The following is a 40644-nucleotide window of genomic DNA, read 5'->3' as shown; positions in this document are numbered from 1 at the left end:
GGCACCACGCCCGCCCGGCGTTCGACACCCCCGACGGCTCCTCCGACGGCTCCTCCGGCGGCTCCTCCGACGAGGCACGGGAGCAGCCGAAGCCCGAAGACACCTCCCGCACCGGAGAATCCGAGCAGCCCAGGGGCGCCGCACGGACCAAGAAGACTGACGCGACTGACGCGACTGACGAGGCCGCCGCGGTTGACGAGACCCCCGCGACTGACAAGACCGACAAGACCAGCGAGACCGACAAGACCGACAAGACCGACAAGACCGGAGGCACCGAGTGAACGACGCCCTCGACGTCGCCCTGCGCCTCGTCATCGTCTTCGCGGTGTTCCTGGTGCTGCCCCTCGTCGTCGGCCAGACCGAGCACAAGGTCATGGCCCATATGCAGGGACGTCTCGGCCCCATGCACGCGGGCGGCTTCCACGGCTGGGCCCAACTGGTCGCCGACGGAGTCAAATTCGCCCAGAAGGAAGACATCGTCCCGGCGGCTGCGGACCGCCGCGTCTTCCAACTGGCCCCCGCGATCGCCCTCCTGCCCTACCTCCTCGTACTGATCGCGATCCCGGTCGGCCCCGGCGAGGGCGCGGTCGGCGAGGTCGTCGACGCGGGCGTCTTCTTCGTGCTCGCGGTCATGGGCGTCGGCGTACTCGGCTCCCTCATGGCGGGCTGGGCCAGCGCCAACAAGTTCTCCCTCCTCGGCGGCCTCCGCACCGCCGCCCAGCTCCTCGCCTACGAACTCCCGATGCTGCTCGCCGCCGCCTCGGTCGCGATGGCGGCGGGCACGGTCTCCCTGCCCGGCATCGTCGACGCCTTCGAGTGGTGGTGGCTGCCCTGGCAGATCGTCGGCGCCCTCGTCTTCTTCGTCGCGGGCCTCGCCGAACTCCAGCGCCCGCCGTTCGACATGCCGGTCGCGGACTCCGAGATCATCTTCGGCGCCTACACCGAGTACACCGGCCTGCGCTTCGCTCTCTTCCTCCTCGCCGAGTACGCCGGAATCGTCGTCCTGTGCGGTCTGACCACCGTCCTGTTCCTGGGCGGCTGGCACGGTCCGTGGGGCGCCGACGGCCTGGGCTGGGTCTGGACCCTGCTCAAGACGGCCGTCCTCGCCTTCGTCGTGATCTGGCTGCGCGTGTCCTACCCCCGTCTCCGTGAGGACCAGCTCCAGAAGCTCGCCTGGACCCTGCTCATCCCCCTCGCCCTCGCGCAGATCGCGCTCACCGGCATCGTGAAGGTGGCGATCAACTGATGCCCCCCATCCCCGGGTCAGGCCTCGCCAAGGGCCTCGCCGTCACCCTCCGCACGATGACGAAGAAGACCGTCACCGAGCAGTACCCCGAGGCCCAGCCCGAGCTGCCGCCCCGCACCCGCGGCGTCATCGGCCTCTTCGAGGAGAACTGCACGGTCTGCATGCTGTGCGCCCGCGAGTGCCCCGACTGGTGCATCTACATCGACTCCCACAAGGAGACGGTGCCGCCCGCCGCCCCCGGTGGCCGCGAGCGCAGCCGCAACGTCCTCGACCGGTTCGCCATCGACTTCGCCCTCTGCATGTACTGCGGCATCTGCATCGAGGTCTGCCCCTTCGACGCCCTCTTCTGGTCCCCGGAGTTCGAGTACGCCGAGACCGACATCCACGAACTCACCCACGAGCGCGACAAACTCCGCGAGTGGATGTGGACGGTCCCGGCTCCGCCCGCCCTCGACCCCGGCGCCGAGGAACCGAAGGAGATCGCCGCCGCCCGCAAGACCGCCGAAAAGCTCGCAGCCACCGCCACAGCCACCGGTGCTGGTGCTGGTGCCAGTACTGGTACCGGTACCCGTACCGCCACCGGCACCGAGCCCGCACCCGAGTCCGCGCCCGCACCCGGAGCAGAGTCCGCGCCCGGCTCCGGGACGAAGCCCGCACCGCAGGAAGGGGAGTCGTGAGCCCCGCAGCAGCCCACGCGGCGGCAGCCGCCGCGACCGCGGAGAGCCACGGATTCCTCTCCCCGACCGGCGTCGAGATCGCCTTCCTCCTCGTCGGTCTCGTCACCCTCGGCGCGGCGGTCATCACCGTCACCACCCGCCAGCTCGTGCACGCCGCCCTCTGGCTCGTGGTGGCGCTCGGCGGCCTCGCCGTCGAGTACCTCCTGCTCACCGCGGAGTTCATCGCCTGGGTGCAGGTCCTCATCTACGTCGGTTCCGTCGTCGTGCTCCTCCTCTTCGGTCTGATGCTCACCAGGGCGCCCATCGGCCGCTCGCCGGACGCCGACTCGGGCAACCGCCCGGTCGCGCTCGCCGTGGCCCTCCTCGCCGCCGCGGCTCTGGTCTGGGTCGTCGTCGACGCGTTCCGCACCACGGTGATCGATCTGGACGGCGCCGCCCAGGGCGCCACCGACGTCACCGGGTCGATCCTCTTCCGGCACTGGGTGCTCCCCTTCGAGGCGCTCTCGGTCCTCCTCCTCGCGGCCCTCATCGGCGCGATCGTCCTGTCCCGGAAGAAGGCAGCCCAGGACCGGGAGGAGAACAACTGATGCAGCTCCACCTCGCCTATCCCGCCGTCCTCGCCGTCCTCCTTTTCTGCGTCGGCGTCTACGGCGTACTCGCCCGCCGCAACGCGATCCTGGTCCTGATGTCCGTCGAGCTGATGCTCAACGCCGTCAACCTCAACCTCGTCGCCTTCGACGTCTGGCTCCGCGACTCCCTCCACGCCGGGCAGGCCCTGACCCTCTTCACCATCGCCATCGCCGCCGCCGAGATCGGCATCGGCCTGGCGATCGTCCTGGCGGTCTACCGCAACCGCGGCAGCTCCGCCGTCGACGAACTCCGCGACACCGCCGAGTCCGGCGGCCCCACCGGCCCCGAGTCCGGCGACTCCGCCGAGGCCCAGGAGCCGCGGCAGACGCAGAAGGCTGAGACCACCTCGTGACCACGACCACCCTCGCCGTCCTCGTCCCGCTCCTTCCGTTCCTGGGCGCGGCGGCGGGCCTGCTGCTCGGCCGCCGGGTCCCCGGCCTCGTACGCCCCCTCGCGGTCCTGCCCACGCTGACGGCGCTGCTGCTTGCCGTGCTCGTGGCCGTCCGCCAGGGCGGGGGCCGCTCCGTCGACGCCGCCACCGAACTCACCCCGACCGGCTCGGTCCCCGTCGAACTCGCGCTGCACATCGACGGCTTCGCCGCCCTCGTCGCCGTCCTGGTCGGCGTCGTCGCCTCCTGCGTGCAGATCTACTCGACGGGCTACCTGCGCGAGGACCCGCGCTACCCCTCGTACGCCGCTCTCGTCTCCCTCTTCACCTCCGCGATGCTGCTCGTCGTCTACTCCGGCGACCTGATGGTGCTCCTGGTCGGCTGGGAGATCATGGGCATCTGCTCGTACTTCCTCGTCGGCCACTACTGGGAGACGCCCGAGGCGCGCGCCGCCTCCCTGAAGGCCTTCCTGGTCACCAAGCTCGGCGACGTACCCTTCCTGATCGGTCTGTTCGCGCTCGCCGCGGACACCGGTTCCTTCCGGATCACGACGATCCTCGCGAAGGTCGCGGACGGCGGCCTCGACCACCCGACGCTGATCGCCGTGCTGCTCCTCGCGGGCGTGGCGGGCAAGTCCGCGCAGTTCCCGCTGCACACCTGGCTGCCCGACGCGATGGCGGGCCCCACGCCCGTCTCCGCTCTGATCCACGCCGCGACGATGGTCGCCGCCGGTGTCTACTTCGTGGCCCGGCTCCTCCCCGTCTTCGCCGCCTCCGGCGCCGCCCTGGTGGTCCTCGCCGTCATGGCCGCCGTCACCATGGCCGGTTCGGCCCTCGCCGCGCTCGCCCAGGACGACATCAAGCGCGTCCTCGCGTACTCGACGATCGGCCAGCTCGGCTACATGACCGGCGCCCTCGCCGTCGGCGACCGCGGTGCCGCCGTCTTCCACCTCCTGTCCCACGGCGCCTTCAAGGCGCTGCTCTTCCTCGCGGCGGGCGTGATCATCCACGCCGCCGGCACCAACTCGCTGGCCGCCATGTCCCGCATGAAGGGCCTGCGCGACCGCATCCCCGACGCCTACTGGACGATGACCGTGGCGCTCCTCGCGCTCGCCGCGATCCCGCCGTTCAGCGGGTTCTTCACCAAGGAGGCGGTGCTCGGCGCCGCCGAGCACACGGCCACGGGCCACTCCGTCGCGCCCGCCGCGGCGGGCTGGATCGTGCTCGTCACCGGCCTGTTCGCCGCCCTCCTCACCGCCGCGTACGCGACGCGTCTGTGGCTGCTCGCCTTCCACGGCAGGGGAGCGGAAGCCCCCGACCACGGCAGGCAGCCCCTCGCCATGACGGCCGTGCTGTGGGTCCTCGCCGTTCCCTCTCTCGCGTTCGGCCTCGCCGTCGGTGTCCTGCCGGACTGGTTCGACGGCCACTCGCTCGCCCCGACGCTCACCACGTCCGTCCTCGGCACGGGCCTCGCGCTCGTCGGAGCCCTCGTCACCTACGGCGCCTGGCGGCACACCACCGCGCTCGCCGCACGCGTCCCGATGGGTGCGGTGGCCGCGACCCCCGGCGGCGACGGGGGAGTGGTCGAGGCGGAGGCCATCGCCACCCACGGCCCCGCCTACGGAGACGTGGCCTCGGCCGACGACCCGGCCGACCCCGGCCGTCTGCTGCTCGGCCCCCTGCACCGGCACGCCGCCGCGGGCTTCCGGCTCGACGCCGTCTACGCCACCCTGTTCGTCCGCCCCGTCCAGGCCGCCGCACGCCTGGTGCGCTTCCTCGACCGCGAGGTCGTCGACACCTATGTGCGCGGCGCGGGCACCGCACCCCGCTGGCTCGGCGCGGCCGTCCGGCGCGCGCAGACCGGCAACGTGCAGACCTATCTGAGCGCGCTGCTCGCAGGCACGGTCGTCCTGGCCGTCGCCGCCGTCCTCGTCGCCACCGCCGGAGCGTGAGCAGCCGTGATCGGTATCAGTGAGTCCGTGATGCAGTTTCTTCTGGCATTGATCGTCGTCGGCCCGCTCATCGGCGCGGTGGCCGCTCTCCTCCCGGCTCCCCCCGGGCTGAAGGGGAACTCCCCCGACCAGGCGGTGCTGCGCCACGGCGTGTTCGTGACCGGCGTCATCCTGCTCGCCACGATCGCTCTCGCGCTCGGCTTCGACCACGACCATCCGTCGAAGATGCAGGCCACGACCGATATCAGCTGGATTCCCGCACTCGACGTGCGCATCCATCTCGGCATCGACGGCATCTCGCTCCCCCTTCTGGTCCTGACCGCGCTGCTGACCTTCCTCTGCGCGCTCTACTCCTACTTCAAGCTGCCCGCGGGCCCCTCCCCGAAGGCGTTCGTCGCGCTGATCCTCGTGCTCGAGTCCGGCACCCTCGCGACCTTCGCCGTCCTCGATCTGCTGCTGTTCTTCCTGGCGTTCGAGATGGTGCTCATCCCGATGTACTTCCTCATCGCCCGCTGGGGCGGCGAGCAACGGACCCGGGCGGCCTGGAAGTTCATCCTCTACACCCTGCTCGGCTCCGTCGTCATGCTGCTGGGCCTGCTCCTCATCGGGCTCAGGTCCGGCACTTTCGACATGGTGGCACTCGCCACTGACAACGGCCGGGGGCTGAGCACATCCGTGCAGGTCATCGCCGTTCTGGCGATCGGTATCGGGCTCGCGGTCAAGACGCCGATGTGGCCGCTGCACAGCTGGCTGCCCGACGCGCACACCGCCGCGCCGACCGTCGGCTCGGTCCTGCTGGCCGGCGTACTGCTGAAGATGGGTACGTACGGATTCGTCCGGATCGTCCTGCCCGTCGCACCCGACGGCATGCGCGAGTTCGCGCCGTACCTCGCGGCCCTCGCGGTCATCGGGATCATCTACGGATCCCTCGCCTGCCTCGCGCTCGCCAGGCAGGGCGCCAAGGGCGACCTCAAGCGCCTCATCGCCTACTCGTCCGTGGGTCACATGGGCTTCGTCCTGCTCGGCATCGCGACGATGAGCCCGACCGGCGTGAACGGCGCGCTGTTCGCCAACATCGCGCACGGCCTCATCACCGGCCTGCTCTTCTTCCTCGTCGGCGCGCTGAAGGACCGCACGGGCACAACCGATCTCGACTCGCTCGCGCGGGAGTCGGGCGCGGCCCTCTACGGCAAGGCGCCCCGCCTCGGAGGTCTGCTCGCCTTCGGCGCCGTCGCCTCCCTCGGGCTGCCGGGCCTCGCCGGATTCTGGGGCGAGATGCTGGCGCTGTTCGGCGCGTTCGAGCCCGCCGACGGCCTGAGCCGCCCCGCGTTCCTCACCTTCATGTCGATCGCCGCCTTCGGCACCCTGCTCACCGCCGCGTACATGCTCATCGTGGTCCGCCGCGTCTGCATGGGCCCGATGCCGCAGACCGCCGCCGAGCCCACGCCCAAGGCCCTCGCCGACGTCCACGGCTACGAGTTCGCCGCCTGGACGCCGCTCGTCGCCCTCACCGTCCTCGCCGGACTCTGGCCCGCGGCTCTCCTCGGCCTGACCGACCCGGCCGTGCAGAAGCTCCTCACTGGAGGCAAGTCGTGACCGTGGCCGCCGAAAGCGCCGAAAGCGCCACAAGCCTCGTCCAGTCCGTCGACTGGCTCGCGATCGCGCCGCCGACCATCGCGGCCGTCGTCGGGCTCGTCGTACTCGTCGCCGACCTCTTCCTGGGCGACGCCAGGAAGGCGCTGCTCGGCTGGGTCTCCGTGGCGGGCCTGGCCGCCGCCGCACTGGCGCTGCTGCCCCTCCTCGACGACGACCGCTCCACCTTCTGTCTGACCGGCGGCGGCACGCACGCGTGCAGCTACACCGCCGACCGCTTCACCCTCGTCATCCAGCTCCTCGTCCTCGGCGGCGCCCTGGTGGCCGCCCTGCTCTCGATGAGCACACTGAAGGACTCCGCAAAGGAACTGCCCGCCGGGGAGTACTGGTTCCTGCTGCTCTCCTCCGCCGCGGGCGCCGCCCTGCTGCCCGCCTCCCGCGACCTCGCGACGCTCATCGTCGCCCTGGAGGTCGCTTCCCTGCCCGCCTTCGCGCTCGTGGGTCTCAGGTACGGCGACAAGCGCTCCTCCGAAGCGGCCCTGAAGTTCTTCCTCTCCTCGGTCACCGCGACCGCCGTGAGCCTGCTGGGCGTCAGCTTCGTGTACGCGGCCACCGGCACCCTGCACCTCACCGAGATCGCCGCCGAGCTGGAGAAGGCCGACGGACAACTCCACACGCTCGCCCAGACCGGCGTCGCCCTCACCCTGGTCGGCTTCGCCTTCAAGGTGGCGGCCGTCCCCTTCCACTTCTGGGTGCCCGACACCTATGTGGGCGCGCCGCTGCCCGTCGCCGCCTATCTCTCCGTCGTCGGCAAGGCCGTCGGTTTCACCGGGCTCATCCTCGTCACCGTCGTCGCCTTCCCCTCGTACGCGGAGGTCTGGGGCCCCGCTCTCGCCGTCCTCGCCGCGCTCACCATGACCGCGGGCAACGTCGCGGCCCTGCGCCAGCAGTCCACGCGCGCGTACAGCGCGGTCCGCCTCCTCGCCTGGTCCTCCGTGGGGCAGGCCGGGTACCTCCTGGTGCCGATCGCCGCCGCCGGATACGCCGACGAGCCCGCCGACGCCGAGAGGGCCATCGGCTCCACCGTGGCGTACGCCCTGATGTACGCGGCGGTGAACCTCGGCGCCTTCGCCGTGGCCGCGCTCGTCGGCCGCACCCAGCGCCTGAACCGCGTCAGCGACTACCGGGGCCTGTACGCGCGCAGTCCGCTGGCCGCTCTCGTCCTCGGCTTCTTCCTGCTCTGCCTCGCGGGTCTGCCGCCCGGCATCATCGGGCTCTTCGCGAAGGTCACGGTCTTCTCGGCCGCCGTCGACGCTGGTCTGGGCTGGCTGGCGGTGGTGATGGCGGTGAACGTCGTGATCGCGCTGTTCTACTACCTCCAGTGGACGGCGCTGCTCTTCCGTGCTCCCGAGGGCGAGCCGGTCAGGCACCGCGTCCCCGCGCCGCTCACGGCCGCCATCGCGGTGACCGCGGTCCTCGGTGTCGCGCTCTCCGGAGCGCCCCAGCTCGTCCTGCGGTTCTCCGACACGGGCCTGTTCTGACGCGGTACCGCGCGGCCGTCACCCGCGCGGCCTACAGCGCTCCTGCGCGCACAAGGGAACTAGTGCTCCCCGCCTGGCGTTGACCAGTACGGGAGGGTCCACTGAACAGTGGAAGCACCAGTCAGCAGAGGGTTCCCCCACGCACCACCAGGAGGGCGTACCGTGCACCGCCGGCACAACGGGTTGAAGACCGCCGTACTCCTCGGGGGACTGTCCGCGCTCATCCTCGTCATCGGCAGTTTCTTCGGGCGTACAGGCTTGATCGTCGCGCTCTTCGTGGCGCTCGGCACCAATGCGTACGCGTACTGGAACAGCGACAAGCTGGCCCTGCGCGCGATGCGGGCCCGACCGGTGAGCGAATTCGAGGCCCCCGCGCTGTACCGCATGGTCCGCGAGCTCTCCACCCAGGCCCGCCAGCCCATGCCCCGCCTCTACATCTCACCCACCGAGGCCCCGAACGCCTTCGCGACCGGCCGCAATCCGCGCAACGCAGCGGTGTGCTGCACGGACGGCATCCTGCGGCTCCTCGACGAGCGCGAGCTGCGCGGCGTCATCGGCCACGAGCTGAGCCATGTCTACAACCGCGACATCCTGATCTCCTCGGTCGCCGGAGCCCTCGCCTCGGTGATCATGTTCCTGGTCAACTTCGCCTGGCTGATCCCGGTCGGCCGCTCGAACGACAACGACGGCCCCGGCATCTTCGGCATGCTCCTGATCATGCTGCTCGGCCCCATGGCGGCCTCCATCATCCAGCTCGCGATCAGCCGCTCCAGGGAGTACGAGGCCGACGCGTCCGGCGCACAGCTCACCGGCGACCCGCTCGCCCTCGCCAGCGCCCTGCGCAAACTCGACGCGGGGACCAAGCAATTGCCGCTGCCGCCGGAGCCGCGTCTGGAGACGGCGAGCCACATGATGATCGCGAACCCCTTCCGTCCAGGGCAGGGCATGTCCAAAATGTTCTCCACACATCCGCCCATGGCGGAGCGCATCGCCCGACTCGAGCAGATGGCAGGTCGTCACCAGTGAAGACAGTCCTCAACGTCATATGGCTTGTCCTGTGCGGCTTCTGGATGTTCCTCGCCTACCTGGTGGCGGGCGTGCTGCTCTGCATCACGATCATCGGCATCCCGTTCGGCGTCGCGAGCTTCCGCATCGGCCGCTATGCCCTGTGGCCCTTCGGGTACGCGGCGGTCGAGCGCCGTGACGCGGGCGCGCCCTCCTGCGTGGGCAATGCGCTGTGGCTGGTCCTCGCGGGCTGGTGGCTCGCGATCGGCCACATCGTCACCGGCGTCCTGCTGTGTGTCACCATCATCGGCATCCCTCTGGGCCTCGCCAACTTCAAGCTGATCCCGGTCTCCCTGCTGCCGCTTGGCCGCGAAATCGTCCGCACGGACCAGCCGTTCGCCGCGCGCTACTAGGAACGCGACTCCAGCCGGGGCACCCGCGCGTAAACCCGCCGGAGCCCCGGCTGTGGTGTGTCGTGCACCTCATGGATCACCGCAACCGCGTTCGTGCGTACTGACGTCCTACAGGACAACAGCGCACAAAAGCTCATCGCGCGGGAAAGGCAGGTCACCGTATGGGCATCGTCAGTTGGATCGTTCTGGGGCTGCTCGCGGGCGCCGTCGCCAAGCTGCTGCTGCCCGGACGAGACCCGGGCGGGTTCATCGGCACGACGCTCATCGGCATCGCGGGCGCCTTCATCGGCGGCTGGCTCTCCGCCCGCTTCCTCGACCGCCCGATCGACAACCACTTCTACGACGGCGCGACGTGGGCGGCGGCCATCGGCGGCTCCCTCGTCCTGCTGGTCGGCTACCGCATCCTCTTCGGCCACTCACGCCGCTGAGGAACGCATTCCCTCGACTGCGGCCAGCAGCAAGGGCGGGCACCCGGTCCGGGTGCCCGCCCTCCGTCGTACGGCATCACCAGTAGGGGGCGGGGCGGCCGGATTCGAACCGGCGTCCTCCTTCATGCTGTAAAGGCGCATTACCTCTGTGCTACGACCCCGCCTTGCCAAGATCCTAACGAGCGGCCTGCTGCCGGAGCACCTGATATTCCGCGCGCCGATCCGCTCGATCCGCTCGATCCGCTCGATCCGCCCAATCCAGCCGCACCAGCTGGATCAGCCACGCATCACGAACTACCGGTAGTTGACGAACTGCAGGGCGAAGTCGAAGTCCTGCCCCTTGAGAAGCGCCTGAACGGCCTGGAGGTCGTCGCGGCTCTTCGAGCTGACCCGCAGCTCGTCGCCCTGCACCTGCGCCTTGACGCCCTTCGGGCCCTCATCGCGGATGATCTTGGCGACCTTCTTGGCGTTCTCCTGGGAGATGCCTTCCTCGATCGAGGCGAAGATCTTGTACTCCTTGCCGGACAGCTGCGGCTCACCGGCGTCGAGCGCCTTCAGCGAGATACCGCGCTTGACCAGCTTGGACTCGAAGACATCGAGGATCGCCTTGACCCGCTCCTCGCCGCTCGCCTCCATCAGGATCTTCTCCCCGGACCACGAGATCGAGGCGCCGGTGCCCTTGAAGTCGTAGCGCTGCGAGATCTCCTTGGCGGCCTGGTTGAGGGCGTTGTCGACCTCCTGCCGCTCGACCTTCGAGACGATGTCGAAACTGGAGTCGGCCATGTCCTGTGGCTCCTTGTATCGGGGAAATCGGTGTCTGAGTGCTCAGCGGATACGCGGCCGCCTGACGCCGACCGCGTCCACAAAGCCTAGCCACAGCCCCCGCGCGGGGCGCTGATCAATCGGGTGGCGAAGCACCCCTGTGCATCAGGTATCGTTTACGTCGTTGCCACGGAGCGCCGCGAAAGCGGAGCGAGGCAGCAAACCCGGCGGTGTGCCCGAGCGGCCAAAGGGAGCAGACTGTAAATCTGCCGGCTCAGCCTTCCCAGGTTCGAATCCTGGCGCCGCCACATGAAGGTAAACCCCCTCCGATCTGCGGAAACGCAGGGCGGAGGGGGTTTCTTCGTGGGGGGTGGGCGCAGAATGGGGGCATGTCGTCGCGTCGCAGGAGCTGTCCGGAGTGCCGTCGAGAGATCGCCGTCGTCGGTGGACGGTTCGCCCGTCACGATCCGCCGGGGCCGCGCGCCTCCGGCGATCTGATCTCCTGCCCGGGCTCCCGCAGGCAGGCGCCGCTGGGCGCCGCGCAGCCCGCTCTGGACGGCTACACCGTCCCGGAGACCCCGGGACAGCTCCCGCTCTTCTGAACGGCCCTCAGCGCCCCTCCCGGGCCCGCCGCGGAAAGCGGCTCAGTTGCCCGCGACCGACTTGACCGCCACCGACACCGGCACGGAGCCGCTCACCAGCTCCAGCGTCAGGCCCGCCGTCGCCGGCGTCTCCACGAGTTCCGCGAGCACCGCGGCCACGTCGTCCCGCGGGACGGGGCCGCGTCCCGTCGAGGCCTCCAGGCGCACCAGGCCCGTGCCCGCGTCGTCCGTCAGCATGCCGGGACGCAGGATGGTCCAGTCGAGTCCGGCACGCGCGCGTACGTTGGCGTCCGCCTCGCCCTTGGCCCGCAGATAGACGTCGAAGACCTCGTCGCCCTGGTGCGTCGGATCGGCGCCCATGGACGACACGACCACGTACCGCCGCACTCCCGCGCGTTCCGCCGCGTCCGCGAAGAGCACGGCGGCCCCGCGGTCCACGGTGTCCTTGCGGTCGACGCCGCTGCCCGGCCCCGCACCCGCCGCGAAGACGGCGGCGTCGGCCCCACGCAGCCGGTCGGCGACCTCGTCGACCGAGGCCGACTCCAGGTCGCACAGCAGCGGTTCGGCGCCGGCCGCACGGAGATCGTCCCCCTGTCCGGCGTCCCGGATCAGCCCGGCGACCTCGTCACCACGCGCGGCGAGCAGACGCTCCAGCCGCAGCGCGATCTGACCATGTCCTCCAGCGATGACAATGCGCATGCTTTCGACCGTACGGCAGCGTGGGCGGGATCGCCGGGTACGGATCGCTGGCGAGCGGGTGCCGACGGCCCCGGGCGCGACCGGAGTACGCCCTTGCCCGGCCGGAGCACGCCCTCGCTCAGGGCGTCGACTCCCCGCCCCTGGACCGCCCCGGTTCGTTCCCGGTGTCCTTGGCGCGGCCCTGGCGCGGCAGGTCAAGGGCGACGGCCGCCGCCGAGTCGCAGTACTCCCGCACCGCGCTGGTGCGCGCCACCACGCGCCCCCTGTGCACCACGATCCGGCTGTACGCGAGCGACAGCGCCCCCGCGAGGCGGTCCCCGCGCACCGCGAGCAGCTCGGCGGGGAAGCCCGCCTCGACCCGTACCTCCGGCAGGCCCATGGCCGTGCGCGCCGCCCCGCTCACCGCGTCGTAGGCCTCCTCGGGGCGCAGCCCGCAGCGGGAGGCCAGCAGGTAGGCGGCCTCCAGCGGGTCGCCGCGGCCCACGGGGTTCGCGGCGTCCCGCATGGCCCCGCTGCCCGCGGCGAGCCGCACCCCCGCCGCGCGCAGCAGCCGCACCGGGGCGTCGCCGTGCCGCTCGGAACTGGCGCAGCCGCCCTGCGGCAGGCAGACCACCGTCACACCGGCCGCCGCGAGCTGACCGGCGGTACGCGATGCCACCTCCCTCGGCAGGCGCCCCAGCCCGCCACAGGGGCCGATCGTGACCCCGGCGCGCAGTCCGCCCGCCATGGCGGCGAGCCGTCCGAGCCGGGCCGGATCGTCTCCGTCCGTATGCAGGTCGACCGGGCAGCCGTGCTCGGCGGCGATGTCGAGCACCGCCTCCGCGTACCCCGTCGGATCGGGGTCGAGATCCGGACAGCCGCCCACTACGGAGGCGCCCATTTTCACCGCGTCCCGCAGCATCGCGAGCCCGTCGGCGCCCGCGACCCCGGTCAGCAGCCGCGGCACCGCGACCGCCGTCAGGTCGACCAGGCCCCGCAGGGAACGCCGCGCCTGGAGCACGGCCTCCATCGGGCCGAGCCCCTGGACGTCACCGATGCGCACATGCGACCGAAGGGCCGTCGCGCCGTGCCCGAGCTGGAGCAGCGCCGCCTCGGTGGCCCTGCGCTGCACATCGGGGATGTCGTACGAGACGGGGCCAGGCACGTCACCGGAGAGCGCCGTGTCGCCGTGCGCGTGCGGCTCCGCGGCGGCCGGGAGCAGCAGGTAGCCGCCGAGGTCCACGCGCGAGCCGTGCGCGGCCAGGCTGCCTGCCGTGCCGACCGCCTCGATGTGTCCGCCGCCGAGCCGGACGTCCACCGTGCGTCCGTCGGTGAGCCGGGCGCCGCAGAGCAGCAGGGACCCCGGTTCGGCCGCGGCGTCGGGGCCGGAGGGTCCCGGGGAGCCGGAGGAGTGGGGCTGCTGCGGCTGGCTGTCGGGCATCGCACTCCTGGGGTTCGGGGGCGGCTGCTGTCGGGTCGGGTGGCCGCTGCGGATGCGAGGGGGGCGTCAAGATCACGCAGCGTAAGCCGAGCCTAGGACGGCGACAGGTCCGCTTCGAGGAGGAGCGCAATAGTCGTACCGGTGTGGTGCGACGGTGCGGATGGCGGCACGGACGACGGTGCGGGTGGGGCGTTCAGAGGCGCCTGGGACGGTGCTTCCGAAGGGTGCGGAGAGCCGTCGGGAAACGGATTTGGGCGATCGGCGACCAACCGTGTAATGTCTTCATCGCTCGCCCCAATAGCTCAGTCGGTAGAGCGTCTCCATGGTAAGGAGAAGGTCTGCGGTTCGATTCCGCATTGGGGCTCTGATGTCGAGTGATCCTCGCCTTCGGGCGAGGGGATCCGGCATCGCAGCGGTGTAGCTCAGTCGGTAGAGCAAGCGGCTCATAATCGCTGTGTCACCGGTTCAAGTCCGGTCACCGCTACTGCTGGTAGCCGATTGTGGGGTCGGTCCTTCGATCGGCTACTCTTGTATGCGTTCATCCGTCCATCCGTCCGTCAAGGAGCACTCACGTGGCTGCCACCGACGTCCGCCCGAAGATCACGCTGGCCTGCGTGGAGTGCAAGGAGCGGAACTACATCACCAAGAAGAACCGGCGTAACAACCCGGACCGTCTTGAGATGAAGAAGCACTGCCCGCGCTGCAACGCGCACACTGCGCACCGCGAAACGCGCTAAACACAGGCTCGCACCCGAGGCCGTCCCCGATTGTGGGGGCGGCCTCGTGTCGTTCACTCAACCAACCACAGGAGGTACCGAGTCCATGGCGCTCGACCAGTCCTTCGTGGGGCGGTCCTATCCGCCCACCGATCCTTATGAGGTCGGCCGGGAGAAGATCCGCGAGTTCGCCGAGGCGGTGGGCGACGCCAATCCCGCGTACACCGACGCGAAGGCCGCCGAGGCGCTCGGTCACTCCGATGTGATCGCTCCGCCTACTTTTGTGTTCGCGATCACTTTCAAAGCCGCGGGGCAGGTAATCCAGGACCCGCAGCTCGGGCTCGATTACAGCCGGGTGGTGCACGGTGACCAGAAGTTCGCCTATACCCGCCCGGTGCGCGCGGGCGACAGGCTTTCGGTGACGTCGACCATCGAGAACATCAAGACGCTCGCGGGCAACGAGATCATCGACATTCGCGGCGAGGTGCACGACGAGACCGGCGAGCATGTGATGACCGCCTGGACCAAGCTCGTCGCGCGCGCGGCTGAGCCCGCGAAAGAGGGGGCCTGAGGCGATGACGGCGACGATTTCCTACGACGACGTCGAGGTCGGCACCGAGCTGCCGCCGCAGACCTTCCCGGTGACGCGCGCCACGCTGGTGCAGTACGCGGGTGCCTCCGGTGACTTCAACCCGATCCACTGGAACGAGAAGTTCGCCGTCGAGGTCGGTCTCCCCGACGTCATCGCGCACGGCATGTTCACCATGGCCGAGGCGATCCGCGTGGTGACCGACTGGGCGGGCGACCCCGGAGCGATCGTCGAGTACGGCGTGCGCTTCACGAAGCCCGTCGTCGTCCCCAACGACGACAAGGGCGCCCTGATCGAGGTCAGTGCCAAGGTCGCGGAGAAGCTCGACGACAACCGCGTCCGGGTCGACCTGCTCGCCAAGAGCGCGGGCCAGAAGGTTCTCGGCATGTCGCGGGCGATCGTGCGGCTGGCCTGACGGCTTACCGCGATTCCGCTACGTAGCTGTGCTGGTAAGGGGCGTTCTCCATTGAGGACGCCCCTTACGCGTGCCCTGAGCCCTTCACGCGTGCCCTGAGCCCTTCACGCGTGCCCTGAGCCCCCTCCGTGGACGTGAAAGCCGTCCGGACCGAGGTACTTGACTACTTAGTGATTGGCCACTAACTTCGTCGTCATGGTCAGGATGAGCGCAGAGGAACGGCGCGAGAGCGTCATCCGCGCGGCAATGGTCGAGTTCGCCCGCGGCGGCTACAAGGGCACCTCCACCGAGGTCATCGCCAAGCGCGTGGGTGTCTCGCAGCCGTATCTCTTCCGGCTCTTCCCGAGCAAGCAGGCCATCTTCCTGGCGGCTTCGGAACGGTGCTGCCGCGAGGTCAACGAGGTCTTCAAGCGGGCGGCCGAAGGGCTGAACGCGGAGGAGGCCGTCCACGCCGCCGGCGCCGCCTACCAGGCGCTCATCGCCGACGACCCGGACATGCTGCTCATGCAGATGCAGATGTACGTCGCGGTGGCCTCCGCGGAGGCCAGCGGCGACCGGGAGTTCGGGGAGTCGCTGCGGGCCGCCTGGATGGAGATGTACGACACGGTCGTGCTGATCCAGGGGGCGGACGTCGACGAGGCGACGACCTTCCTGGCGTACGGGATGCTGATCAACGTCCTGGTGTCGATGGGCTTCCACCCCGACCACCGGGTGTGGAAAGGGTTCTACGACTCTGCGCAGCCCAGGCGTGAACCGGAGACGTGAGCCGGAAGCGCGAGCTGAAGGTGTGGGGGTCCCAGATGGGGGAGTTCCGCATGCGGGAATTGCAGGGGCGCAAGCTGCCGGTGTGAGCCCGGAAGAGGCGGGCCGACGTAGGTGAGCCCGTGGGGGCCAGCGCGGCTGCGTGCACGCGCGCGTGAGGAGCGGTCTTCTGTGGCCGCAAAAGTTAGTAATCAATAACTAATCTTTGGGGGAAGCGATGTCACAACCGTCCGCACGGGCCGGGGGAGCGGTCTGGGCCCTCGTCATCACCAGCGTCGCCGGATTCATGGCCGCGCTCGACAACCTCGTCGTCACCACCGCCCTGCCCTCCATCAGCGAGGATCTCGGCGGTGGCATGCACGACCTCGAATGGACGGTGAGCGCCTACACCCTCACCTTCGCCGTGCTCCTGATGTTCGGCGCGGCCCTGGGCGACCGCTTCGGTCGCCGCAAACTGTTCTCCGTGGGCCTCGCGATCTTCACCGCCGCCTCCGGCGCGGCGGCCCTCGCGCCCGGTCTGGAGGAACTGATCGCGGCCCGCGCGGTGCAGGGCGTCGGCGCCGCGATCATGATGCCGCTCACGCTGACCCTCCTGACGGCGGCCGTACCGGCGGACAAGCGCGGCATGGCGTACGGGATATGGGGGGCCGTCAACGGCCTCGCGGTCGCCGGTGGCCCCCTCATCGGCGGCAGCCTCACCGAGCACGTCTCCTGGCACTGGATCTTCTGGCTGAACGTTCCGCTCGGCCTGGCCCTGCTGCCGCTCGCCCGCCTCCGCCTCACCGAGTCCTACGGCCCCGGAGCGCGCCTGGACATCGCGGGCACCCTGCTCGCCAGCGGAGGCCTGTTCGGCATCGTCTACGCGCTGGTGCGCGGTCCGCTCGACGGCTGGAGCAGCGCCACCGTGCTCACCGGGCTCATCGCGGGCACCGCGCTGCTGGGTGGGTTCGTCCACCACGGCATCCGCAACAGGGCGCCGATGCTGCCGATGCGGCTCTTCCGCAGCCGCGCGTTCTCCGGGATCAACGCGGCGAGCCTGCTGATGTTCCTCGGGATGTTCGGCTCGATCTTCCTGCTCAGCCAGTACATGCAGGGCGTCCTTGGATACTCGCCCACGGAGGCGGGGCTGCGGATGCTGCCCTGGACCGGCATGCCGATGCTCGTGGCGCCGCTCGCGGGCTACCTGTCCGACCGTGTCGGCGGCCGTCCCGTCGTCGCCGCCGGACTCTTTCTCCAGGCCGTCGGTCTCGCCTGGTACGGCATGGTGGTGGCGCCCGACGCCAGCTACGCCGCCCAGCTCCCCGCCCTGATCATCAGCGGTGTCGGGATGTCGCTGTACTTCGCTCCGGCCTCCGCCCTGGTGATGTCCAGCGTCGCGCCGCACGAGCAGGGCATCGCGTCCGGCGCCAACAACGCGCTCCGCGAGGTGGGCGGCGCCCTCGGCATCGCCGTCATGTCCTCGGTCTTCTCGGCGCAGGGCAGCCTCCGCTCGCCGCAGAGCTTCGTGGACGGCCTGGAGCCCGCCCTGTGGGTCGGCTCCGCGACGGTGGCCCTGGCCGCGGTGGCCGCCCTGTGCATCCCCTCGCGCCGCCGCGACGCGGCCTCCGGGCCCGGGGCAACCGAGTCCGGCCCCGAGGCGCCCGAGCGGCCGGAGAGCGGGCTGCTGGCCGTCTGAGCCGACCGGAACGGCCCCGCCGGGAACGGCGGGGCCGTTCTCGTACTCTTGAGCACGTGCAGGAACTCCATGACGCCCCGCTCGCCCCGCTGACGACCTTCCGTCTCGGCGGCCCCGCGACCCGCCTGATCACCGCGACGACCGACGCCGAGGTGATCGAAGCCGTCCGCGAAGCCGACGCATCCGGAACGCCACTGCTGCTCATCGGCGGTGGATCGAACCTGGTCATCGGCGACAAGGGCTTCGACGGCACCGCCCTGCGCATCGCCACCGAGGGCTTCGAACTGGACGGCACGAAGCTCGAACTCGCCGCGGGCGAGGTCTGGACGGACGCCGTCGCGCGCACCGTCGACGCGGGCCTCGCGGGCATCGAGTGCCTGGCCGGAATCCCCGGCTCCGCGGGCGCGACGCCGATCCAGAACGTGGGGGCGTACGGCCAGGAGGTCTCATCGACGATCACCGAGGTGATCGCGTACGACCGGCGGACGCACGAGACGGTCGTCATCCCGAACGCCGAGTGCGACTTCTCCTACCGGCACAGCCGCTTCAAGGCCGAGGCCGACCGTTTCGTGGTGCTGCGTGTGCGCTTCCAGCTGGAGGACGCGGGCGGGCTGAGCGCCCCCGTCAAGTACCCGGAGACGGCACGCACGCTCGGCGTGGAGGCGGGCGACCGCGTTCCGGCGGCGGTGGCCAGGGAGACCGTCCTGAAGCTGCGGGCGGGGAAGGGCATGGTGCTCGACCCCGAGGACCACGACAGCTGGTCGGCCGGGTCGTTCTTCACCAACCCGATCCTCACCGAGGAGCAGTTCGCGGCCTTCCACGCGCGCGTGGCGGAGCGCCTCGGCCCCGACGTCACCCCGCCCGGCTTCCCGGCGGGCGAGGGCCGCGTGAAGACCTCCGCCGCGTGGCTCATCGACAAGGCGGGCTTCACCAAGGGCTACGGAGAGGGCAGGGCGCGCATCTCCACCAAGCACACCCTGGCCCTCACCAACCGCGGCGGCGCGACCACCGAGGACCTCCTGGACCTGGCCCGCGAGGTCGTGGCCGGGGTCGAGGAAGCCTTCGGGATCACCCTGGTCAACGAACCGGTGACGGTCGGCGTCAGCCTCTGAGCCACGTGTCGGCCCCCGCCAGCAGCCGCTCCTGTACGTCCTTGGGCGCCGCCGAGCCGCGGATCGACTGCCTGGCCAGCTCCGCGAGCTCGGCGTCGTCGAAGCCGTGGTGCTCCCGCGCGATCTCGTACTGCGCGGCGAGCCGCGATCCGAAGAGCAGCGGGTCGTCGGCGCCCAGCGCCATCGGCACCCCGGCGTCGAAGAGGGTCCGCAGGGGCACGTCCTCGGGCTTCTCGTAGACGCCGAGGGCGACGTTGGACGCCGGGCACACCTCGCACGTCACGCCGCGGTCGGCGAGCCGCTTCAGGAGCCGCGGGTCCTCGGCTGCCCGCACCCCGTGCCCGATCCGCGCCGCGTGCAGGTCGTCGAGGCAGTCCCGCACCGAAGCGGGCCCCGTCAGCTCGCCGCCGTGCGGTGCCGCGAGGAGCCCGCCGTCCCGCGCGATGGCGAAGGCACGGTCGAAGTCGCGCGCCATGCCGCGCCGTTCGTCGTTGGAGAGCCCGAAGCCGACGATGCCGCGGTCGGCGTACCGCACCGCGAGCCGGGCCAGTGTGCGGGCGTCCAGCGGGTGCTTCATGCGGTTCGCGGCGACCAGGACGCGCATCCCGAGGCCGGTCTCCCGCGAGGCGCTCTCGACCGCGTCCAGGATGATCTCCAGGGCCGGGATCAGACCGCCGAGCCGCGGCGCGTACGAGGTCGGGTCGACCTGGATCTCCAGCCACCCCGAGCCGTCCCGCAGATCCTCCTCGGCGGCCTCGCGCACCAGGCGCTGGATGTCCTCGGGCTCACGCAGACAGGAGCGCGCGGCATCGTAGAGCCGCTGGAAGCGGAACCAGCCCCGCTCGTCGGTGGCGCGCAGCTTCGGCGGCTCGGCGCCGGTGAGCGCGTCCGGGAGACGCACCCCGTACTTGTCGGCGAGGTCCAGCAGGGTCGCGGGCCGCATCGAACCGGTGAAGTGCAGGTGCAGATGGGCCTTGGGCAGCTCTCTTACGTCTCGTACACGCTCCATTGGAGGATCTTGCCGTACATACGGCGGGTCCCGGAAGCGGCTTTCCCCTTCGTGGTCCTCCCCGAACGAAGAAACGGGCCGCCCCTCCGGAGGAGAGACGGCCCGCACGCACGCGTGGAGCGTGTTTTCCGGGACCGGTGCCCCGCGCCGGGGCGCCGGCCGCGCCCCGCCAGGTGTCAGTCGCGGGCCTCCGCCAGCAGCTTCTGGACGCGGGAGACGCCCTCGACGAGGTCCTCGTCGCCGAGCGCGTACGACAGGCGCAGATAGCCGGGCGTCCCGAAGGCCTCGCCGGGAACGACCGCCACCTCGGCCTCCTCCAGGATCAGCGCGGCCAGCTCGACGGAGTCCTGCGGGCGCTTGCCGCGGATCTCCTTGCCGAGCAGGCCCTTCACCGAGGGGTAGGCGTAGAAGGCGCCCTCGGGCTCGGGGCAGAGCACGCCGTCGATGTCGTTGAGCATCCGCACGATGGTCCTGCGGCGCCGGTCGAAGGCCTCGCGCATCTTCTCGACCGCGACCAGGTCCCCGGAGACGGCGGCGAGGGCCGCGGCCTGGGCGACGTTGGAGACGTTGGACGTGGCGTGCGACTGGAGGTTCGTCGCGGCCTTGACGACGTCCTTCGGGCCGATGATCCAGCCGACCCGCCAGCCGGTCATGGCGTACGTCTTGGCGACGCCGTTGACCACGACGCACTTGTCGCGCAGCTCGGGAAGGATCGCGGGGAGCGAGGTGAACTTCGCGTCTCCGTAGACGAGGTGTTCGTAGATCTCGTCGGTCATGACCCACAGGCCGTGCTCGACGGCCCAGCGGCCGATCGCCTCGGCGTCGGACTCGGTGTAGACGGCGCCCGTGGGGTTGGACGGCGAGACGAAGAGCACCATCTTGGTGCGCTCGGTGCGGGCGGCCTCGAGCTGCTCGACCGAGACGCGGTAGCCGGTGGTCTCGTCGGCGACGACCGGGACCGGGACACCGCCCGCGAGACGGATCGACTCGGGGTATGTCGTCCAGTAGGGAGCCGGGACGATGACCTCGTCGCCCGGGTCGAGGATCGCGGCGAAGGCTTCGTAGATCGCCTGCTTGCCGCCGTTGGTGACCAGGATCTGCGAGGCGTCCACCTCATACCCGGAGTCGCGCAGCGTCTTCGCGGCGATGGCCGCCTTCAGCTCGGGCAGGCCCCCGGCCGGTGTGTAGCGGTGGAACTTCGGGTTCCTGCAGGCCTCGACGGCCGCCTCGACGATGTAGTCCGGAGTGGGGAAGTCGGGCTCACCCGCGCCGAAGCCGATCACCGGCCGCCCGGCGGCCTTGAGGGCCTTGGCCTTGGCGTCGACGGCGAGGGTCGCGGACTCGGAGATCGCGCCGATGCGCGCGGACACCCGGCGCTCGGTCGGAGAAGTTTCAGCGCTCATGACCCCATCGTTCCAGACCCGAAACGGCCCCGGCGCGGGGGATTCCAAGAGCATCGCCACCGATTCTGTTCGACGGAGCGCCGCGGACCACGTACACTCACTGCTCGTTGGCCCTCACCGGCCGCACCCTCTCGACGCACTCCGTGCACATGGGCGGATGCGGTAGGTTGGGGGAAATCAAAGGGTCGTAGCTCAATTGGTAGAGCACTGGTCTCCAAAACCAGCGGTTGGGGGTTCAAGTCCCTCCGGCCCTGCTACACACTCCTTCGCCAGGATGTGTGCGCATGTACGTACTGCATTGCACCGCCGTGCGGCTCAACCGGGCGCGGCACGGCCACGACCCGGAATCAGGTGAGGACGAGTGACGGACGCCGTGGGCTCCATCGACAAGCCTGATGCCCAGGACGAGGCGACGGAGTCCAAGAAGAAGGCCCGCAAGGGCGGCAAGCGCGGCAAGAAGGGCCCCTTCGGCCGTCTCGCGCTCTTCTACCGCCAGATCATCGCGGAGCTCCGCAAGGTCGTCTGGCCGACTCGCAGTCAGCTCACGACTTACACCACAGTGGTGATTGTCTTCGTCGTCATCATGATCGGTCTCGTGACCGTGATTGACTATGGCTTCAGCCACGCTGTCAAGTACATCTTCGGCTGAGCCGAGAGCGAAGGGCGCCGTTCCCGGCGCCCCTATTCGCGTGTTCCACCCCTTGTATCCAGGAAGAAGCAGCCACCGTGTCTGACCCGAACCTGAACGACGCCATTGAGCCTCGCGGCGGGCAGGATGCCGAGTCCGTCGAGGACGAGCTCGACATCGTCGAGGCGGCGGACGCCGAGGAGCCGGATCAGGCCGAGGCAGCCGACGCCGCCGCGGGCGACACCGCCGAGGAGGCCGCCGTCCACCTGGAGGGTGACGCCGAGGCCACCGCCGAGTCCGGCGAGGACGAGGGCACCGACGCGGAGGCCGCCGACCCGGAAGCCGCCGACGAGGAGCTCGTCGAAGAGGAGTCCGAGCCGGTCGACCCGATCGTCGCCCTGCGCGAAGAGCTCCGCACCCTCCCCGGCGAGTGGTACGTCATCCACACCTACGCCGGTTACGAGAACCGCGTGAAGACCAACCTCGAGCAGCGCGCCGTCTCGCTCAACGTCGAGGACTTCATCTTCCAGGCCGAGGTGCCGCAGGAAGAGGTCGCCCAGATCAAGAACGGCGAGCGCAAGACCATCCGCCAGAACAAGCTCCCGGGCTACGTGCTGGTGCGCATGGACCTGACGAACGAGTCCTGGGGCGTCGTCCGCAACACCCCCGGCGTCACCGGCTTCGTGGGCAACGCCTACGACCCGTACCCGCTGACCCTGGACGAGATCGTCAAGATGCTCGCCCCGGAGGCCGAGGAGAAGGCCGCCCGCGAGGCCGCCGAGGCCGAGGGCAAGCCGGCTCCGGCCCGCAAGGTCGAGGTGCAGGTGCTCGACTTCGAGGTGGGCGACTCGGTCACCGTCACCGACGGCCCGTTCGCCACGCTCCAGGCCACGATCAACGAGATCAACGCCGACTCGAAGAAGGTCAAGGGTCTCGTCGAGATCTTCGGCCGCGAGACCCCGGTCGAGCTCAGCTTCGACCAGATCCAGAAGAACTGATCCACGGGGTACCGGTCCCGCGGGACCGGACGCCCCTGGCTCACCCGCCTCTGGAACATACGCTTCCGACCAGGTCAGACAGGCTGCCAAAGCCGGTCTGACCTGCTCGGTTTTTAGCTGCACGACCATACCCGTTATCGTTGTGCGGTATGCCTCCATCCGGATGACCGGATGGTTGGCTGAAAACTCTCACTAGGACCCGGAGAGAGCAATGCCTCCCAAGAAGAAGAAGGTCACGGGGCTCATCAAGCTCCAGATCCAGGCCGGCGCCGCCAACCCGGCTCCGCCGGTCGGCCCCGCGCTGGGCCAGCACGGCGTCAACATCATGGAGTTCTGCAAGGCGTACAACGCCGCGACCGAGTCGCAGCGTGGCTGGGTGATCCCGGTGGAGATCACGGTCTACGAAGACCGCTCCTTCACCTTCATCACCAAGACGCCGCCGGCCGCCAAGATGATCCTGAAGGCCGCTGGTGTCGAGAAGGGCTCCGGCGAGCCCCACAAGACCAAGGTCGCCAAGGTCACCGAGGCGCAGATCCGCGAGATCGCGCAGACCAAGATGGAAGACCTCAACGCCAACGACCTGGACGCCGCGTCGAAGATCATCGCCGGCACCGCCCGTTCCATGGGCATCACGGTCGAGGGCTGAGACCCTTCCCCGTCTGACCTTTCTCAGTGGTAGGGCCAAGCGCTGGTCCGCACCACGACTCCATACCTGAACCAACAGGAGCAGAAGTGAAGCGCAGCAAGACTCTCCGCGCTGCGGACGCCAAGATCGACCGGGAGAAGCTGTACGCCCCGCTCGAGGCCGTCCGTCTCGCCAAGGAGACCTCCACGACCAAGTTCGACGGCACCGTCGAGGTCGCCATGCGTCTGGGTGTCGACCCGCGCAAGGCCGACCAGATGGTCCGCGGCACCGTGAACCTCCCGCACGGCACCGGCAAGACCGCCCGGGTCCTGGTCTTCGCGACCGGTGACCGTGCTGCGGCCGCGGAAGCCGCTGGAGCCGACATCGTCGGCGCCGACGAGCTCATCGACGAGGTCGCGAAGGGCCGCCTGGACTTCGACGCCGTCGTCGCCACCCCGGACCTCATGGGCAAGGTCGGCCGCCTCGGCCGCGTGCTCGGTCCGCGTGGTCTGATGCCGAACCCGAAGACCGGCACCGTGACCCCCGACGTCGTGAAGGCTGTCAACGACATCAAGGGCGGCAAGATCGAGTTCCGCGTCGACAAGCACTCGAACCTGCACTTCATCATCGGCAAGGTGTCCTTCGACGACACCAAGCTGGTGGAGAACTACGCCGCGGCCCTGGAGGAGATCCTCCGTCTGAAGCCGTCGGCCGCCAAGGGTCGCTACATCAAGAAGGCCGCCATCGCCACCACGATGGGCCCCGGCATTCCGCTGGACTCCAACCGCACCCGCAACCTCCTCGTCGAGGAGGACCCGGCCGCCGTCTGATCCTGACGGCAGCCGCGTCGCGCACGCGTTCTGTGGACGGGCCCCGCAACCTTTCGAGGTGCGGGGCCCGTCCTGTTTGTGTACGGGCCGTCCGCGTACGGGCAGGGCATACGGATACGTGTGTCAGTGGCTTGCGCTAGCGTGCGGGTCGTCGAACAAGCCAAGGGGTGGGAATGAACAGCACGACGTTGCGGCGTACGGGTCTCTCGATCGCGGTGGCCGCCGCGCTGACGGGCCTCGCGGCCTGTGGTTCGGGCGGGTCGGGCGGTTCCTCCGACAAGGCCGGCGGCGCGGACGACAAGGGCGGCATCAAGGTCAGCCCCATAGCCGCCCTGCGCACGGTCGAGAAGTCCACCGACAAGGCGGACACCGCCCGGGTGAGCGGCACGACGAGCATGGGCGCCCAGGCCACCATGGACATGAAGGGCGTCATGGGCTGGTCGGACGGCATCACCGGCGAGGTCACGGTCTCCTTCACCGGTGGCGCCCAGGCGGAGCAGATGAAGCAGCTCGGCCAGTCCACGCTCGACTACCGCTATCTGAAGAACGGCTTCTACGCGCACATGGGCGACGCCTTCGCGGCCAAGGCGGGCGGGGGCAAGCACTGGATCGAGTACGACTACGACACGCTGGCCGAGATGAGCGGCGCCGCGGGCGAGGCGTTCCAGGACCAGATGCAGAACACCACGCCGAACCAGTCGGTGAAGATGCTGCTGGCCTCGGGCGATGTGAAGCGCGTCGGCGAGGAGGACGTCCGCGGGACGAAGGCCACGCACTACTCCGGCAAGGTCGACGTCGCGGACTTCACCGCCAAGGGGACCGACCTGGACGAGGACCAGCTGGGTGAGCTGCGCAAGCAGTTCGACCAGGCGGGCATCAGCACCGAGACCATCGACATCTGGGTCAACGACGACGACCTCCTGGTCAAGAAGATCGAGAAGGCCGACACGAAGAACGGCCCCTTCACGCAGACCGCCTACTACAGCGACTACGGCACGCCGCTCTCCGTCGAGAAGCCCCCGGCCTCCGACACCCTGAGCTTCAAGGACCTCGTGGCCAAGCAGCAGCCCGCGTCCTAGCGGAAGCGGCGGCCCGCGGCCCAGCGGAAGCAGCGGCCCGCGGCCGAGCGGAAGCGGAATATCCGGAAGCTGTCCGTCTCACCCCTCGGGTACTCTCGGCTATCCATAGATGTGTCGATCATGTGTTCCTAGGGGTGGGGTCATGACTGCTGTTGTCGTACGTGGAAAGCAGGGCGGCAAGAGGGTGGCGGGCGCCGTGCTCGCCACCGCGCTGCTCTGTACCGGCGCGGTCGCCTGTGGCGGCTCGGACGGCGAGGGGGACAAGGGCGGCAGGGCCGCCGGGGGCATCCAGTCCGCGTCGCAGGTCACCGAGGTCATCACGGCCGCCTACAAGAAGACGACGGCCGCCAAGTCCGCCAAGGTGCGGATGACGATGTCCACGCCGCCCGGCAAGATGGGCAAGGCCATGGGCGGCGCCGGTGAGATGAAGATGTCCGGCGTGCTTGGCTGGGACCCCTCCGTCATGGACGTGACGATGTCGGGCTCCGCGCTCACCGAGGGTGACCCCGACGCCCCCAAGCAGGTCCGCATGCTCATGCGTGACAACGTCATGTACGCCGACCTGGGCGCGGCCGCCGCCAAGGACATGGACGGCAAGCGCTGGATGAAGATGGACTTCGCCGCCATGGCCGAGCAGTCCGGCGACGAGAAGCTCATGAAGCAGATGACCGGCAGCCTGGACAGCATGAACCAGGACCCGGCCAAGCAGCTCGCGATGCTCCTGGAGTCCCCGAACCTCAAGCACGTCGGCTCCTCCGAGGTCGACGGTGCGCAGACCCAGCGCTACAAGGGCCGCCTCACCGTCAAGGAGATGATGTCGACGAACGACTCCCTCGACGACGTGCTCAGCAAGAGCGAGAAGGAGAAGCTCCTCAAGAACATCGAGAAGTCGGGCATCAAGGGCTACGACACCGAGGTCTGGGTCAACGAGGACGACTACCCGGTCCGCATGGACATCGACATCAAGACCCCCGAGGGCACGGTCAAGACGTCGCAGACGTTCTCCGACTACGGCACCACGGCGAAGGTCACCCCGCCGCCCGCCGGTGAGACCTTCGACCTGATGGAGATGTTCAAGGAGCTCGGAAAGCTCGGCAAGGGCGACACATCGGACACCGACGCCCTGGGGCTGGACAGCGGCGTCTGACCGGATTTGCCTGACGCGGATCCGTTCGCGTACGCTTCCACAGAAGCCAAAGACCGCTGGTCGTTGCCGTGCTCTCGGAAGAGGGGGCGGTGGCCGAAGGATCCGCTGAGACGGCGGACGACCCGCGCAGGTGACTGTGGAAGTGCTCCTGGACCGATTGTGGTCCGGTCGAGCTCACGCCCCGTGCGCCTGCGCCGGGGCGTTTCGTTTTGTTCGGCCCCTTCTGAGCGGTCCTCATCACCCGGAAGGAGGCCGACGCTCTATGCCGACGCCCGACAAGGCTGCCGCGGTAGCCGAGCTCACGGACAAGTTCCGCAGCTCGAACGCCGCCGTGCTGACCGAGTACCGGGGTCTCACCGTGGCCCAGCTCAAGCAGCTGCGCCGTTCGCTCGGTGAGAACTCCGAGTACGCCGTGGTGAAGAACACGCTGACCAAGATCGCGGCCAACGAGGCCGGGATCAACACGCTGGACGACCTGTTCACGGGTCCGACGGCGGTTGCCTTCGTCACCGGTGACCCGGTGGAGTCGGCCAAGGGTCTTCGTGACTTCGCCAAGGAAAACCCCAACCTCGTCATCAAGGGCGGTGTCCTTGACGGCAAGGCGCTGTCCGCCGATGAGTTCAAGAAGCTCGCGGACCTCGAGTCCCGCGAGGTTCTGCTCGCCAAGCTGGCGGGCGCCATGAAGGGCAAGCAGTCCCAGGCTGCCGCGCTCTTCCAGGCGCTTCCCTCGAAGTTCGTCCGCACCGCGGAGGCGCTTCGTGCCAAGAAGGCCGAGCAGGGCGGTGCCGAGTAATTCGGCTCGCGCATTGATCGACGCCCGCTAGGGCGCCGGTCGCAGCGGGCCGAACGTACGCCCGCCTTCATATACACCCGGCACCAGCCGATTTAGTGGAAGGATCGCCCATCATGGCGAAGCTCAGCCAGGAAGACCTGCTCGCTCAGTTCGAGGAGCTCACGCTCATCGAGCTCGCCGAGTTCGTGAAGGCCTTCGAGGAGAAGTTCGACGTCACCGCCGCCGCTCCGGTCGCCGTTGCCGCTGGTGGCGCCGCTGCCGCCCCGGCCGAGGCCGAGGCCGAGCAGGACGAGTTCGACGTCATCCTCACGGGCGCCGGCGAGAAAAAGATCCAGGTCATCAAGGTCGTGCGTGAGCTGACCTCGCTGGGTCTCAAGGAGGCCAAGGACCTCGTCGACGGCACCCCGAAGCCCGTCCTCGAGAAGGTCGCCAAGGACGCCGCTGACAAGGCCGCCGAGGCCCTCAAGGGCGCCGGCGCCTCCGTCGAGGTCAAGTGACCTCACGAGTCGTCTGACTCTCTGCACCGTACGTATGGCGGAAACGCTGTAACGCACGGGTCGCCAAAGGCGATCACCCATGTGGGTGGTCGCCTTTCGGCGTTCCTGGGCCACCCGTGAAGGTCGCCTTGCGATGTCGGTCGCGGCGAGTATGGTGATCTTCGTTGTGCCCCGGAACGGCCCGTGACGGTGACGGTCCAAGGGCCAAGTCGGGGCATGGGGGCCTTGACGAACCGCACGCAGCGCGCAATTCTCAGGACGCGTCGTCACAACGATCCGCATCCGAGGCATGGATCGGCGGCGAAGAGGGCAGTATCGATGTGCGTTGAGGACGTGGCTTGCAGCAGGGGTTGAGAACAACGAGGGTCTCCCAGAACCCGCACTGGACATCAGTGGGCCGACTGGCTACACTGACCCTTTGCGCTGCCTGTTAGCTGCCTCCTGCCCGTCACCAGGGGCATGCCCATGCTTGAGCACCGTGCACTGAAGCATCCCTGACCTGGGATCTCCGTCTCTGTGCCCCGCTTGGGACCGGTACGCGCGTAGTGAGTCCGAGCCCTCGGAAGGACCCCCTCTTGGCCGCCTCGCGCACTGCCTCGACCGCGAATACGAACAACGGCGCAAGCACCGCCCCGCTGCGCATCTCCTTTGCAAAGATCAAGGAGCCCCTCGAGGTTCCGAACCTTCTTGCGCTGCAGACCGAGAGCTTTGACTGGCTGCTCGGCAATGACGCGTGGAAGGCTCGTGTCGAGGCGGCTCTGGACAGCGGACAGGACGTCCCCACCAAGTCCGGTCTGGAGGAGATCTTCGAGGAGATCTCCCCGATCGAGGACTTCTCCGGGTCGATGTCCCTGACGTTCCGCGACCACCGTTTCGAGCCTCCGAAGAACTCGATCGACGAGTGCAAGGAGCGCGACTTCACGTTCGCGGCCCCGCTCTTCGTCACCGCCGAGTTCACCAACAACGAGACCGGCGAGATCAAGTCCCAGACGGTCTTCATGGGCGACTTCCCGCTCATGACCAACAAGGGCACCTTCGTCATCAACGGCACCGAGCGTGTCGTCGTGTCGCAGCTGGTCCGTTCGCCGGGCGTCTACTTCGATTCCTCGATCGACAAGACGTCCGACAAGGACATCTTCTCCGCCAAGATCATCCCGTCCCGGGGTGCCTGGCTGGAGATGGAGATCGACAAGCGCGACATGGTCGGTGTCCGCATCGACCGCAAGCGCAAGCAGTCGGTCACCGTGCTGCTCAAGGCCCTCGGTTGGACGACCGAGCAGATCCTTGAGGAGTTCGGCGAGTACGAGTCCATGCGCGCCACCCTGGAGAAGGACCACACCCAGGGGCAGGACGACGCGCTGCTCGACATCTACCGCAAGCTCCGTCCGGGCGAGCCGCCGACCCGTGAGGCCGCTCAGACGCTGCTCGAGAACCTCTACTTCAACCCCAAGCGCTACGACCTCGCGAAGGTCGGCCGCTACAAGGTGAACAAGAAGCTGGGTGCGGACGCTCCGCTCGACGCGGGCATCCTCACGGTCGAGGACATCATCGCCTCGATCAAGTACCTGGTGAAGCTGCACGCCGGTGAGACCGAGACCGTGGGCGACAGCGGCACGTCGATCGTCGTCGAGACCGACGACATCGACCACTTCGGCAACCGCCGTCTGCGCAACGTGGGCGAGCTCATCCAGAACCAGGTCCGCACGGGTCTGGCTCGTATGGAGCGCGTCGTCCGCGAGCGCATGACGACCCAGGACGTCGAGGCGATCACGCCGCAGACCTTGATCAACATCCGCCCGGTCGTGGCGTCGATCAAGGAATTCTTCGGCACCTCGCAGCTGTCGCAGTTCATGGACCAGAACAACCCGCTGTCGGGCCTGACGCACAAGCGTCGTCTCTCGGCGCTGGGTCCCGGTGGTCTGTCCCGTGAGCGGGCCGGCTTCGAGGTCCGTGACGTGCACCCGTCTCACTACGGCCGCATGTGCCCCATTGAGACGCCCGAAGGCCCGAACATCGGTCTGATCGGTTCGCTCGCCTCCTACGGCCGCGTCAACGCGTTCGGCTTCGTCGAGACGCCGTACCGCAAGGTCGTCGAGGGCCAGGTCACCGACGACGTCGACTACCTCACGGCCGACGAGGAGGACCGCTTCGTCATCGCGCAGGCCAACGCGCCGCTGACGGACGACCTCCACTTCGCCGAGGCCCGCGTCCTGATCCGCCGCCGCGGCGGCGAGATCGACTACGTGCCCGGCACGGACGTCGACTACATGGACGTCTCGCCGCGCCAGATGGTGTCGGTCGCGACCGCCATGATCCCGTTCCTCGAGCACGACGACGCCAACCGCGCGCTCATGGGCGCGAACATGATGCGTCAGGCCGTGCCGCTGATCACCGCCGAGGCCCCCCTCGTCGGCACCGGCATGGAGTACCGCTGCGCGGTCGACGCCGGTGACGTGATCAAGGCCGAGAAGGCCGGTGTGGTCCAGGAGGTCTCCGCCGACTACGTCACGGTCACCAACGACGACGGCACGTACACCACGTACCGCATCGCCAAGTTCTCCCGGTCGAACCAGGGCACCTCCGTCAACCAGAAGGTTGTCGTCGACGAGGGCGCCCGCGTGATCGAGGGCCAGGTCCTGGCCGACGGTCCCGCGACCGAAGAGGGCGAGATGGCCCTCGGCAAGAACCTGCTCGTGGCGTTCATGCCGTGGGAGGGTCACAACTACGAGGACGCGATCATCCTGTCGCAGCGCCTCGTGCAGGACGACGTCCTCTCCTCGATCCACATCGAGGAGCACGAGGTCGACGCCCGTGACACCAAGCTCGGCCCGGAGGAGATCACCCGGGACATCCCGAACGTCTCCGAAGAGGTCCTCGCCGACCTCGACGAGCGCGGCATCATCCGTATCGGTGCCGAGGTCGTCGCCGGCGACATCCTCGTCGGCAAGGTCACGCCCAAGGGTGAGACCGAGCTGACGCCGGAGGAGCGCCTGCTCCGCGCGATCTTCGGTGAGAAGGCGCGCGAGGTGCGTGACACCTCCCTGAAGGTGCCGCACGGCGAGATCGGCAAGGTCATCGGCGTCCGCGTCTTCGACCGTGAAGAGGGCGACGAGCTCCCGCCGGGCGTCAACCAGCTGGTCCGTGTCTACGTGGCGCAGAAGCGCAAGATCACCGACGGTGACAAGCTCGCCGGCCGCCACGGCAACAAGGGTGTCATCTCCAAGATCCTTCCGATCGAGGACATGCCCTTCCTTGAGGACGGCACGCCGGTCGACATCATCCTGAACCCGCTGGGTGTGCCGTCCCGAATGAACCCGGGACAGGTCCTGGAGATCCACCTCGGCTGGCTCGCCAGCCGCGGCTGGGACGTCTCCGGTCTCGCGGACGAGTGGGCGCAGCGCCTCCAGGCCATCGGCGCCGACCAGGTCGACCCCGGCACGAACGTCGCCACCCCCGTCTTCGACGGTGCGCGTGAGGACGAGCTCGCCGGTCTGCTCCAGCACACGATCCCGAACCGCGACGGCGAGCGCATGGTGCTTCCGTCCGGCAAGGCGCAGCTGTTCGACGGCCGCTCCGGCGAGCCGTTCCCGGACCCGATCTCGGTCGGGTACATGTACATCCTCAAGCTGCACCACCTGGTCGACGACAAGCTCCACGCGCGCTCGACCGGCCCGTACTCGATGATCACCCAGCAGCCGCTGGGTGGTAAGGCTCAGTTCGGTGGTCAGCGCTTCGGTGAGATGGAGGTGTGGGCGCTGGAGGCATACGGCGCCGCGTACGCCCTCCAGGAGCTGCTGACGATCAAGTCCGACGACGTGACCGGCCGCGTGAAGGTCTACGAGGCCATCGTCAAGGGCGAGAACATCCCCGAGCCCGGCATCCCTGAGTCCTTCAAGGTGCTCATCAAGGAAATGCAGTCGCTCTGCCTCAACGTGGAGGTGCTGTCCTCGGACGGCATGTCCATCGAGATGCGCGACACCGACGAGGACGTCTTCCGCGCGGCGGAGGAGCTCGGTATCGACCTGTCCCGGCGCGAGCCGAGCAGCGTCGAAGAGGTCTGACGGGTTGTCCGGCCGGGCCCCAGCGCCCGGCCGGCTCTCCCCGGACCCGTTCAGACCATGATTGAGACTCGACCCCGAAAGAGGGATTGACGACAAAGTGCTCGACGTCAACTTCTTCGACGAGCTGCGGATCGGCCTTGCCACCGCGGACGACATCCGACAGTGGTCCCACGGTGAGGTCAAGAAGCCGGAGACCATCAACTACCGCACCCTGAAGCCCGAGAAGGACGGACTCTTCTGCGAGAAGATCTTCGGTCCGACCCGGGACTGGGAGTGCTACTGCGGCAAGTACAAGCGTGTCCGCTTCAAGGGCATCATCTGTGAGCGCTGTGGCGTCGAGGTCACTCGCGCCAAGGTGCGCCGTGAGCGGATGGGCCACATTGAGCTGGCCGCGCCCGTCACGCACATCTGGTACTTCAAGGGCGTCCCGTCGCGCCTCGGCTACCTCCTCGACCTCGCCCCGAAGGACCTCGAGAAGGTCATCTACTTCGCGGCGTACATGATCACGTTCGTGGACGAGGAGCGCCGCACCCGCGACCTGCCCTCCCTGGAGGCGCACGTCTCCGTGGAGCGCCAGCAGATCGAGAACCGCCGCGACTCCGACCTGGAGGCCCGCGCCAAGAAGCTCGAGACCGACCTGGCCGAGCTTGAGGCGGAGGGTGCCAAGGCCGACGTGCGCCGCAAGGTGCGCGAGGGCGCCGAGCGTGAGATGAAGCAGCTGCGCGACCGTGCGCAGCGCGAGATCGACCGTCTCGACGAGGTGTGGAACCGCTTCAAGAACCTCAAGGTCCAGGACCTGGAGGGCGACGAGCTGCTCTACCGCGAGCTGCGTGACCGCTTCGGCACGTACTTCGACGGCTCGATGGGTGCCGCGGCGCTGCAGAAGCGCCTGGAGTCCTTCGACCTCGACGAGGAGGCCGAGCGCCTCCGCGAGATCATCCGTACCGGCAAGGGCCAGAAGAAGACCCGTGCGCTCAAGCGCCTCAAGGTCGTCTCCGCGTTCCTGCAGACCAGCAACAGCCCCAAGGGCATGGTGCTCGACTGCGTGCCGGTCATCCCGCCGGACCTGCGTCCGATGGTGCAGCTGGACGGTGGCCGCTTCGCGACCTCCGACCTGAACGACCTGTACCGCCGTGTGATCAACCGCAACAACCGCCTGAAGCGGCTTCTCGACCTCGGCGCACCCGAGATCATCGTGAACAACGAGAAGCGCATGCTCCAGGAGGCCGTCGACGCGCTCTTCGACAACGGCCGCCGTGGCCGCCCGGTGACGGGCCCCGGCAACCGTCCGCTGAAGTCGCTGTCCGACATGCTCAAGGGCAAGCAGGGCCGCTTCCGTCAGAACCTTCTCGGCAAGCGTGTGGACTACTCCGCGCGTTCCGTGATCGTCGTCGGTCCGCAGCTCAAGCTGCACCAGTGCGGTCTGCCGAAGGCCATGGCGCTGGAGCTCTTCAAGCCGTTCGTGATGAAGCGCCTGGTCGACCTGAACCACGCGCAGAACATCAAGAGCGCCAAGCGGATGGTCGAGCGCGGCCGCACGGTCGTGTACGACGTCCTGGAAGAGGTCATCGCGGAGCACCCGGTTCTGCTGAACCGTGCGCCCACGCTGCACCGCCTCGGCATCCAGGCCTTCGAGCCGCAGCTGGTCGAGGGCAAGGCCATCCAGATCCACCCGCTCGTCTGCACCGCGTTCAACGCGGACTTCGACGGTGACCAGATGGCCGTGCACCTGCCGCTCTCCGCGGAGGCGCAGGCCGAGGCCCGCATCCTGATGCTGTCCTCGAACAACATCCTCAAGCCCGCGGACGGCCGTCCGGTGACGATGCCGACCCAGGACATGGTCCTCGGTCTGTTCTTCCTCACCACCGACGGTGAGCTGCGGGACACCAAGGGCGAGGGCCGCGCGTTCGGTTCCACCGCCGAGGCGATGATGGCGTTCGACGCCGGTGAGCTCGCGCTCCAGTCGACCGTCGACATCCGCTTCCCGGTGGGCACCATCCCGCCGCGCGGCTGGACCCCGCCGGTCAGCGCCGAGGGCGAGGACTTCGGTGACGAGCGTGCCTACCAGCCGGGCGACAGCTTCCGGCTGCGTACGTCGCTGGGCCGCGCGCTCTTCAACGAGCTCCTCCCCGAGGACTACCCGTTCGTCGACTACTCGGTGGGCAAGAAGCAGCTCTCCGAGATCGTCAACGACCTGGCCGAGCGCTACCCCAAGGTCATCGTGGCGGCGACGCTCGACAACCTGAAGGCGGCCGGTTTCTACTGGGCGACCCGTTCCGGCGTCACCGTGGCCATCTCCGACGTCGTGGTCCCCGCGGCCAAGAAGGAGATCGTCGCGGGCTACGAGGCCCAGGACGAGAAGGTCCAGAAGCAGTACGAGCGCGGTCTGATCACCAAGGACGAGCGCACGCAGGAGCTCATCGCGATCTGGACCAAGGCGACCAACGAGGTCGCCGAGGCGATGAACGCGAACTTCCCCAAGACCAACCCCATCTTCATGATGGTTGACTCGGGTGCCCGAGGAAACATGATGCAGATGAGGCAGATCGCCGGTATGCGTGGTCTGGTGTCGAACGCGAAGAACGAGACCATCCCGCGTCCGATCAAGGCCTCGTTCCGTGAGGGCCTCACCGTCCTCGAGTACTTCATCTCCACGCACGGTGCCCGTAAGGGTCTGGCGGACACGGCTCTCCGTACCGCCGACTCCGGTTACCTCACCCGTCGTCTGGTCGACGTCTCGCAGGACGTCATCATTCGCGAGGAGGACTGTGGCACCGAGCGCGGTCTGAAGCTGAAGATCGCGGTCAAGGGCGAGGACGGTGTCCTCCGCAAGACGGAGAACGTCGAGACCTCGGTGTACGCCCGCATGCTGGCCGAGGACGTCGTCATCGACGGCAAGGTCATCGCGCCGGCCAACGTCGACCTCGGTGACGTCCTCATCGACGCCCTGGTCGCCAACGGCGTCGAGGAGGTCAAGACCCGCTCGGTCCTGACCTGTGAGTCCGCGGTCGGCACCTGTGCCTTCTGCTACGGCCGCTCGCTGGCCACCGGCAAGCTGGTCGACATCGGTGAGGCGGTCGGCATCATCGCCGCCCAGTCCATCGGTGAGCCCGGCACGCAGCTCACGATGCGTACCTTCCACACCGGTGGTGTGGCCGGTGACGACATCACCCAGGGTCTGCCCCGTGTCGTCGAGCTCTTCGAGGCTCGTACGCCGAAGGGTGTCGCCCCGATCTCCGAGGCCGCGGGCCGTGTCCGCATCGAGGAGACCGAGAAGACCAAGAAGATCGTCGTCACCCCGGACGACGGCAGCGACGAGACGGCGTTCCCGATCTCGAAGCGTGCCAAGGTCCTGGTGCGTGAGGGTGACCACGTCGAGGTGGGCCAGAAGCTCACCTTCGGTGCCACCAACCCGCACGACGTGCTGCGGATCCTCGGTCAGCGCGCGGTCCAGGTCCACCTGGTCGGCGAGGTCCAGAAGGTCTACAACTCGCAGGGTGTGTCGATCCACGACAAGCACATCGAGATCATCATCCGGCAGATGCTGCGCCGCGTGACGATCATCGAGTCCGGCGACGCGGAGCTGCTGCCGGGCGAGCTCGTCGAGCGCTCGAAGTTCGAGACCGAGAACCGTCGGGTCGTGACGGAGGGTGGCCACCCGGCCTCCGGCCGTCCGCAGCTGATGGGTATCACCAAGGCCTCGCTGGCGACGGAATCCTGGCTGTCGGCCGCCTCCTTCCAGGAGACGACCCGAGTCCTGACGGACGCGGCGATCAACGCCAAGTCCGACAGCCTCATCGGCCTCAAGGAGAACGTCATCATCGGTAAGCTCATCCCGGCCGGTACGGGCCTGTCCCGCTACCGCAACATCCGGGTGGAGCCGACCGAGGAGGCCAAGGCAGCGATGTACTCGGCCGTCGGCTACGACGACATCGACTACTCGCCCTTCGGCACGGGCTCCGGCCAGGCTGTGCCGCTGGAGGACTACGACTACGGTCCGTACAACCAGTAAGCGGTAGTACGCCCCGTTAAGGGCGTACGAAGGCGCCCACAGGGCGGTCACTCCTCGCGGGGTGGCCGCCCTGTGTCGTATGTTGCAGCCGGGTGTGTCCTGCGCGTGGGCATTTGTTTTGACCAGAGCCGATGAGGTAGGTACGCTCAGACCTTGTGCCTGGGGTGTGCCTGGGCTCGTGCGCGTGTCAACAACCGCAGCGCGAGTCCGTCAACGGCCACCGCAATCTGCGCTTCTTCCCGCCTTGCGGCGGGAGTCTGCCGGATTCGACACACCCGACCGCGTGGGTCGGCGACGTTCCAGGTTAGCTTTACTATTCGGCACACAGAAACCGGAGAAGTAGTGCCTACGATCCAGCAGCTGGTCCGTAAGGGCCGGCAGGACAAGGTCGAGAAGAACAAGACGCCCGCACTCGAGGGTTCGCCCCAGCGCCGTGGCGTCTGCACGCGTGTGTTCACGACCACCCCGAAGAAGCCGAACTCGGCCCTCCGTAAGGTCGCGCGTGTGCGTCTGACCTCCGGTATCGAGGTCACGGCCTACATCCCGGGTGAGGGACACAACCTGCAGGAGCACTCCATCGTGCTCGTGCGTGGTGGCCGTGTGAAGGACCTGCCTGGTGTTCGCTACAAGATCATCCGCGGCTCCCTCGACACCCAGGGTGTCAAGAACCGCAAGCAGGCCCGCAGCCGCTACGGCGCCAAGAAGGAGAAGTAAGAATGCCTCGTAAGGGCCCCGCCCCGAAGCGCCCGGTCATCATCGACCCGGTCTACGGTTCTCCTCTGGTGACCTCCCTCATCAACAAGGTGCTGCTGAACGGCAAGCGCTCCACCGCCGAGCGCATCGTGTACGGCGCCATGGAGGGCCTGCGCGAGAAGACCGGCAACGACCCGGTCATCACGCTGAAGCGCGCGCTTGAGAACATCAAGCCCACCCTTGAGGTCAAGTCCCGCCGCGTCGGTGGCGCCACGTACCAGGTCCCGATCGAGGTCAAGCCCGGTCGTGCCAACACCCTGGCGCTGCGCTGGCTCGTCGGTTACTCCCGCGCCCGTCGCGAGAAGACGATGACCGAGCGTCTGCTCAACGAGCTCCTCGACGCCTCCAACGGCCTCGGTGCCGCTGTGAAGAAGCGCGAGGACACCCACAAGATGGCCGAGTCCAACAAGGCCTTCGCGCACTACCGCTGGTAGTCGCTACCCACATCGAGACCGAGAGAAGACTGAGCCGACATGGCTACCACTTCACTTGACCTGGCCAAGGTGCGCAACATCGGCATCATGGCCCACATCGACGCGGGCAAGACGACGACCACCGAGCGGATCCTGTTCTACACCGGTGTGTCGTACAAGATCGGTGAGGTCCACGACGGCGCCGCCACGATGGACTGGATGGAGCAGGAGCAGGAGCGTGGCATCACGATCACCTCTGCTGCCACCACCTGTCACTGGCCGCTGAACGACGTCGATCACACCATCAACATCATCGACACCCCGGGCCACGTCGACTTCACCGTCGAGGTGGAGCGTTCGCTCCGTGTGCTCGACGGTGCCGTGACGGTGTTCGACGGCGTCGCCGGCGTTGAGCCCCAGTCCGAGACCGTGTGGCGTCAGGCGGACCGCTACGGCGTCCCGCGTATCTGCTTCGTCAACAAGCTCGACCGCACCGGTGCCGAGTTCCACCGCTGCGTCGACATGATCGTCGACCGCCTCGGTGCGACCCCGATCGTCATGCAGCTGCCCATCGGCGCGGAGGCTGACTTCAAGGGCGTCGTCGACCTCGTCACGATGAAGGCCTTCGTCTGGTCCGCCGAGACCAAGATGGGCGAGGCCTACGACATCGTCGACATCCCCGAGACGCACACCGAGGCTGCCGAGGAGTACCGCGGCAAGCTGCTCGAGGCCGTCGCGGAGAACGACGAGCAGATGATGGAGCTGTACCTGGAGGGCCAGGAGCCCACCGAGGAGCAGCTGTACGCGGCGATCCGCCGCATCACCATCGCCTCCGGCAAGGGCGGCGACACCACCGTCACCCCCGTCTTCTGCGGTACGGCGTTCAAGAACAAGGGCGTCCAGCCCCTGCTCGACGCCGTCGTGCGCTACCTCCCCTCCCCCCTGGACGTCGAGGCCATCGAGGGCCACGACGTCAAGGACGCGGAGACGGTCGTCAAGCGCAAGCCGTCCGACGACGAGCCGCTGTCGGCCCTCGCGTTCAAGATCGCGAGCGACCCGCACCTCGGCAAGCTCACCTTCGTCCGGATCTACTCCGGTCGCCTGGACTCCGGCACCGCGGTGCTGAACTCCGTCAAGGGCAAGAAGGAGCGCATCGGCAAGATCTACCGCATGCACGCGAACAAGCGTGAGGAGATCGAGTCGGTGGGCGCCGGTGACATCGTCGCCGTCATGGGTCTGAAGCAGACCACCACGGGTGAGACGCTCTGTGACGACAAGGCCCCGGTCATCCTGGAGTCCATGGACTTCCCGGCCCCGGTCATCCAGGTCGCCATCGAGCCGAAGTCCAAGGGCGACCAGGAGAAGCTGGGTGTCGCCATCCAGCGTCTCTCGGAGGAGGACCCCTCCTTCCAGGTTCACTCGGACGAGGAGACCGGCCAGACCATCATCGGTGGTATGGGCGAGCTTCACCTCGAGGTGCTCGTCGACCGCATGAAGCGCGAGTTCCGCGTCGAGGCGAACGTCGGCAAGCCGCAGGTCGCGTACCGCGAGACGATCCGCAAGACCGTCGAGCGCGTGGACTACACCCACAAGAAGCAGACCGGTGGTACCGGTCAGTTCGCCAAGGTGCAGATCGCGATCGAGCCGATCACGGACGGCGACGCGTCGTACGAGTTCGTGAACAAGGTCACCGGTGGCCGTATCCCGCGGGAGTACATCCCGTCGGTGGACGCCGGTGCGCAGGAGGCCATGCAGTTCGGCATCCTCGCCGGTTACGAGATGACGGGCGTCCGCGTCATTCTTCTCGACGGTGCCTACCACGAGGTCGACTCTTCCGAGCTCGCCTTCAAGATCGCCGGATCGCAGGCCTTCAAGGAGGCCGCGCGCAAGGCGTCCCCCGTGCTGCTCGAGCCGATGATGGCCGTTGAGGTCACCACGCCCGAGGACTACATGGGTGATGTCATCGGTGACATCAACTCCCGCCGTGGCCAGATCCAGGCCATGGAGGAGCGCAGCGGCGCTCGCGTCGTGAAGGGCCTCGTGCCCCTCTCGGAGATGTTCGGCTACGTCGGAGACCTCCGCAGCAAGACGTCGGGTCGCGCAAGCTACTCAATGCAGTTCGACTCCTACGCCGAGGTTCCGCGGAACGTCGCCGAGGAGATCATCGCGAAGGCCAAGGGCGAGTAACTCACCCGAGTTCACGCTTTAGGCTTGACACCATCCGCCGGGGTTCGACCCCGCAGGGCGAAGGACCCCGGCGGCTGGCTTCCCAGCAAAGATCACCTGGCGCCGATGAAGCAAGGCGTACAGAACCACTCCACAGGAGGACCCAGTGGCGAAGGCGAAGTTCGAGCGGACTAAGCCGCACGTCAACATCGGCACCATCGGTCACATTGACCACGGTAAGACGACCCTCACGGCCGCCATTACCAAGGTGCTGCACGACGCGTACCCCGACCTGAACGAGGCCTCGGCCTTCGACCAGATCGACAAGGCTCCCGAGGAGCGCCAGCGCGGTATCACCATCTCCATCGCGCACGTCGAGTACCAGACCGAGGCGCGTCACTACGCCCACGTCGACTGCCCGGGTCACGCGGACTACATCAAGAACATGATCACGGGTGCCGCGCAGATGGACGGCGCCATCCTCGTGGTCGCCGCCACCGACGGCCCGATGCCGCAGACCAAGGAGCACGTGCTCCTGGCCCGCCAGGTCGGCGTTCCGTACATCGTCGTCGCCCTGAACAAGGCCGACATGGTGGACGACGAGGAGATCCTGGAGCTCGTCGAGCTCGAGGTCCGTGAGCTCCTCTCCGAGTACGAGTTCCCGGGCGACGACCTGCCGGTCGTCAAGGTCTCCGCTCTGAAGGCCCTTGAGGGCGACAAGGAGTGGGGCCAGACCGTCCTCGACCTGATGAAGGCCGTCGACGAGTCGATCCCGGAGCCCGAGCGCGACGTCGACAAGCCGTTCCTGATGCCGATCGAGGACGTCTTCACGATCACCGGTCGTGGCACCGTCGTCACCGGTCGTATCGAGCGTGGTGTCCTCAAGGTCAACGAGACCGTCGACATCATCGGCATCAAGACCGAGAAGACCACCACCACGGTCACCGGCATCGAGATGTTCCGCAAGCTGCTCGACGAGGGCCAGGCCGGTGAGAACGTCGGTCTGCTCCTCCGTGGCATCAAGCGCGAGGACGTCGAGCGCGGCCAGGTCATCATCAAGCCCGGTTCGGTCACGCCGCACACCGAGTTCGAGGCCCAGGCCTACATCCTGTCGAAGGACGAGGGTGGCCGTCACACCCCGTTCTTCAACAACTACCGCCCGCAGTTCTACTTCCGCACCACCGACGTGACCGGCGTCGTGACCCTCCCCGAGGGCACCGAGATGGTCATGCCGGGCGACAACACTGAGATGACCGTTGAGCTCATCCAGCCCGTCGCGATGGAAGAGGGCCTGAAGTTCGCCATCCGTGAGGGTGGCCGGACCGTCGGCGCCGGCCAGGTCACCAAGATCAACAAGTAAGTCCTCCCGACTTGCTTGCGGATCGGGGTAACCCGGTCGCTCTGAACTGAGCGCATCGCAGTACACGCTGTAACGGAAGGGCCCGTACGACTTCGGTCGTACGGGCCCTTTCGCGTGTCGGCGCCGTTGGTGGCGGTAGCTCACTGGTAGCGGGGCAGGCCCTCGGTCGGGATGGTCCAGTCGGCGATGGTGACGTCTTCGCCGTAGATGAAGTCCTTACGGGTGGCGTAGCGGGGGCCCTGGGG

At 68.4% G+C, this 40644-nt stretch carries 36 protein-coding genes, 5 tRNA genes and 2 pseudogenes; 36 read left to right on the top strand and 7 right to left on the bottom strand.

Going from position 1 to position 40644, the window contains the following annotated elements:
• From AB8Z36_RS00850 to AB8Z36_RS00800, 11 genes and pseudogenes are all read left to right on the top strand, one after another.
• A pseudogene (locus tag AB8Z36_RS00850) lies at nt 1-281 on the top strand (hypothetical protein); the annotation flags it as partial.
• Complete coding sequence (locus AB8Z36_RS00845) at nt 278-1246, top strand: complex I subunit 1/NuoH family protein (RefSeq protein WP_369211204.1); 969 nt, start codon at nt 278-280, stop codon at nt 1244-1246. The pseudogene AB8Z36_RS00850 and the gene AB8Z36_RS00845, both read left to right, overlap by 4 nt.
• A complete protein-coding gene (locus AB8Z36_RS00840; RefSeq protein WP_369211203.1) occupies nt 1246-1923 on the top strand; it encodes a NuoI/complex I 23 kDa subunit family protein in 678 nt (225 codons plus the stop codon). The genes AB8Z36_RS00845 and AB8Z36_RS00840 overlap by 1 nt, the downstream gene beginning before the upstream one ends.
• Nucleotides 1920-2510, top strand: a complete 591-nt coding sequence (locus AB8Z36_RS00835; protein ID WP_369211202.1) for an NADH-quinone oxidoreductase subunit J family protein — start codon at nt 1920-1922, stop codon at nt 2508-2510. Before AB8Z36_RS00840 ends, AB8Z36_RS00835 begins: the two co-directional genes overlap by 4 nt.
• Complete coding sequence (nuoK, locus tag AB8Z36_RS00830) at nt 2510-2905, top strand: NADH-quinone oxidoreductase subunit NuoK (protein ID WP_369211201.1); 396 nt, start codon at nt 2510-2512, stop codon at nt 2903-2905. The genes AB8Z36_RS00835 and nuoK overlap by 1 nt, the downstream gene beginning before the upstream one ends.
• Complete coding sequence (locus tag AB8Z36_RS00825; protein WP_369211200.1) at nt 2902-4893, top strand: NADH-quinone oxidoreductase subunit 5 family protein; 1992 nt, start codon at nt 2902-2904, stop codon at nt 4891-4893. The genes nuoK and AB8Z36_RS00825 overlap by 4 nt, the downstream gene beginning before the upstream one ends.
• Nucleotides 4894-4899: 6 nt before the next feature.
• On the top strand, nt 4900-6489 hold the full coding sequence (locus AB8Z36_RS00820; protein ID WP_369211199.1) for an NADH-quinone oxidoreductase subunit M: 1590 nt from the start codon (nt 4900-4902) through the stop codon (nt 6487-6489).
• 2 nt (nt 6490-6491) lie between these two features.
• Nucleotides 6492-8027 (top strand): NADH-quinone oxidoreductase subunit N, encoded by a 1536-nt coding sequence (locus AB8Z36_RS00815; protein WP_369211205.1) that lies wholly within the window; start codon nt 6492-6494, stop codon nt 8025-8027.
• A gap of 162 nt (nt 8028-8189) precedes the next feature.
• Nucleotides 8190-9053 carry a zinc metalloprotease HtpX gene (gene htpX, locus AB8Z36_RS00810; protein ID WP_369211198.1) on the top strand — a complete coding sequence of 288 codons (864 nt, stop codon included), beginning with the start codon at nt 8190-8192 and terminating at the stop codon, nt 9051-9053.
• Entirely contained in the window at nt 9050-9445 is a 396-nt protein-coding gene (locus AB8Z36_RS00805) for a YccF domain-containing protein (RefSeq protein WP_369211197.1), read from the top strand. Before htpX ends, AB8Z36_RS00805 begins: the two co-directional genes overlap by 4 nt.
• A gap of 161 nt (nt 9446-9606) precedes the next feature.
• The gene (locus AB8Z36_RS00800; RefSeq protein WP_369211196.1) at nt 9607-9873 is read left to right on the top strand and encodes a GlsB/YeaQ/YmgE family stress response membrane protein; all 267 of its coding nucleotides are present in this window, start codon (nt 9607-9609) and stop codon (nt 9871-9873) included.
• A gap of 88 nt (nt 9874-9961) precedes the next feature.
• Here the strand turns inward: AB8Z36_RS00800 and AB8Z36_RS00795 are convergent.
• Both AB8Z36_RS00795 and AB8Z36_RS00790 read right to left on the bottom strand, forming a co-directional pair.
• Nucleotides 9962-10036 (bottom strand) — tRNA-Leu (locus AB8Z36_RS00795).
• Between the two features lie 131 nt (nt 10037-10167).
• Nucleotides 10168-10656 (bottom strand): YajQ family cyclic di-GMP-binding protein, encoded by a 489-nt coding sequence (locus AB8Z36_RS00790; RefSeq protein ID WP_363248017.1) that lies wholly within the window; start codon nt 10654-10656, stop codon nt 10168-10170.
• A gap of 205 nt (nt 10657-10861) precedes the next feature.
• Between AB8Z36_RS00790 and AB8Z36_RS00785 the strand changes: the two genes are divergently transcribed.
• Together AB8Z36_RS00785 and AB8Z36_RS00780 are read left to right on the top strand one after the other, a co-directional pair.
• Nucleotides 10862-10943 (top strand) — tRNA-Tyr (locus AB8Z36_RS00785).
• Between the two features lie 81 nt (nt 10944-11024).
• Nucleotides 11025-11237, top strand: coding sequence for a hypothetical protein (locus tag AB8Z36_RS00780; RefSeq protein WP_369211195.1), 213 nt, complete (start codon nt 11025-11027; stop codon nt 11235-11237).
• 42 nt (nt 11238-11279) lie between these two features.
• Here AB8Z36_RS00780 and AB8Z36_RS00775 read toward each other — a convergent pair whose 3' ends face one another.
• Both AB8Z36_RS00775 and AB8Z36_RS00770 read right to left on the bottom strand, forming a co-directional pair.
• The gene (locus tag AB8Z36_RS00775) at nt 11280-11936 is read right to left on the bottom strand and encodes an SDR family oxidoreductase (protein WP_369211194.1); all 657 of its coding nucleotides are present in this window, start codon (nt 11934-11936) and stop codon (nt 11280-11282) included.
• Nucleotides 11937-12054: 118 nt separating this feature from the next.
• Complete coding sequence (locus tag AB8Z36_RS00770; RefSeq protein WP_369211193.1) at nt 12055-13356, bottom strand: amidohydrolase family protein; 1302 nt, start codon at nt 13354-13356, stop codon at nt 12055-12057.
• A 291-nt stretch (nt 13357-13647) separates the two neighbouring features.
• On the opposite strand from AB8Z36_RS00770, the gene AB8Z36_RS00765 reads away from it, so the two are divergent.
• From AB8Z36_RS00765 to AB8Z36_RS00730, 8 genes are all read left to right on the top strand, one after another.
• A tRNA-Thr gene (locus tag AB8Z36_RS00765) sits at nt 13648-13720 on the top strand.
• A gap of 47 nt (nt 13721-13767) precedes the next feature.
• Nucleotides 13768-13840: transfer RNA gene (locus AB8Z36_RS00760), tRNA-Met, on the top strand.
• An 88-nt stretch (nt 13841-13928) separates the two neighbouring features.
• Entirely contained in the window at nt 13929-14093 is a 165-nt protein-coding gene (rpmG, locus tag AB8Z36_RS00755; protein WP_003948671.1) for a 50S ribosomal protein L33, read from the top strand.
• Between the two features lie 85 nt (nt 14094-14178).
• On the top strand, nt 14179-14643 hold the full coding sequence (locus tag AB8Z36_RS00750) for an FAS1-like dehydratase domain-containing protein (RefSeq protein WP_369211192.1): 465 nt from the start codon (nt 14179-14181) through the stop codon (nt 14641-14643).
• A 4-nt stretch (nt 14644-14647) separates the two neighbouring features.
• On the top strand, nt 14648-15076 hold the full coding sequence (locus AB8Z36_RS00745; protein WP_369211191.1) for a MaoC family dehydratase: 429 nt from the start codon (nt 14648-14650) through the stop codon (nt 15074-15076).
• A gap of 195 nt (nt 15077-15271) precedes the next feature.
• Complete coding sequence (locus AB8Z36_RS00740; RefSeq protein ID WP_369211190.1) at nt 15272-15841, top strand: TetR/AcrR family transcriptional regulator; 570 nt, start codon at nt 15272-15274, stop codon at nt 15839-15841.
• 214 nt (nt 15842-16055) lie between these two features.
• The gene (locus AB8Z36_RS00735; protein ID WP_369211189.1) at nt 16056-17513 is read left to right on the top strand and encodes an MFS transporter; all 1458 of its coding nucleotides are present in this window, start codon (nt 16056-16058) and stop codon (nt 17511-17513) included.
• A gap of 56 nt (nt 17514-17569) precedes the next feature.
• Complete coding sequence (locus AB8Z36_RS00730) at nt 17570-18625, top strand: UDP-N-acetylmuramate dehydrogenase (RefSeq protein WP_369211188.1); 1056 nt, start codon at nt 17570-17572, stop codon at nt 18623-18625.
• Here the strand turns inward: AB8Z36_RS00730 and AB8Z36_RS00725 are convergent.
• Nucleotides 18615-19634, bottom strand: a complete 1020-nt coding sequence (locus AB8Z36_RS00725) for an adenosine deaminase (protein ID WP_369211187.1) — start codon at nt 19632-19634, stop codon at nt 18615-18617. The genes AB8Z36_RS00730 and AB8Z36_RS00725 overlap by 11 nt on opposite strands.
• Before the next feature lie 176 nt (nt 19635-19810).
• Complete coding sequence (locus AB8Z36_RS00720; RefSeq protein ID WP_369211186.1) at nt 19811-21037, bottom strand: pyridoxal phosphate-dependent aminotransferase; 1227 nt, start codon at nt 21035-21037, stop codon at nt 19811-19813.
• Between the two features lie 181 nt (nt 21038-21218).
• Here AB8Z36_RS00720 and AB8Z36_RS00715 point away from each other — a divergent pair.
• From AB8Z36_RS00715 to tuf, 15 genes are all read left to right on the top strand, one after another.
• A tRNA-Trp gene (locus AB8Z36_RS00715) sits at nt 21219-21291 on the top strand.
• Nucleotides 21292-21398: 107 nt separating this feature from the next.
• Complete coding sequence (secE, locus tag AB8Z36_RS00710) at nt 21399-21686, top strand: preprotein translocase subunit SecE (RefSeq protein WP_369211185.1); 288 nt, start codon at nt 21399-21401, stop codon at nt 21684-21686.
• A 77-nt stretch (nt 21687-21763) separates the two neighbouring features.
• Nucleotides 21764-22663, top strand: a complete 900-nt coding sequence (gene nusG / locus AB8Z36_RS00705; protein WP_369211184.1) for a transcription termination/antitermination protein NusG — start codon at nt 21764-21766, stop codon at nt 22661-22663.
• A gap of 211 nt (nt 22664-22874) precedes the next feature.
• Complete coding sequence (gene rplK, locus AB8Z36_RS00700) at nt 22875-23309, top strand: 50S ribosomal protein L11 (protein WP_030782612.1); 435 nt, start codon at nt 22875-22877, stop codon at nt 23307-23309.
• Between the two features lie 86 nt (nt 23310-23395).
• On the top strand, nt 23396-24118 hold the full coding sequence (gene rplA, locus AB8Z36_RS00695; RefSeq protein ID WP_369211183.1) for a 50S ribosomal protein L1: 723 nt from the start codon (nt 23396-23398) through the stop codon (nt 24116-24118).
• A gap of 173 nt (nt 24119-24291) precedes the next feature.
• Complete coding sequence (locus AB8Z36_RS00690; RefSeq protein ID WP_369211182.1) at nt 24292-25197, top strand: hypothetical protein; 906 nt, start codon at nt 24292-24294, stop codon at nt 25195-25197.
• Nucleotides 25198-25339: 142 nt separating this feature from the next.
• A complete protein-coding gene (locus AB8Z36_RS00685; protein WP_369211181.1) occupies nt 25340-26344 on the top strand; it encodes a hypothetical protein in 1005 nt (334 codons plus the stop codon).
• Between the two features lie 262 nt (nt 26345-26606).
• Nucleotides 26607-27137, top strand: a complete 531-nt coding sequence (gene rplJ / locus AB8Z36_RS00680; protein ID WP_062780303.1) for a 50S ribosomal protein L10 — start codon at nt 26607-26609, stop codon at nt 27135-27137.
• A gap of 113 nt (nt 27138-27250) precedes the next feature.
• On the top strand, nt 27251-27634 hold the full coding sequence (gene rplL / locus AB8Z36_RS00675) for a 50S ribosomal protein L7/L12 (protein WP_369211180.1): 384 nt from the start codon (nt 27251-27253) through the stop codon (nt 27632-27634).
• 575 nt (nt 27635-28209) lie between these two features.
• Complete coding sequence (rpoB, locus tag AB8Z36_RS00670) at nt 28210-31695, top strand: DNA-directed RNA polymerase subunit beta (protein ID WP_369211178.1); 3486 nt, start codon at nt 28210-28212, stop codon at nt 31693-31695.
• Nucleotides 31696-31792: 97 nt separating this feature from the next.
• Complete coding sequence (locus AB8Z36_RS00665; protein WP_030782593.1) at nt 31793-35707, top strand: DNA-directed RNA polymerase subunit beta'; 3915 nt, start codon at nt 31793-31795, stop codon at nt 35705-35707.
• Nucleotides 35708-36049: 342 nt separating this feature from the next.
• Complete coding sequence (rpsL, locus tag AB8Z36_RS00660) at nt 36050-36421, top strand: 30S ribosomal protein S12 (RefSeq protein ID WP_003948652.1); 372 nt, start codon at nt 36050-36052, stop codon at nt 36419-36421.
• A gap of 2 nt (nt 36422-36423) precedes the next feature.
• On the top strand, nt 36424-36894 hold the full coding sequence (rpsG, locus tag AB8Z36_RS00655; RefSeq protein WP_003974303.1) for a 30S ribosomal protein S7: 471 nt from the start codon (nt 36424-36426) through the stop codon (nt 36892-36894).
• 39 nt (nt 36895-36933) lie between these two features.
• Nucleotides 36934-39060 (top strand): elongation factor G, encoded by a 2127-nt coding sequence (gene fusA / locus AB8Z36_RS00650; protein WP_369211177.1) that lies wholly within the window; start codon nt 36934-36936, stop codon nt 39058-39060.
• A 145-nt stretch (nt 39061-39205) separates the two neighbouring features.
• Nucleotides 39206-40399 (top strand): elongation factor Tu, encoded by a 1194-nt coding sequence (tuf, locus tag AB8Z36_RS00645; RefSeq protein WP_369211176.1) that lies wholly within the window; start codon nt 39206-39208, stop codon nt 40397-40399.
• 140 nt (nt 40400-40539) lie between these two features.
• On the opposite strand, the pseudogene AB8Z36_RS00640 reads toward tuf, so the two are convergent.
• Nucleotides 40540-40644 (bottom strand): annotated as a pseudogene (locus AB8Z36_RS00640) (Uma2 family endonuclease); the annotation flags it as partial.

Source organism: Streptomyces flavofungini (assembly GCF_041028215.1).
Classification (GTDB): domain Bacteria; phylum Actinomycetota; class Actinomycetes; order Streptomycetales; family Streptomycetaceae; genus Streptomyces; species Streptomyces flavofungini_B.
Note: the sequence above shows the minus strand (reverse complement) of the source record. Positions and strands in the feature narration are given on the sequence as shown.

Bases quoted from the DNA above. Each gene is read 5' to 3' on its own strand.
- AB8Z36_RS00840 (WP_369211203.1), top strand. From the start codon at position 1,246: ATGCCCCCCATCCCCGGGTCAGGCCTCGCCAAGGGCCTCGCCGTCACC.
- nuoK (WP_369211201.1), top strand. From the start codon at position 2,510: ATGCAGCTCCACCTCGCCTATCCCGCCGTCCTCGCCGTCCTCCTTTTC.
- AB8Z36_RS00800 (WP_369211196.1), top strand. From the start codon at position 9,607: ATGGGCATCGTCAGTTGGATCGTTCTGGGGCTGCTCGCGGGCGCCGTC.
- AB8Z36_RS00790 (WP_363248017.1), bottom strand. From the start codon at position 10,656: ATGGCCGACTCCAGTTTCGACATCGTCTCGAAGGTCGAGCGGCAGGAG.
- AB8Z36_RS00780 (WP_369211195.1), top strand. From the start codon at position 11,025: ATGTCGTCGCGTCGCAGGAGCTGTCCGGAGTGCCGTCGAGAGATCGCC.
- AB8Z36_RS00775 (WP_369211194.1), bottom strand. From the start codon at position 11,936: ATGCGCATTGTCATCGCTGGAGGACATGGTCAGATCGCGCTGCGGCTG.
- AB8Z36_RS00770 (WP_369211193.1), bottom strand. From the start codon at position 13,356: ATGCCCGACAGCCAGCCGCAGCAGCCCCACTCCTCCGGCTCCCCGGGA.
- AB8Z36_RS00750 (WP_369211192.1), top strand. From the start codon at position 14,179: ATGGCGCTCGACCAGTCCTTCGTGGGGCGGTCCTATCCGCCCACCGAT.
- AB8Z36_RS00745 (WP_369211191.1), top strand. From the start codon at position 14,648: ATGACGGCGACGATTTCCTACGACGACGTCGAGGTCGGCACCGAGCTG.
- AB8Z36_RS00740 (WP_369211190.1), top strand. From the start codon at position 15,272: ATGGTCAGGATGAGCGCAGAGGAACGGCGCGAGAGCGTCATCCGCGCG.
- AB8Z36_RS00735 (WP_369211189.1), top strand. From the start codon at position 16,056: ATGTCACAACCGTCCGCACGGGCCGGGGGAGCGGTCTGGGCCCTCGTC.
- AB8Z36_RS00725 (WP_369211187.1), bottom strand. From the start codon at position 19,634: ATGGAGCGTGTACGAGACGTAAGAGAGCTGCCCAAGGCCCATCTGCAC.
- AB8Z36_RS00720 (WP_369211186.1), bottom strand. From the start codon at position 21,037: ATGAGCGCTGAAACTTCTCCGACCGAGCGCCGGGTGTCCGCGCGCATC.
- rplK (WP_030782612.1), top strand. From the start codon at position 22,875: ATGCCTCCCAAGAAGAAGAAGGTCACGGGGCTCATCAAGCTCCAGATC.
- AB8Z36_RS00690 (WP_369211182.1), top strand. From the start codon at position 24,292: ATGAACAGCACGACGTTGCGGCGTACGGGTCTCTCGATCGCGGTGGCC.
- AB8Z36_RS00685 (WP_369211181.1), top strand. From the start codon at position 25,340: ATGACTGCTGTTGTCGTACGTGGAAAGCAGGGCGGCAAGAGGGTGGCG.
- rplJ (WP_062780303.1), top strand. From the start codon at position 26,607: ATGCCGACGCCCGACAAGGCTGCCGCGGTAGCCGAGCTCACGGACAAG.
- rplL (WP_369211180.1), top strand. From the start codon at position 27,251: ATGGCGAAGCTCAGCCAGGAAGACCTGCTCGCTCAGTTCGAGGAGCTC.
- rpsG (WP_003974303.1), top strand. From the start codon at position 36,424: ATGCCTCGTAAGGGCCCCGCCCCGAAGCGCCCGGTCATCATCGACCCG.
- fusA (WP_369211177.1), top strand. From the start codon at position 36,934: ATGGCTACCACTTCACTTGACCTGGCCAAGGTGCGCAACATCGGCATC.